A 57,671-nucleotide genomic window follows, 5' to 3' on the forward strand; every position below is an offset into this window, starting at 1 on the left:
TCATAAGCCGTTATTATCTCAAATTTTTCTTGTGCTGAATATTTCCCCATAGAAAAAGCCCCCAATAAAGTAAACAGATTTTTATTATTTCATCTGTCTACTTTATCGGGAGCATATCATATAGCAGAATGCCTCTTTACTAATTAATAATGGTTATACGATTGGTGAAGTTTCTTTATTCCGCATCGCTTGTGGTATATAAACACAGAACGGTTCACTTTCCAGATAATTGCCTGTTACGGCATAAGTTCGTGAGCGGGAACCGCCGCACATTTTGTTGTATTCACAGACGCCGCATTTGCCTTTGTAGTTATCAGGTTGACGTAGTTCTTTAAATACTTTTGCCTCACGATAAATTTCTGCAAGCGGGGTATCACGGATGTTACCACCGACAATTGGAAGTAATCCACTTGGCATAACATCTCCAATATGGGAGACAAAGGCGAAGCCGTTGCCATCATTTACCCCTTTTGGTGCACGCTTCAAGCCATCATGCATGGAAGCAAAATCAGTTGTAATCGAGTCTTCGTAATGAATTTCACCTTTTTCAATTAACTGGTCGCGCGTCTTTTGCTGTAAAACAACCCTGCGGTAATGTTGTGCTGCGGTGGTTTTAATATCATATGGTGCAGTTTTGCTTAATTCATACAACCAACGAAACACCTTTTCATGCTCAGCAGGAGAAATACATGCATCCAATTGTCCTCTGCCTGTTGGGACAAGTAAGAAAATGTACCACATAACTGCGCCTAGCTCGCCAACTAGTTTTGCCATTTGTTCAAGCGAGTCATAATTATAACGAGAGATTACTGTATTGATTTGGAGCGGCATGTCTAATTCATTTAAGTATTTAATTTTTTCAACGGTTAAATCAAATGATCCAGGGGTCCCGCGGAAATGATCATGAATCTCTGGTGTTGGGCCGTCTAAACTAAAGCCCCAGCGTGAGAGTCCGACATCTTTGAACTGTTTCATTTTTTCTTTTGTTACATTCGCTGTGGCACTAGGTGTCATCGAAACGCGCATCCCTTTTTTAATTGCATAATCAGCAAGTTCATAAAGGTCTTCTCTCATCATACAATCCCCGCCTGTTAAAACGAGCATTGGATTATCCATCTCATAAATTTGATCAATTAAATTGATTCCTTCTTTATGTGAAAGTTCCCGTGGGTCTGGAGTAAGCTGCGCATCAGCACGACAGTGAATGCACCTAAGCTGACAGGCTCTCGTTACTTCCCAAATAACGATAAATGGATTTTTATCATAATCTATTACATTTCTCATTCCATGAGGGTGCCCCATAGCATGTGGATGTCCTTTTCCTATTCCTTGCATCATCATCACCCAAATTCATTAATATTTATAAACTATAGGTTTATTATAGGTTTATCAGCCCACAGTGGATGGGAGTATTGTTACAATATTTCTACATCCTAGTGAGAATTATGTGAGATCTATAAAAATCATAAACTTCTTTTGTGTTACATTTATGTTACGAAAATATTAATAAATAATGTAAGATTCCATGAAAAGCATGATATATAGTGGATAGTTACTTAGTTGTGTTTGTTATATTTTCGGTTTTCTTTGCTAGTATTGGATTTTTTTACCTTGTAAGCCATATCCTTGGGGTTTATTCCATCCTTAATGTTCGTTTATGATGTAGGTACACAAACGAATTGAAAGGATGCTACGATGAAAAAACATCTATTATCATTCGCAGCAACGGCGGGGATCCTGTTTTCTACATTTGTTGGTTCTGCTAGTGCACATGAAAATAATTATACTGTCCAATCGGGAGATACACTTTGGAAGATTTCACAAGCAAACAAAGTCACGGTTGCAGACTTGAAAACTTGGAATCACCTAACAAGTGATAATCTCTATGTAAATCAGAAGCTATCATTATTAGCACCACACAGCCACGAACTAGTTGCACCTACCTATACGGTCCAAAAAGGGGACACACTTTACCTTATTTCAGTGCGCTACAAACTTTCCATTGCCCAGCTTAAATCATTGAATAACCTCACATCAGATATGATCTATGTAGGACAAGTCTTAAAGGTAACTGTGGGTGGTACATCAAATCCAGTACCTGCACCAACAGTATCAAAGGCGCAACTGGTGATGGATGAAGCAAAAAAATACATAGGAACACCGTATTTATGGGGTGGCAATACGCCGGCAGGTTTTGATTGCAGTGGTATGACAAGTTATGTATTTAATAAAGTTGGAGTAACCATTCCACGAACGGCAGCAACACAATGGTCTGGACTGAAGGCTGTCAGCAACCCAAATCCCGGAGATCTGGTATTCTTTGAAACATACGCTCCAGGTCCAACACATGTAGGGATTTATTTGGGAAACAACCAATTCATTCAAGCGGGATCAAAAGGTGTATCGATTGCAGATATGACAAATTCCTACTGGAAACCAAGGTACCTTGGTGCAAGGACTGCATTTTAATAGATAAGTAGAAGGGTCTTTCAACACTGAAAGGCTCTTTTTATTTTTTCAAAATTAAAAATATAGTATGATAAGACTAATTAAAAAAATTGAAGTGAATGGAGTTGTCGGATGTATAAAAGAATTTTTAGTATAGGGATATTGCTTGTAATTATTGCGATTGGTTTTTTTCAAAAGGATGAATTACTGCATCTTGTTAAACAAGGCGGAGCCTTATCGATTTTCATTAGTATGTTATTAGTGTCGATATGTGTCTTTTTTCCTGTCATCCCGTTTCCAGTTTTAGCAGGAATGATCGGAGCTGTATTTGGAACGGCCCAAGGGATGCTTGTATCCTTAACAGGGGCCATGGCTGGGACGATGGCTTTCTTCTTCTTATCCAGGTATGGTTTTCGCGATTTTGCCCAGGATAAACTGATGAAATATCCAAAAGTTCAGGAATACGATGAGTATTTAAACAGAAATTCCTTTGTAGCGATATTAACCTGTCGATTAATTCCTATCATTCCAGCTCCGGTTGTCAATATCATTTGTGGATTAAGTCATGTAAGATGGCTAACATTTTTTATCGCATCCATAATCGGAAAAGTTCCAAACATTCTGCTTTTGTCGTATGCAGGTGCTTCATTTAGTAACAACAAGCTTTATTCTTTCGGACTTTACGGCGCCTATATGGTCATCATTATCCTGATTAACTTTGTTATTGTTTATCGAAAGCAGGCAAAGAATTCTCTTGATTAAACAACTTCTTGAATATTTAAATCATTTTGTTCCTCAACGGAGATTAGTTCCTTAAAGAAGCTTTTTAAAATAAGCCATTTAGCTGGATAGCTGTAAATAAAATCTTCGATCACCTGTGAGGAGTAATACAAAAAACAATCGATAGAAACTTTTTCTTTTTTTAAATCGTATAAAAGTGCATGTGGAATGGTGTAATAGTCATTCAACTGGTAGGGGTTGAACTTTACTACTTGAATTTTTTGGTCGTGGATCATCTTCTTTAAGGATTGTTCTTGAACTGAAATACTTTCTTCCTTAGTTAGACCATTTAAACAAATACGATCATTGATAAAATAAATTCCCTTCATATTCAACACCTCATCAATTTCCTTGATTGGTATTGTTATTGACAGGGTTTAGGAGAAGTATACTTATCCAGGTGTGGAAAGTACTATAAAAAAAAATTACCCGGCCATGGGGCCGGGTATTCAAACTAATCTATATTTTAAGGGGGCGGAGGTTTAAGGTTCTTCCGTGAACCTATTTAAATCTTAATGGAAAATTATTAATAAATTATGAACGAAAGATTAATAGTTTAAGAAAAGAAAAGGAGAGTAAATGAAAGATTTCCATTGTTGTGCGACATGCAGGCATTTTAAAGCAGAAAAAAAGCCAGAGGGGATGCACTACTTTTGTAGTCGTTTAGGCTTTGAGACAAAAACGAACTACCAATTTAATTGCTGGAGTCCGAGAGAAAATATTAAGAAAATAATCGATAATGTTAATAAGGTTAGAAAGGAAAGTGATACTTAACGATAAGTTTCACTTTTTTTAGTTTTGGTAGATGACAAATGTCCATTGTCCTTCTTTGATAATCATGTTATTTTCATGAATATCATTTCTATTTAATTGAATCGCGCTACTTGAAAGGAGGAAATCCTATTGGCAGTTACACATACTTTTTCAAAAAAAGAGGAACTAGCTAATTCCATCACACACGGAGTGGGGGCACTATTAAGTATTTCTGCCTTAGTTATTTTAATTGTATATGCATCCCTATATGGAACGGTGTGGCATGTGGTTAGCTTCACGATCTTTGGAGTAACAATGTTTATACTTTATATGTCATCTACCTTGCTTCATAGTTTTCCTGAAGGAAAGGCAAAGGACATTTTTGAAATTTTTGATCATTCGTCTATTTACTTTTTTATTGCCGGGACCTACACACCATTTTTATTAATCGTAATCAAAGGAACACTAGGTTGGTCACTTTTTGGAATCGTTTGGGGACTTGCGATTGCGGGTACCGTCTTTAAATGCTTTTTTGTGAAAAAGTACCTTTTTTCATCAACGGCGCTTTATGTGGTCATGGGCTGGTTAATTGTCTTCGCATGGAAACCATTAGTGAATAATCTATCCTTGGAAGGGATGACCTATTTAGCTATTGGGGGCGCACTGTATACAATCGGAGCCATTTTCTATGTTTGGCGTGGGTTTAAATATCACCACGCAGTCTGGCACCTATTTGTATTAGCAGCCAGTGTTGCTCACTTTTTTTGTGTGTTGTTTTATGTCTTGCCGATTCATTCTTAAGTTGTTCATGAGGACAAAAGTCTGTTTCGAAGAGCAAACTTTGTCCTCATGGGAGTCATGTGGATAGAAATTCGAATAGTGTGTGATCAAATATGCCGCATTTTTCTAAAGTTAAATGTCTCCCGAGAAAACCATAGGCTCATTAAAAAGCTAATGATGCCCGTGAACAGTAAAACTTCCCCGATGATTTTCATATTTTCCGCAGTGACTTCTTTCCCAAAGATTAATCCTAAAATGATTGAGGATAAAATGGAGCCCAAATATCGGCAGGTTTGAAATAAGCCGGATGTTGTCCCGATAATCTCTTTTGGACTCTCCTTAACCATGGCCACTTGGAGCACAACATTTCCAATTCCATAGCTTAAGCCCATGATTGATAAAATAATCCCGATACCCAAATAGGAAGTATTTACAAAAAACAGGATAAAAGCCAGTGCACCAATAATTGATATAAAAGAGCCAACCATAATCGGCAGGTTTACACCGGCCCGGTCGATCCATTTTCCCGTTACAGATGAAATAATAATGCTGACTCCAGACATAAATAACATTAACAAGCCACTCATTTCCACGCTTAAACCCAATCCTTCTTGAAAATAACTGGGCAGCCCGAAAAATAAACAATAAAAAAAGATATTCAAAAAGATGAACTGGATGTACACCATCGAAAGCTTTGGATGTGTTTTAAAAATACGAATATCAATAAATGGCTCCTTGACTCTTAACTCCCTCAGAACAAATAAACCGAAAAAGATGATTCCAACAAACCCCGATAGATAATGAATTTTTCCTTCAAAAGATAACAAAAACCATAAAAAGAATACCATTCCGGCAGCGAAGTACCCGATTCCGAGAAAATCCAGGTTGGAGAATAATTTCTTCATATGAGCCTTATCTTGTTTGATGTCCTTCGGAAACATATACCACCCCAGCAGAAAACTGAGGATAATAAAGGGGAAATTTACCCAGAAGATGGCTGGCCAATTGCCCCAAACAATTAAGAAACCTCCAATAGTAGGCCCTAGTGCTACCATTGCCGAAGCGAAAATCGATAATACGGCAAGGGCTGAGGCCTGTCTTTCTTTGACATGGTCTCGAATTAACGACATCCCTGCTGGATAAATGGCACTGCTCCCAATCGATTGAAACAGTCTCATGACAAGCAATATGAGAAAGGTATGTGACATAGGTGCACCAAACGCTGACAAGGCAACTAAAATGAGTCCCGTTAAAAAGGTTTTTTTTCTCCCAAAAATATCACCAATTTTTCCTGTAACCGGCTGTGCTACTGCACTTGCTAAATAAAAGCTGGATATCAACCACGAAACGGTTGTAAAGGAAAGCTGAAAATCCTTCTGTATACTGTGTAATGCTAAGGCGATCATTGATGAATTAAGTGGATTTAACATCGTTCCAGAGGCGACAGCTGTTAAAAATAATGCACGATTTTTCTTCATGTCTTCATCCTTTTCTGGATTTAGATTCAGTTTATTTTTTGCAATATATTTATTTCTATGATTGCCACATTGAAAATTTATCATTCTAGGAATAGCCTCCAAACTAATATAAATAAGATAGGGATTTTTGAGTATGAAGTGGAGGATTCTTATGGATGATATTTATCCGATTTTAGAAGTCATTGATCAACCAGGCCAAAAGGTATTAGCAACCATTGTTCGTGTTCAAGGATCAGCATATAAAAGAGAAGGTTCTTCCATGCTTTTTTGTGAAGATGGGAAGCAATTTGGCATGTTAACTGCAGGTTGCTTGGAAACAGATTTGACCATTAAAGCTCAAGAGGTTTTCATCAAGCAAGAAGCAAAAATGTTCCATTATAATTTGGCAGATGAAGACGATATGAGTTGGGGTCAAGGGAATGGCTGCAATGGAACAATTGATATTTTACTAGAGCCAGTCTCTGAAAAATTAACTGAGGATCTCTTTGTTGTAAAAAGATCCCTAGATAACTGTAAACCTGTAATCGTGTTAAAAAAGCTCGATGAATTGGGGGAGTATCTGTTTATTGAGGAGGAAGGGGATCCGTTTGGAAATTGGTCAGGGGATATTCCTAAAATTGCCTTTACATCTAAAAGTGGAATCATACCTGGAACTGATTCCATTTATCAACATACGTATCAACCTAAGCCAAGGCTCATAGTCTTCGGGGCAGGACCAGACGCAAAACCACTTGTTCACCTGGCCGCGGAAACAGGATTTTTAGTTACCGTATGTGATTGGCGGGAAGAGTTTTGTCAAAGAAAATATTTTCCCAAAGCTGAGCAGCTCCTATTGGGCTTTCCTAAAAAGCTTTTGAAGCAAATTTCCTTCTCTCCTTATGATTTTTTGGTCATCATGACACATCATTTTGAGAGGGATCAAGAAATATTAGAGGTGGTACGCAAGGAGCATATAAAGTACTTAGGTGTACTAGGGCCGCGGGAAAGAACCAAAAGGCTGCTTAAATATGAAAATGTCCCAACCTGGATTTATTCACCTATGGGTAAGAATATTGGAGCAAAGGGTCCTGAGGAAATCGCTGTTAGTATCGTTGCTCAATTGATTGAGGTGTGGAGAAAGCCAGTCCATGAAAGAGTGCAACTTCTGTGGACCATTCCCGAGTAAGCGGAGATTGTTCTTCAGTAGGTAATAACAGTGTTATAGGCAGTTATAAGTTGGATTTACTCAGTATAAAATCCACTTATACATGGGGGGAGGACAGGATTTGGAGGTTATTGGGAAAAGTGTCATTCGCAAAGAGGCGTTTGATAAGGTGTCTGGAAGGGCGAAATATACTCATGACTATCATACGATTCCGATGCTGTCTGGCAAAATGGTCATTAGTCCTTATGGCCATGCCAAAATTGTGAAAATAGACACAACGGAGGCTTCAAAGATTCCCGGGGTAAGGGCAATCCTCGCTGGGAAGCACTACCCATTAACAGGGGAAGCAATCCGAGATCGACCGCCAATCGCAGTAGACAAGGTTCGTTATCATGGGGAAACGGTTGCGCTTGTTGTTGCCGATTCACCTGAGCAGGCTAAAATGGCTGCTGATCTTATTAAGGTCCAATATGAATTGCTGCCGATGGTTAATTCACCGTCACAAGCGTTTGAAAAAGGGGCACCATTAGTCCATGAACGATTAGGTGATTATAAAAAAGAAGAAGATTCTCACCCGGTGCCTGACACCAATATTGCTACCCATATTAAAATCCGCAAGGGCAATAGGGAAAAGGGCTGGAGCGAAAGTGAAACAGTGGTGGAAGCGAGTTTTTCCTTTTCCCCTTCTGATCATGTCGCAATGGAAACTAGATGTTCGTCTGCTGAGATATTACCTGAGGGGACTATCATTATTACCACTTCATCACAAGCACCTTTTATGACCAAAAGGCTTATCGCTGATTACTTTGGTGAGGATATGGGGAAAATTATTGTCCGTACTCCACTCGTAGGTGGAGCCTATGGCGGGAAGGCAGCCGTACAGCTTGAAGTTTTGGCCTATCTAGCTTCAAAGGCAGTTGGCGGAAAACCAGTAGAGATATTGAATACGAGAGAAGAAGATATATTAACCTCTCCCTGTCACATAGGTTTAGATGCAAAAGTTAAACTTGGAGCAGACAGTAGTGGCAAAATTAAAGCAGCAGACATTCGCTTTTTGTGGGATGGCGGGGCCTATTCTGATAAAGCAATTGATCTAACAAGAGCAGGTGCAGCCGATTGCACTGGTCCGTATAATATTGAAAATGTCTGGTGCGATTCGTACTGCATGTATACGAACCACCCCTATGCAGCCCCATTTAGAGGATTTAGTCATTCGGAACTTTCCTTTGCCATTGAGCGGACAGTGGATTTACTGGCGCAAAAATTAAAGATAGACCCGCTGGAACTACGCAAAATTAATGCCATAAAACCGGGGAATACCACCCCTACAAGGGTCCGCCTAAATAAAAGTAATGTAGGTAACTTATCAAAATGTATTGAGCGAGTTAGAGATTTAATGAAATGGGACGAAGGTCCAATCAAAGAAATAAGTGAACGGATGATCAGGGTAAAAGGAGTTAGTTGCAGCTGGAAAACATCGACCATTGATCCCAACGCACCATCGGGGGTCATTCTAACGTTTAATCGTGACGGTAGTATTAATTTGCTATCCGGTGTGATTGAAATTGGAACAGGGACGAAGACAGTCCTTGCTCAAATGCTTGCTGAAAGGCTGAAAATGGATGTTGATAAAATTTATGTACGTATGGAAGTAGATACTCAAACAACACCAGAGCACTGGAAAACAGTCGCTAGCAGGGGAACATTTATGGCGGGTAGAGCTCTATTGGAGGCAGCAGAGGATATCATTATCCAATTGAAAGATATCGCATCAACGGTCTTAAGGGCGCCAATAGAAGATCTTGTAGTAGCAAATAGTCGAGTCTATTTACGGGATGACCCATCAATCGGAGTCCCTTTTAAAGATATTTGCTATGGTTATCAATATCCAAATGGTAATTCTATTGGTGGACAAATAATAGGTCGTGGTAATTATATTTTGCGGCATCTAACCCATCTAGATCCTGAGACTGGGGCTGGAAAACCTGGACCCGAATGGACGGTAGCAGCCTATGGAGTGGAAATCGAGTTGGATAAAAGGGATCTTACCTATCGGCTACTGAAGGCTTGTACCGTTGTTGATCTTGGCAGAGTCTTAAATGAAAAAGCAGCCTTGGGTCAGGTTATGGGTGCCATGAGCATGGGATTGGCCTTTGCAGGAAGGGAAACGTTTTATTTTGACGAGCTTGGCAGGGTTCTGAATCCCCAACTTCGAACGTATCGGCCACTTCGCTACGGAGAGAATCCAGAATATTTAGTAGAATTTGTGGAAACACCGCAGCTGGATGGGCCTTATGGAGCCCGTGGTGTAGGAGAGCATGGTCTTATGGGCATGCCTGCTGCACTCGGGAATGCTTTGTCGACAGCGGCAGGAGTTTCGCTCCACCATTTGCCGCTCATTCCAGAGTTGATTTGGAAAGCAAAGGAGGCGCAAAAATAATGCTTCCCTTTGATTTTGATTATTATAAGCCGGCCACATTGAAAGAAGCAGCCGATTTACATCACTATTTAGATCAGCAGGGCAAGCAGCCTATGTTCTTTTCGGGAGGAACCGAATTAATTACACTTGGAAGAATAGATTTAGCCTATACCGAAGCTGTTATTGATATCAAGGATATCCCCGAATGTAATGCAATGCAGGAAAGTGGTGAGCATTTGCTGCTTGGCAGTACCCTCTCACTTACAAAAATAGAAGAAGCAAATCTTTTCCCATTATTAACGAAAACTGCCAGTCAAGTCGCTGATCATACGGCTCGAGGGAAGATTTCTTTAGGTGGGAATATCTGTGCTCGAATTTTTTACCGGGAAGCTGTTTTGCCATTTTTACTTTCTGATAGCCAAGTTTTAATTGTCGGTCCAGAAGGAAAAAAGATGGTGCCAATCAATGAGATATTTTTAGAAAAGCTTCAACTGAAAAAAGGGGAATTTCTCGTTCAAATAGTAACAGAAACACGGTTTATCAAAGCACCGTTCTTTAGTTTCAAGCGTCGTCAGCAGTGGGATACGGGCTACCCTTTGATCACGGTAGCGGCATTAAAAATAGGTCAGGAAGTACGTGTCGCAATCAGTGGCTTTTGCCCTTTTCCATTTCGGTCAAAGGAACTTGAAGCTTCGTTAAATGAAAGAGATCTGCCAGTAGTTTCAAGGATTGATGAGGGGCTTTCCAAGTTACCAAAGCCTATTTTAGATGATGTAGAAGGGTCAGCAAAATATAGGCTATTTGTTTTGCGGAATCTATTGATGGATGTGTTAGCAGTTTTGGATGGAACTTGAAGTCAGATTCATACAATAAAAAAAGGAGGGGAGCGTAACTTGAAATCTCACATAATTTCGATGAATATAAATGGAGAAAATCGAAGTGTAACCGTTCGGTCTGCCGATACACTTTTATATGCGATCCGGGATAAACTTGGTTTGACAGGTGCAAAACCGGGCTGTTTAAACGGAGATTGCGGCGCATGTACAGTTAATGTAGAAGGTTGGCCGATGAAGTCCTGTTTAATGCTTGCTGTTGAAGCGGTGGGAAAAAAAGTAACAACTATTGAGGGGTTGGAGAATACACCCATCCAGCGTGCTTTTGTGGAAAACTTTGCTTTTCAATGCGGTTACTGCACCCCCGGCTTTATTATGAATTGCCATTCGTTAATACTAAAGCATCCAGAAGCAGATGATCAAATGATTAAAGAATGGCTGGAGTCGAATATCTGCAGATGTACCGGCTATGCTGAAATTGAAAGGGCATTGAAATCAGTGCTCAAGAAGAAGTGACAAAAAGGGGAACGATCTAACGAAAAAGGATGCCATTTTCTGGCACCCTCGACCATGATTTATTTTTTTTTCATTTCAAAATAGGTGTCCAGTACACGGCGGCCAATTTTCAGGTTTGCTCGGTTGTCTTTTTTTCCCTGATATGCCCATGGAACAATAACGGCCATGGCGATTTCTGGATTCGAACTAGGGGCGTAGCTAATCAGGCTTAGGTTCATTACTGGAGGAGGTTCCTTACCAAACCTATATCGCTCCGGTCCGTCATAAAAGGCTTCAGCTGTACCTGTTTTACCAGCAGGTGAGTAGGGTGCAGTGCTGAAGTACTTATAGGCCGTACCGCCACGTTCTAGCATGACCTTTTTAAAACCTAATCGGACACGGTCCATCCAATCTGGTTTCACATCAATCGTGTTAAGGACGGTTGGAGAGATTTCTTGTATAACAGGACCTAGTTCATCTTTCCCTTCCTGTGGTTCGAGCATTTGTTTGACCACATGTGGCTGCATTCGATATCCACCATTCGCAATTGTTGAAACATATTGTGCCAACTGCATGGCGGAATAGGTATCATATTGTCCAATCACAAGGTCAAGCAAATATCCAGGCAGGTGGCTCTGACCTTTAAATCCAGTTTGTTCATTTGGTAAATCAATTCCAGTTCTTGATCCAAGACCAAACGAAGCAAATGAGTTTCTAATCGTGTCAAAAGCCTTCGCGCTAATATTTAAGGGTTTATCATATTCATAATGCCCTTTTCCAATTCTAATAGCCGTATGAAACATATAAACGTTGGAAGATAATTTTAGGGCATTAATTTCGTTTATTTTACCTAAGTAGGCATACGATTTTTTTAGAGGAGTAGCTTGAATTTTTAAACCTTTATCATCAAAAACAGTCCCGGGGCCAATCGCACCTGTTTTATAACCAGTCAAAATCGTGGCACCCTTGACAGTCGAACCCACGTTATACGTGGTGGTAAAGGTCCCGAGGGCATCATCTTCCATTTCAACGCTGCCAGTTTGTTTGTTCCTGACTATTTTTTTCCCTGACATGGCTAAAACTTCACCTGTTTTTGGGTTCATTAAGACAACATAGGCACGGTCAGTTAAGAAAGTACCAGGATATCTTTTAGCTGCCCAAAGCTCCTCCTCTATGATCCGATCAACTTTCATTTGCAAATCCATATCAATGCTTAAGACAAGGTCTTTTCCCTTTTTTCCCTTTGATACGGGATGATTTTCAATTATATTGCCTGTTTTATCAGTAACATTTTTTAATTTTGATTTATAGCCGTGAAGAACATCTTCATACTGCCATTCAAGTTGGCTTTTGCCAACACGATCATTACGGCTGTAATCCCGAGCCAAGAAGTATTCCAATTGTTCAGCTGGCAGCCCTTCATCTGATTTGGTGACTTTTCCTAACACAGACTTTAAGGTTCCGTCAAAAGCATAGCACCTCTCCCAGTCGGTAGTAGTATCCACCCCTGGAAGGGAATGAAGATTTTCGCTCACAACGGCCAATTCTTTAGCGGTAACTCCTTCATTTTTAATAATTTGTGTTGTAAATTTGTATCCACTATTGAACTCTTTAAAAAGTGCAAGTACCTCAAGTCTATCGTTATCTATTTCCTTTAATTCTTCAGGTGTTATGCGCTCTAATTTTAATTGATAAATATCCCTGTCTGTTAATTTTTTGGCATAAAATAATTCCATTTCATTTTTTGTGATTTTGGCATTAGCACGCTCAGGATTATTCATAATCCAGAAATCAAGTTTATCCCTTTCGGATACCTTGTCTGTTTTTTTATTGATTAGTTTTGATAATTTTTCAGCCGTTTCAAGCATTTGTGGTTGGCTAAATCCCTCGTTCGTGTAACTGATCGCATTCTTTGGGACATTATCAACGATGATTCTGTAATCTCGATCAAGTATTTTTCCTCTTGGGACAGGATTACTGACCGTTACATCTTCTTTTCTTTCTAAATCTCTTTTAAAATTTTCGCCATACACGATTTGCACAAAGCCAAGCCGGAGGATCAAAACAGAAAATAGTAAAAAAACACTAAAAAAGATGATATTTAAACGAAAGGGGAAGTATGACTTCTTCTTTTTCTGTTTATCCAAATTGCCTGCACATCCTTTTTACAGAACAAAAATGTTTACATATATATCCTGCCCATTTGTAAATAGTGGTATGAAAATTGTTCAAATTCTTTCAAATTCTTTAAGTGATGGGATCATTTATCGACAGTATTTATGTTTCTATGAATTTTTTGTCTATAAAAAAATTTCTAATTTTTTCCCATATTTGAAATTTTAATTTATAATAAATTTGGATGTGGTTGTTTTCTTGAACGAACATCTTTAGAAACAGAAAAAGAGATTGATTAGGAGGTCAGTATATTATGGAACAGAAAGTGATCGATCCAGCTGTACAAAGGGCAATAGCTCAATTTAAGGGTTTGGATGAAAAAATCACACATTTTTCAAGTATCATCGGTTTGGCTGATTGGGATCAAAAGGTCATGGCACCGAAAAAAGGGAGAAGTATATTTGCCAAGGCAACTGGCACACTAAGGACGGAAATTTTTAAACTCTCTGTCTCTCAGGAAATGGGCGACTTGCTAGCTGAACTAACTCTTCCTGACAACTTTGTTTTATTAGATGAAGTAACAAAAGCAAAAGTTAGAGAATATAGAGCGTACTACCAAAAATCGAAGAGCATTCCTGCTGACCTTTTTCAGGAATATAGCATTCTAACAGCACAGGCAAATGATGCCTGGGAAGAGGCTAGGGAAAACAATGATTTTGCCTGCTTCCTGCCCTATTTAGAAAAAATCGTTGAGTACAAACGGAAATTTGCTGAAATATATGGATATGTTGACCACCCATACGATGCGCTCCTGGATGAATTTGAACCGGGATTAACGGTTAAGAGACTGGACCCGCTATTTGCCAAGTTAAGAGATTCTAGTGTTAAACTATTAGAACGTATTCAACAAAATGGAAACCGGACACAAGCGGAAATTTTTGATCAATCGTTTGCAATTGAAAAACAAAAAGAATTTAATCGCTTTATCTTGCCTATCATTGGTTTTGACCTGGAGGCCGGCAGGTTGGATGAAACAGTCCATCCGTTTGCCCAAACCGTTAATACTGGAGATGTACGGTTAACCACTCGTTATTTAGAAAGAAACGTCCGGTCCGCACTATTCGGTACAATACATGAAGCGGGTCATGGAATCTATGAACAGCATATCAACCCTGATTATGAGGAATCAGTTCTCCAAAGTGGAGCATCTTTCGGTATCCATGAATCGCAATCGAGGTTTTTAGAAAATATGGTCGGCCGCAGCAAGGCTTTCTGGACATACTTTTACCCTAAACTGCAGGAGTATTTTCCGAAACAGCTCGAAACTATTACTGTGGATGAATTTTATCGTGCGGTTAATACGGTGAAACCCTCATTTATCCGTGTAGAAGCGGATGAGTTAACGTATAATTTGCATATTATGCTTCGTTATGAAATTGAAAAGGCATTAATAAGCGGAGAGATCGAAGCGAAAGACCTTCCGACAGTCTGGAACCAGAAAATGCAGGATTACCTTGGTGTAACACCAAGTACTGACTCAGAAGGCGTACTCCAAGATGTTCATTGGTCATTTGGCGGTATTGGTTATTTTCCGTCCTATTCATTAGGAAATCTCTATGCAGCTCAAATTCTGCGTACGATTCAAAAAGACCTTCCTGATTTTTACAGCCATATCGAAAACGGGAGATTTGACCTGATTCAAGATTGGTTAAAAGAAAATATTCATCAGTACGGTAAGCTTTACACCCCAAATGAATTGATTGTAAGGGTAACGGGTGAGGAATTAAACGCCGAATACCTAGTCGAATACCTTGAGAAAAAATATGCAGAGGTTTACGAATTGTAACTATTTTAGTTTATTAAACATGTAAACTCACATTGACAATAAACTTGAATTATATTATAGTATGAGTAATTAAATATTTCCTTTTTAAAGGGGAGTAGCTGCTACAATAAAGTCGTCATTCCGAGAATTCAATTCTCCGGCTTTATTGGCAACATTTGCGTTGTTAGCAAGACCTTTACTTTACTGTAAAGGTCTTTTTGTGTTTTTTTAGGCCTTTACTGTAACCAGTAAAGGCCTATTTTTATGGCGTAAGGGAGTAAATTAAAAAAAACAAACTTTTGAGGAGGAAACATTCATGGACTTAACTCTGTTACTCGAATACGGCTGGGTGTTAATGATCTTGGTGGCATTAGAAGGTCTGTTAGCTGCAGACAACGCTTTAGTACTCGCAATTATGGTTAAGCAATTACCCGAGGAAAAACGTAAGAAGGCCTTATTTTATGGTTTAGCCGGAGCCTTTGTGTTCCGCTTTGCTTCCTTGTTCGTGATTTCATTTCTTGTTGATGTATGGCAGGTTCAAGCAATTGGGGCTCTTTATTTACTGTTTATGGCTGGAAATCATATATTCCGTAAGGTAATCAAAGGGAAGGCAGCAGAGGATAAAGAGGAGAAGGAAGGATCAAAAAAAAGCAGCTTTTGGATGACTGTATTAAAAGTCGAAGTGGCTGACATTGCTTTTGCGGTTGATTCGATTCTTGCTGCTGTCGCGATGGCGGTTGCTTTACCAGACACTCCACTGCCTAATATCGGCGGTCTAGATGGTGGTAAATTCTTAGTTATTTTCGCCGGCGGGATTATTGGTCTAATTATTATGAGGTTTGCAGCAAATCAGTTTGTAAAACTTTTAGAAAAACGTCCGGGTCTAGAGATTGCAGCCTTTACGATTGTTGGCTGGGTTGGTGTGAAACTTGCAGTTTACACTCTATCACATCCAGCATTGGCTATTTTAAGCGAGGAATTTGCGCATTCAATGGGATGGAAAGTAACCTTTTATGTTGTTTTGGTAGGTATTGCTGCCGCAGGCTGGTTTTTTTCAAAAGACAACAGCACAGAACCAGTAAGAAAAGAACCAGAGACTTTATAATTATTAATTCATTTTAGCCTATTAAAAGGCAGACTAAAAAGTTCTGCCTTTTATTATTATTCCTAACTAAGAACATACATTTTTGAGATACTTTTCAAAGTCTCAGTGATAGTATAGACAGTAAAGGCTTAAACTAAGAGCACCTTATTATCGTACAATCACAATTCCAATTTGCCTGAGAGGTTTGAGTTGATGAATTTAAAAACGTATCTTGTTATTGCCTTTAGCATTAGTGCTGTTTCCATAATTGGATTTAGTTTGATATCCTTATTGATAAGTGATCAGAAAATCATCTATTTTGACCGTACGGTAATTGATATGGTCCAAGGGTCTGAAACATTGGTTCTTACAAATGTGATGAAATTTTTTACGTTTATTGGTTCTGCCCCTTTTGTCATTGTTCTTAGTCTTTTTCTGTTACTTTTTCTCTATAAAGTACTTCATCATCGCTTGGAATTAATATTGTTTGCTTCGGCAATCACGGGATCGGCGATATTAAATGGTATCTTAAAACAGTTTTTTCAAAGAGTCCGTCCTGATTTCCATCGTTTAATTGATATTGAAGGCTATAGTTTTCCAAGTGGACATGCGATGAATGCTTTTACGGTTTATGGTATTCTTTCGTTTTTATTATGGCGTCATATTCCAAGCAGGTTTGGCAGAGGTGTGTTAATCTCCGTAAGCATTATAATGATTTTAGCAATCGGAATCAGCCGAATCTATTTAGGTGTCCATTATCCAAGCGATATAATCGGCGGCTATTTTGCAAGTGGGTTCTGGATTACAACGGCGATTTTGTTTTTTCAATATTACCAAGAGAAACGTTATAATAAGAAGAAACAACGAGAAAAGGGTATTGCATGATTATCTTAATTAGTATGGAGTGATACATATCATCAGAAACAGTATTCCTAATTTATTTACGATTTCTAATTTATTTTTTGGATTTTTATCAATTATGTATTCTGCGCAAGGGGATTACAAAAACGCAGCCATTTTAATTTTGATAGGGATGATGCTCGATAGTATGGATGGCCGAATTGCAAGAATGTTACGGGTGGATAGTGAATTGGGGAAAGAATTGGACTCCTTAGCAGATGTGGTTACCTTTGGGGTGGCACCAGCGATGATGGCATATTATTCGTATTTCTCAGAGTTTGGGGTAGCTGGTATGGCCATTTCTGGCCTATTTCCTTTATTCGGTGCCTATCGGTTAGCACGGTTTAATATTAATGCGGTCAAATCATCTAATAAGTATTTTACTGGTGTCCCAATAACGGCCGCAGGGGGATTGTTAACACTTCTTACCTTGTTCCACGGGAAAATGCCAGCGATTATCCTTCCTTTTGCCTTTTTTATTCTGTGCTACTTGATGGTTAGTACCATTAAAATTCCTAGCCTAAAGGATATCCCGCTGCCAAAATACGGAATTATCGTCACACTATTTTTGGGATACGCCATATACCTTGTCTTTAAAAAAGAACAGCATCGCTTTCCGTACTTCATATACGTAGCAATACCGCTTTATATAGCTTTTATCGGCTACCAATTAGTTCGGAACAAAAGAAAAAATAGTCCAAAATAAAGAAGGGTGTCAGGCACCATGTGAAATTTTCACATGGTGCCTGACACCCTATTTATATTTCCTTACTTACATTCCAAACGACATGACCCAAATGGATCCAGCAACGGTTACGAAGGCAATGAAGAAGCCGTAGATGATGTTGATGATCTGGGATTTTCCGTCTTCACCTTCGTTCATATGCATGAACATATAAAGTTGAAGAGAAGCCTGGATTACAGCTAAGGAACCTATAATCCAGAGTATTGTTTTAAAAGGAAGATTGGTTTTCAGTGCCACACCAAGTGCAGCAAAGGTTAGCAATAATGACATGATAAAACCTAACACGTGCGTAAGCGGAAACCCTTTTGTATTTTTAGCCATTTATGCCACCATCCTTGCTAAATACACAAATGTGAAAATAAAAATCCATACAAGATCTAAAAAGTGCCAATATAGACCGATAATAAATGTTTTACGGGCAGTAACAGGTGTTAACCCTCTTTTTAAAATTTGGATAATCACCATAATTGCCCAGCCAATCCCCATGCTTACGTGCAATCCATGTGTCCCAAGTAATACAAAGAAGCTAGATAGAAAAGCACTAGTTTGCATCGTTGCACCTTCGTGGACATAATGGATGAATTCCGTAATCTCCATGAACACGAAGCCAGCACCAAGTAGAAGGGTAATAATAAACCATAATAATAGACCATTACGGTTATTGCGACGCATCTCATAGATCGCAAGACCGCAAGTAAAACTACTTGTTAATAGCAGTATGGTTTCAATCATCACATCTTTTATTTCAAAAAGGTCTTTTGGTGTAGGACCACCAGCATACCGTGCATTGAGTACGGAAAAGACGGCAAAGAGAGTTCCAAAGAGGACAATCTCAGCTCCTAAGAAAATCCAGAATCCTAGAATATTCATCCGGTTCTGTTCTGTTTGATATTCGAGTGGTAAAGCTGTATTTACATTAGCTGACATGGCTGTTCCCCCCTTTTTCGACGTTACGCCACGCTTTTTCCGTTTCCTTTATTTCGTCAACAGTAACATGGAAGCCATCGTTATAATCGAACGAACGAATGATTAATCCAATAATAATTCCAACTGAGGCTACAAGTGCAGCTATTTTCCATTCGAAAACAAGGAAGAATCCTGCGATTCCAAAGATCACTCCCATATAGATTGGCAAGCCGGAATTACTTGGCATATGGATTTCTTTAATTTCGTCGTCTTTCAGGGTCAATCCTTCGTTATTCTTTTTCATATTCCAAAAGGTATCAACAGATTTCACTTCTGGTAGTTTTGCAAAATTATAGAATGGAGGTGGTGAAGCAGTAGCCCATTCTAAGGTTCTTGCATTCCAAGGGTCATTTGAAATATTACGGTCCGCATAGCGTGCACTCCAATAAATGTTATAGCAAAGAGCACCAAAGCCTATAGCTAAAATCACTGCACCAATGGTAGATAACATGAATAATGGTGCATAGCCTGATTCAGCTGAATAAGTGTATGAACGGCGGACAGCACCGTCTAAGCCTAGGAAGAACATCGGCATAAACGTTAAGTTAAATCCAATTGTAAAGAACCAGAAATGAATTTTACCGATTTTTTCATTTAGCATATGGCCGAACATTTTTGGCCACCAGTAATAAAGACCAGCAAATACCGCAAACACAACACCAGGAATTAACACATAGTGGAAGTGAGCGACAAGGAATAGGGTATTGTGGTATTGATAATCTGCAGCACCCATGGCTAGCATTACCCCTGTTACACCGCCGATGATAAAGCAAGGAATGAACGCAAGCGCCCACAGCATCGCCGTTGTAAACTCGATTCGACCTTTTCTCATCGTGAATAACCAGTTAAACATTTTGACACCCGTTGGAATGGCAATCATCATCGTCGTAATGGAGAAAACAGAGTTAACTCCTGGTCCGGCACCCATAGTAAAGAAGTGGTGAACCCAAACAAGCATACTTAATAACGCAATGCCAACAATGGAGAATACCATTGATTTATATCCAAACAGCATTTTTCTAGAAAAGGTTGAAATAACCTCAGAGAACATCCCAAATGCGGGAAGGACAACAATATATACTTCAGGGTGACCCCATAACCAGAATAAGTTTGCCCACATCATATCCATACCGCCACCACTTAAGGTGAAAAAGTGCGTTCCAAAGATCCGGTCAAAGGTCATCAATGCAAGTGCAACAGTGAAAATTGGAAATGAAGCTACAATAATAACCGATGCAATGAATGAAGTCCAAGTAAACATTGGCATTTTCATTAGTGTCATGCCTTTTGTTCTCATTTTTAAAATAGTGACAATAAAATTAATTCCCGTCATTAGGGTACCAATCCCGGCAATTTGCAGGGCAATAGCGTAATAGTTATTCCCGATTCCAGGAGTAAATTCTTTACCTGCAAGAGGGAAGTAAGCAGTCCATCCGGCATCTGGTGAACCACCAATAACAAATGAAATATTAAACAACATCGCACCACTAAAGAACAACCAGAAGCTTAACGCGTTAAGTTGAGGGAATGCCACGTCACGGGCACCTATTTGCAACGGGATCACCACGTTCATTAAACCAATTAATAATGGCATCGCTGCAAACAAAATCATGATAACACCATGTGTTGTAAAAATTTCATTGTAATGCTGCGCATCTAAAAATTTCATCTCTGGACGAGAGGTTTGAGCCTTCATTAAAAGACCATCTACGCCTCCCCGGAAAAACATCAGCACACCAGAAAGGATGTACATAATCCCAATCCGTTTATGATCAACCGTTGTCAACCATTCTCTCCACAGCCATTTCCATTTCTTTAAATAGGTAACCCCTGCTACTATTCCTATCATTGTTAATAGAATAGCAATCTGAGAACCTAGTATTAATGGGTTGCCGACGATAAAAAAGTCATGCCAATTAATGCCCATTGTGCTCACCTCCATCTGATTTTTCGCCCATGTCCATAGAATGACCATTTGTTTCTTTCTCTTTAAAAATCTTTCCTTTTACGCCATGTACTTCGTACAATTCAGGATTTGTATAAGTTTTAGAATTCATATCAGCATGGTTTACCCAGGCTAGATGAGTTCCAAGGAATGTTTCACGACCCAAGTGTGTAGGCTTAAGAAGTTGATAGTATTTCTTTTCTGTTAACTTTGGTGCAGTATCTTTGACTTCCTTTACCCATTTTTCAAAGGCCTGCGGGGATTTCGCTTCAACTGTAAATTCCATATCAGCATATCCCTTGCCGTTAAAGTTAGTATTTCTACCTAGAAATTCTCCAGGTTTGTCTGCAGTGAGATACAACTCTGTCTCCATCTTGTTCATGGTATACTTTTGACCACCTAAAGCAGGAACCCAGAAGGATTGCATTGTACCAGCAGAGGTTAACTTAAACTGTACCGGAGTGCCAGCTGGAATATTCACATAGTTCACTGTCTCGATCCCTTGTTCTGGATAGCTAAAAATCCACTTCCAATCAGCTGATGTTACATTAATGGTAATAGGTTTTTTATTTTCATACCCGGCAGGTACTTTCTCTAATTTATAAATTGTTTTAACAGTAGGAATCGTTAAAGCAATGACAATCAGAATAGGAATGACAGTCCAAATTATTTCTAATTTTGTGCTGCCATGTTCTTCAGGCGGTTCGTAATCTGCATTTTCAGGTTTCGCACGATATTTCCATATGATATATCCAAATAAACCAAATACAACGACGACCACTAGCAGCATAAAAATAAGTGACCAGTTAATCAAATCAAGAATATCACGTGCTGCAGGTCCTTTTGGATCAAACACGACCATATTCGAACAGCCGCTTAAAAGTAGAATCGGTAATAAAGCTAACAGTGGAATTATGTAGCTTTTTTTAGACATGAATATTTCTCCCTTCCATAATGTACACTTTTAAGATTATAATCGTGAAATCTTTCACAAACAAGAAAAACTATTTCCTTTCTATTTTTTACTGAAACAAACATGGTTATATTAATTATTATTTAATATTAATTAGTCTTTATGTTTTTTCCTAAGACTTATATTAACAACTTTACCGTGATGTTAATATAGCTTTTTGAATTAAATTGTGACAAATTTGTTAAGGATTTAATATCCATTATAAGGGGGAATAAGGTAAGTTGATTTTATACTAAAATTTAATTTGTCTTTTGTTGTCACAAATCTTTTAATTGTCTATTTTAGCTAAAAAGTGGGATAATACGAAGGAATACATAGTTAGAGGAGAGCACAAAATGAAGGTAAAAGTTAATCGGAATGCAGCAAAAGCATTGAAGAAAATGATGGAACAAGAAGAGGCACTAGGGAAATTGTTTCGAGTATATGTGACAAGTATCCACGGGGACCACGCCCATTATGATTTAAAGCTTGATACACCAACAGAAAACGATGTAGTGGTTACAAGTGATAAAGAAATTGACTTTATTCTTGATAAAAATGATCCGACCTTAAATAATATCTGGATTCAATATTTCCAATTACCAAAAGAAGAATGGCTAATTACCAACCCAACAATGGGCATACATCATCACCATTAATAAAACAAGAAAAAACGCTTGTGAGTTCACTGCGTTTTTTTTTTGAATATATTCTTTTCTTTCTATTAAAAATTATTCCAACACACTTTTTCGAGGATAGGATATATGAAGTAGTCCATTATAAATTTGCGTTTGCATTAAATGAGCATAAGTTGGTTCTGGAAGTTCAATGACGCGTTCAAAATCACCATAGATTCGCTCTCTTTTCATTCCCATTTCAAATGGTAGAACCGGCTTTATTTTGCCATTAATTTTTAAATGTGTATTTGTGATTAAGTTAATTGAAAGATCTTCTCGATTTACTCCAGGTATTTCAAAAATAATAAAGTAATAATTTTCATTTAGATAAATATCAAATTTTGGATTACATACCGCTTCTCTAAAAAATTCATCAGGATGTTTTTGCTTAAGTACGCTAGACCAAAAATTGCTCTCTCTATACTCATTTGTAATCTCTAGCCATTTTCTCATTTTTTCTATATCCATCTTTCTACTCCTTTAAAGTTGATTGGCGATAGGCATAGAAGGGTTAGCTATTTGATCTTGATCACTAACATCTGGATCTACATTGCCTGAGTTCATAAGGGAAGAAGCCGGTGAAAAATCACCCAAAGAAAAATTTGCACCGACAAATTTACTATTAGCAGTATGGCTGTTATGCACAGTTGGACCTATATCAACATTTCCGTTTTGCGTAGCTCCATTAATCTTAAAATTTAAAATATTTATTTGAAATGGCATATCATATAACCCCTATAATGTTAGATTGGTAGTACAGGTTGAATGGGCTTATTTACATTGGCAACATCAGTAGTTCCAATTGAAGTTTGATCATTGACGTCAGGATCATTTAATAGGTTTTCCATCATTGCCTCAGTCGGTGAAGTGTCTCCATATGAAGCATTAATTCCTTGTGATTTAGTATTGGAAGTGGGACTATTATGAGCTGCTTCCCCTATAGTTATGGAACCATTACCCGAAATACTATTGATTTTTAAATAATATAAATTGATTACAACCGATGGCATCTTTAAACACCTTTCTATCCTTTGGCTTATGGGTACTATATGCAAAAGAGTGCCTATCTGTTACTTTATGATACTCATGTATTATGAATGTATGTAAATTCGCAGGGTTCTTCTTTGTTTAACGTAAATATATTAGGTATACTTAATTGTTTGATTAGTTTTTAGTAATGGTGTTAATCTTATAATGGAAAAAGTTAGAAGGGAGCACGTTAATACATATGGATAATTTTAAAAATGATGTTGAAATCAAATTAGTAGCACTGGATATGGATGGCACACTTTTAAATAATAAAGGCCAGATATCGGAAGCAAATCGCCAGGCAATCAGAGCTGCAAAGGACAAAGGGATTTTTGTCGTTCTAAGTACTGGACGTTCTGTGATTACTAGTCGAGAGCATGCTGATTCATTGGAGCTGAATTCATATTTGGTAACGGTAAATGGAAGTGAAATTTGGGATGAGAAACGGGAGTTAGTGGAAAGGAATTTGGTCAAATCGGAGCTGGTTGAGTGGATGTGGGGGTTATCTCAACAGCATAACACAAAATTTTGGGCGATTAGTACCGAGCGTAATTGGCATAATGAAATGCCGGCTGACCTACATACACTGGAATGGATGAAATTTGGCTTTAACATCGATGATGACGCAACAAGAGCACTAATCTTTAATGAATTACAGGCTAAAGGTGAATTTGAATTAAGCAATTCAACACTGAAGAACATTGAAGTAAATCCATCTGGAATTAATAAAGCGAAAGGACTTGGGATTGTTTGCAGCCGGCTGGGTTTGGATATGAAGAATGTTATGGCCGTCGGCGACAGCCTCAATGATTTAGCGATGATCAAAGCAGCTGGTTTGGGTGTAGCGATGGGAAATGCACAGGATAAGGTAAAGGAGTCCGCGGACTGGGTAACAGCAACCAACGAAGAAGATGGTGTGGCGCAAGCAATCCATAAATGGGTGCTTTCACAATAAAATTTGGACGAAAAAATTTATTTAAGAATTAGTATGGTATATGCAAACAGGAAATGGGTAAAAATAATTAGGCAAGTCAATTGAATTTGCAATTTACATGTAATTGTTACATGCTAGGAGGCTACAAAAATGGAACAAGGTAAAGTAAAATGGTTTAACGGTGAAAAAGGTTTTGGATTCATTGAGCGTGAAGGTGGAGAAGATGTATTTGTTCACTTCTCGGCTATTCAAGGCGAAGGATACAAAACATTAGATGAAGGTCAAGAGGTTACGTTTGAAATTGAAAGTGGTCAACGTGGACCACAAGCAGTAAACGTCCGTAAAGCATAATGACCCGCCGATAAAACAGGCCCAAGCATTTGGGTCTGTTTTTTATTGAAAGACTATGTTAAAGCTCATTGTTGATTTTGGCACATGTTGATTGGAGCGGAAGGCGCGAAGACTCCCCGCTACGCCCGCGGAAAGCGAAGCGCCTGGAGCGCAAATCAACAAACAAATTAACAAAGACATAAAAAAGACTGCCGGCAAACCCGAGTTTTTCGGATTTGTCGACAGTCTGCCTCTACATAAATGTAGAGGATTGGTTTAACGATTGATTTCCTTGACTCTGCCAACTTGACCATCCGTCAACCGCACTTTAATGCCATGAGGGTGAAAACTTGACTTTGTCAATATATCCTTAACAGTCCCCTCAGTGAGTTTCCCGCTTCTTTGATCTGCTTTTAGGACTATTTTGACTAAAGCCCCTGGGACTATGTCTACTCTATTTTGACCACTAGACACCCATTTTTCTCCGTGAATTACTTACTTTTTTAGTCTGCTGGCTTTGCAGCTTTTTAGTTGCCTGTGAGCTATTCGAGCTTGAATTCCCAGCGGCTGACTTGTTTTTCTTATTTTCCAGCTGTTGTTTCATTGCTTCTTGCAGACTTATTTTCTTCTTCGGTTCTTCCTGTGGATTGGTTTGGTTTGAATCACTCATAAAAAATCCTCCTAATAAAGTGTTAACCACATTATAAGCTATTTTCGTCCAAATAAAAATTTTTTGGACGTTATTTCTCATTTTTGGAATAACGTCCTTTATTTTTAATAGCTTTGTAATAGTGGGTACATGTTATTCTGATGATAATCAATATTAATTTATATTAATTATAATTTAGTATTGATTTTAATAAGATTTATATTATAATTTGTTTAAGCTTTAAAAAATAGTTTACGAGGTGATCAAATGGGTAATGGTAACAAACACTTAACAACAGGAAATGGAGCACCAGTCGGTGATAATCAAAATTCTATGACGGCTGGATCACGTGGACCAACATTGATTCAAGATGTACATTTACTAGAGAAATTGGCACACTTTAACCGTGAGAGAGTTCCTGAGCGTGTTGTCCACGCCAAAGGTGCCGGAGCACATGGCTATTTCGAAGTGACCAATGATATGTCAAAATATACAAAAGCAAAATTGTTTAATAGCGTTGGAAAACGCACACCTATGTTTATTCGCTTCTCAACTGTAGCAGGTGAACTTGGTTCAGCTGATACAGTTCGTGATCCGCGTGGGTTTGCTGTTAAGTTTTATACGGAAGAAGGAAACTATGATTTAGTAGGGAACAACACGCCAGTCTTCTTCATTCGCGATGCGATTAAATTTCCTGATTTCATTCATACTCAAAAAAGAGATCCTAAAACCCATTTGAAAAATCCAACTGCAGTTTGGGACTTCTGGTCACTGTCACCTGAATCCTTACACCAAGTTACCTATTTAATGGGTGACCGAGGACTTCCAGCAACACTTAGACACATGAATGGCTATGGCAGCCATACCTTTAAATGGGTTAATGCGGATGAAGCGGCAGTTTGGGTCAAATATCACTTTAAATCCGAACAAGGTGTTAAGAATATGGCACCAGAGCTTGCTGGTAAGTTAGCTGGAGATAATCCTGATTACCATACGGAAGACTTATTTCATGCAATTGACAAGGGTGACTTCCCAGCATGGAGACTCCATGTTCAAATCATGCCTTTTGAAGATGCTGAATCGTATCGCTTCGATCCGTTTGATGTCACAAAGATATGGTCACATAAGGACTACCCATTAATCGAGGTTGGACGTATGGTGCTCAACCGTAATCCGGAAAACTATTTTGCTGAAGTCGAGCAGGCCACATTCTCTCCTGGAACAATGGTCCCTGGTGTTGAGGCTTCGCCGGATAAAATGCTTCAAGGCCGACTATTTGCTTATTCGGATGCCCACCGCTATCGTGTAGGACCGAATCATAATTTGCTCCCAATTAATCGTCCAAAGGTAGAAGTAAATAACTATCAACGTGATGGGGCGATGCGTTCCGATCATAATGGTGGTGGTTCGGTTTACTATGAGCCAAACAGTTTTGGAGGACCAAAGGAAGAACCTGAACATAAACAAACTGCCTTCCAGGTTAATGGACTTGCTGAACCAGTGGCCTATGATCAAAATGACCACTACACACAAGCCGGTGATTTATATCGCTTAATGTCAGCAGAAGAGCAGGCCCGCTTAATTGAAACTGTGGTAGGCGCATTGAAGCCAGTTGAGAGGGATGACATAAAGCTTCGTCAAATTCAACATTTCTACAAAGCAGACCCAGAATATGGTGAGAAAGTAGCCAAAGGGTTAAATCTAGCTATTCATCAAGAGGTAAAGTGACTATTAAACTAGTAAAAGGCCGTTCATTAAGATGGACGGTCTTTTTTCATGGTAACAGGAGCTGAAATCTCGTCAGTTTTTTAAATGATTAGTCGAACTATTTTTGCAGGAATTTAAGGGCAATGGTTAGAATTATATTAATATGATGATTTAAAAGGGGGATTAGCATGAGTATCCAGGTAATAGAAAAAGAAGAAATGAAAGTTGTTGGGATTTCATGGAATGGAACTTACTCACAAATCAATACACTTCCACGTCTTTTTCAAGAAATGGTTAATCGACTAGAAGAAGTATCCTATCAAACGAAAGAACCTGTCTTGATTGCACCTTTTCATAGCAGGGAAACAGAGTTCACCTATTATGTAACAACGCCCGTCGAAAAAATTGACGAAATTCCTGATGGTATGGTTGGATTTACGATTCCGAGTAAAAATTATGTTTTTGCTACCCATAAAGGAAAGCAAGAGGAAGTCGAAAATACATATCAACAAATATATGCTTGGATGAAAGAATATGGCTATGAACAGGATCACAACGCATTAAGTATTGAAGTATATAAAGAAGAGCATAAACATCTGTATGCTTCTGGGGAGCTTCACTTTGATATTTATTTACCAGTAAAGACTTATAAAGAGTAAACTAATTCTTTCAACGGAAGCAAGCTAAGGGGAGAAGAAATCACCTTAGCTTATGGATTTTATGTGAAACAATGATCAAATGATTTTAGTATGAAAATACTTTTTAGTGCGTTTCCCTTTACTGATCCAATAGAGTATACTATCATTAAAATAAGAATTGTATATTTCCTTCGGGGTCAGGTGAAATTCCTAACCGGCGGTGATGAAGCGTTGCTTCTTAGTCCGTGACCCGGTTAACATATTATTGTTAAACGGTGGATCTGGTGAAACTCCAGAGCCGACAGTTAAAGTCTGGATGGGAGAAGGAAAAGACAGGTTTAATTGTAGGGTGTAGTGTACCTATTTTTAACCCTTTATTTTCTATTGTCTTTTACAGGACCCTGAGGACTTATTGTCTTCAGGGTCTTTTTCATTTTAGGGTAAGAATTTAAGTGGAACCATAGTAAGGAGAAGGAAATTATGTTTACTGGAATTATTGAAGAAATTGGGGTAGTCGCGAACATCCAGCGGACTGGCGAGTCTTTTGTTTTAGCCATTGAGGCAAAAAAAATACTTAATGATGTTCACCTTGGCGACAGTATTGCGGTCAACGGGGTATGTCTAACGGTGACATCCTTTACGGGTAAGCTGTTTACGGTAGATGTTATGCCCGAAACGGTCAAAGCTTCAAGTTTAAATATGGTAAAGCGAGGTTCCAGAGTAAATCTTGAGCGGGCGATGGCAGCAGGTGGAAGGTTTGGCGGCCATTTTGTCTCAGGACATATCGATGGAACAGGCATAATTAAAAGTAAACAGTCCTTCGAAAATGCTGTCTACTATGAGATTGAAGCAGACCAGGACATATTAAAATATGTAATCTTAAGAGGGTCTATAACGGTAGATGGGACAAGTTTGACTGTTTTTGCGGTAACTGAAAATAGTTTTACACTATCGATCATCCCCCATACATTGTCGGAAACGATTTTGGGACTAAAGGGGTCAGGGGATATCGTTAATCTAGAATGCGATATGATTGGTAAATACGTTGGTCATTTTATGAAAAACCTTTCCGGTGATACTGCGCAAAATCATAAGACAGGGATAACGGCACAATTTTTAGCAGACAATGGTTTTAATTAAATTATAGTTTGGAAAAGTCCAATCTTAAAGGGTTTGTCATTTTGAAAGGAGAGATGTTGCGTGTTTAATACGATTAACGAAGCTCTTGCTGATTTAAAAGAAGGAAAGGTTGTTATTGTCTGCGATGATGAAAACAGGGAAAATGAAGGGGACTTTATTTCTCTTGCTGAAAAAGCAACGCCGGAGGTCATAAATCTTATGGCCACTCACGGAAGAGGTCTAATCTGTGTTCCTATTGACGAGGCATTAGCTCAAAAGCTCGACTTACATCCAATGGTTTCCAAGAACACGGATCCAAATCGAACAGCTTTTACCGTAAGCATTGACCATAAATTTTCTACCACTGGAATTTCTGCATTTGAACGATCAGCAACGGTGTTGAGTATGGTTGACCCGGAATCAAAAGCATCCGATTTTTTAAGACCAGGGCATATGTTTCCGTTGATTGCTAAAAAAGACGGAGTCTTGAGCAGAACGGGGCATACAGAAGCAGCTGTAGACCTTGCAATTTTATGCGGTGCCAAGCCTGCTGGTGTCATTTGTGAAATCATGAATGACGATGGCACGATGGCACGTGTTCCACAGCTGCGCAAAATTGCTGATAAGCTAAACATTAAAATGATAACGATTAAAGATTTAGTAGAATACCGAAGCAACAAGGAAAATTTAGTTAAGCGGGAAGTTTAAAACAAATTTAGGAGGCATACTCATGGGTAATATTTTTGAAGGAAATTTAGTTGGCTCAGGATTAAAAGTTGGAATCGTGGTTGGACGTTTTAATGAATTCATTACAAGTAAACTATTAGGCGGTGCACAGGATGCACTTAAAAGACATGGCGTCAGTGAGACAGACGTAGATATTGCCTGGGTACCTGGTGCATTTGAAATTTCATTAATCGCCCAAAAAATGGCTAATAGCAAAAAATATGATGCTGTTATCACGCTTGGTACGGTCATTCGCGGCTCTACTCCACATTTTGACTTTGTTTGTAATGAAGTGGCAAAAGGTGTTTCCGCAATCAATTTAAGTAGTGGCATTCCTGTTATTTTTGGAGTACTAACCACAGATTCTATTGAACAAGCGATTGAGCGTGCTGGGACAAAGGCTGGTAATAAGGGATGGGATGCCGCTTCGGCTGCAATTGAAATGGCCAATTTGTGCAGAACGATTGAACTTTAAAATTATTGCAAAAATACATGTACAATTCATTTCATCTTTTCTATAATGAATTTAACAAAAAATATTTTTTATTATTAGGTGCTAAAATCTTATTGTAAGATTTTCGGCTTAAAAGAGAAGCTTGGTATAAGCCAACGCGGTCCCGCCACTGTAAATGAGAGCAACCTATATGGTGCCACTGTCGACTAAGATGGGAAGGCATAGGAAGCGATGATCATGAGCCAGGAAACCTGCCTAATTCTTGTGCGCCAATAAACCTACGAGGATGGGACGGTGTTGAAGGCTAGACTCCCTTTACTTATTGCTAGTAACCTGAATCTAATCATACCAACATCTCCATTACATAGTGGAGATGTTTTTTGTTTTTATCCAAGCCATTTTGTTTTTGCACAAGAAGATTTATTTTTTGTTACATAATATTTATTAACTGAAAGTAGGGAGAAAAATGAAGAAGTTGTATTCATTGCTGTTAGTAGTATTATTAACAGTAGGAGTTTTAGCAGGTTGTGTTGAAAAGAAAGACCAAGTGAAGGAAGAGAATAAATCCAGCGTTGAGAAGAAAACAGCGGAAATAACCTATCCAGTTACACTTACAGATGCTACCAAAACTAAAGTTATTATCGAAAAGAAACCTGAAAAGATCGTTTCACTAATTCCAAGTAATACAGAAATTGCATTTGCATTAGGACTGGACAAAGAAGTGGTGGGCGTGTCTGATTTCGATAATTATCCGGAAGCAGCGACGAAAAAAGAAAAAATCGGCGGACAGGAAATAAACTTAGAAAAAATCATTTCCTTAAAACCGGATTTAGTGTTAGCACATGCATCTTCAGCTCATAATTCTGAAGCAGGGCTTCAGCAGCTTAAAGATGCTGGAATTACCGTTTTGGTTGTTAATGATGCGCAAAATTTTGACCAAGTTTATGATTCCATTGATATGATTGGGAAAGCTACCGGTGAAACAGCGAAAGCCGATGAGATGATTAAAGGGATGAAGGATAAATTGGCCGAAATTAAAGCAAAGGCTGGGGAAATAAAAGAAAAGAAAAAGGTATTAGTTGAAGTTTCGCCCGCTCCAGAAATTTATACACCTGGCAAGAATACCTTTATGGATCAAATGCTAAGTATAATTAATGCGGAAAACATCGCAAATGATCAAGAAGGCTGGATTAAAATTGATCAAGAGGCGATGATTAAACGCAATCCAGATGTAATCCTGACTACCTATGGATACTATGTCAAAAATCCGGCGGAACAAGTTTTAACTAGAAAGGGCTGGGAAACGGTCAACGCTGTAAAAAATAAGCATGTAGTCGATGTGGATTCTGATCGCGTGACTCGCTCAGGCCCTCGGATCGTTGAAGGAGTAGAAGATCTTGCAAAGGCTGTCTATCCTGAGATTTTTAAATAATAAGTATTTAGCCTATATAATAGCTGGAATGTTCCTTGTTCTAGCTTTTTTATTAGGGATTTCAATTGGAACAGTTTCGGTTCCAATCTTAACAATTATTAAGATTTTCAGTGCGAAAGTTTTTGGGGTTATTTCATTGGAGACAATTGACCCTATGTATTCAAGTATTGTCCTTAACATTCGCTTACCTAGAGTGATTTTATCTGGTCTTGTCGGGGCTTCTCTTGCTATTGCAGGGGCAGCCTTCCAAGGTCTGCTAAGAAATCCGTTAGCAGATCCTTATACATTGGGTGTATCCTCCGGGGCGTCAGTTGGAGCGGTGTTGACACTGTTTTTCCATCTATCGATTCCTTTTATAGGTTCCTTCACATTACCATTGCTAAGTATTTTATTTTCCTTTTTAACCATCTTTTTAGTCCTTACTTTCGCCAGTAAAATAGAGCGTTCCATGAGAGTGGAAACGATTATTTTAACAGGGATAATTTTTAGCTCCTTCTTAGGGGCAATTATTTCGCTGATGATTGCGCTGACTGGAGATGAGTTGAGGCAAATTATTGGCTGGCTATTAGGAAGTGTATCGATGAGAGGCTGGGAGTACATAAAGATCATTTTGCCATTTTTTATCATTGGCTCAGGCCTGCTGATTTTTAATGCAAAGGAACTTAACGCCATGTCGTTTGGGGAAGAGCGGGCACAGCATTTAGGGGTCAATGTTCAAAAAAGAAAGCTAATTATTTTAACAGCTGGCTCTATTTTAACAGGAGCGGCGGTTGCGGTGTCAGGCACCATTGGTTTTGTCGGGCTAGTGATTCCTCATTTATCAAGATTATTATGGGGTCCCGATCACCGGCATCTCCTTCAGTTATCGATCATAATAGGAAGCGGTTTTTTAATTTTAGCTGACCTAATTTCAAGAACAATCATATCTCCTACAGAATTACCCATTGGTGTAATCACAGCTTTAATTGGTGCACCGGTATTTGCAATAATCCTGCTCCAAAGAAAAAGGACGGAAAGAAGTGGTTAAAGGATGCTTAGTGTTCAACAGATTTCCGGTGGATACTCGAGTGAAGCGGTTCTGAAAGACATTTCTTTTGATGTGGAAAAGGGAGAATTATTCGGGATATTGGGGCCGAATGGAAGTGGAAAGACAACCCTTTTGAAAATGCTTAGTGGAATTTTGCCCATCCAAAAAGGTGAGATTTTTATCAATCGGAAACGGCTGCAGGAATACAAAACAAAACAACTGGCCCAAATGATTGCCGTTCTTTCACAACATTCAACACAATCATTCTCATACACCGTAAAAGAAACTGTCTCGCTTGGCCGTTATGCACATCAAAAGGGGTTATTTCAAACCTGGAGTAATGCCGATGAAGAGGTTGTCCAGCGAGTAATGAAGCAAATTGGTGTTTCCAGATTCCAAAATAAAAATATTCAAGAATTATCAGGCGGTGAAAAACAACGAGTATTTCTTGCCCAAGCTTTGGCCCAAGAGCCTGAAATACTTTTGTTAGATGAACCCACTAACCATTTGGATTTGTCGTACCAAAAGGAATTATTAGATTTCTTAAAACAATGGACGTCAGAAAGTGGATTAACAGTCATCTCTATTTTTCACGATTTAAACCTTGCTGGGCTTTATTGTGATCGCTTACTGCTACTCGAAAATGGCAGGATAAATATCGATCATATTCCTAATGAGGTGCTTCGAGAAGATCGAATAAGGGATGTGTATCATACAGACATTCAAAAACATCCACATCCCAAAATCGCTGCACCACAGATGGTTTTACTTCCAAAAGTGAATAAGAAAGTTGTCGATTTTGACCTAGATGAGTCGATGCTGCATATTTCAGAAGAATATATCGAATTAACATCACCCATGCCATTAAGGACGATGTCATCTGGGGTGATTGGTTCGGGAACCGGATGGCACCTAACATTTGTGAACCGCCATGTTAACAAGGATTACAACTGTAGTGATCATCGTAGAGAAATGAGTTCATTTTTAAAATCAAACGGGTTTGAACCATCGGAAACTGTTGGCATGATGACCGCAGTTGTCCTCGAAGATGTAGTATACAAGCGGTTTGAACATAATAGCTTCTCGATATTTGCTGTTGTGACAGCTGGAGTAGGAAATGCGATTGATGCTTCGAAAAGTGAACAGCATACATTTGAAATGACACCAGGAACAATCAATACCTGGATTTTTGTGAGCGGCGAGCTGACAGAGGAAGCTTTTATTCAAAGTATCATGACCGCAACTGAAGCGAAGGTTAAGGCATTGAATGATCTAAAGGTAATCGATGAAGTCACCGGAACGATCGCCACCGGTACATCGACAGATAGTATCTTAATTGCTGCTACTCAAACGGGTGAAGTATTAGAATTTGCGGGTACGATTACCCCGTTAGGCAAGCTTATTAGCAAGGCAGTTTATCAGTGCACGATCGAAGCGATTCAAAAATCCAGCAAGAGGAAATGCAAATGATCGTCCATCATTTAATCTCAATCACAGTTGCCTATATTATTGACCTGTTTATTGGGGATCCACCCGATTGGCCCCACCCTGTAAGATGGATTGGAAAGATGATAACATTTCTTGAAAAACGTTGGAATAATGGCAATTCTAAGCGGTGGAAAGGGCTGGCCATGCTCCTTTTTATCTTACTCTTAGTTTTTTTCGTCGTTTTGATATTAGTTTTAATAGGATATTGGATTCATCCTGTTGTTGGAATTTTAGTAGAAGGTATAATTATTTCTACAACCATTGCTCAAAAAAGCTTAAAGGTGGCTTCTCTAGAAGTCTATCGTCCATTAATTGAAGGGGACCTTCCTGAAGCAAGGAAAAAACTATCCTATATTGTTGGCCGTGATACAGATTCCTTGGATGAGAGTGAAATCGCTCGCGGTACGATTGAGACCGTGGCCGAAAATACTAGTGATGGGGTGACGGCCCCCTTATTTTGGGCACTAATAGGTGGAGCCCCGCTGGCGATGGTTTATCGCGCAGCCAATACATGTGATTCGATGGTAGGCCACTTGAACGATAGATATAAAGAGTTTGGCTGGGCGTCTGCAAAATGGGATGATGTGATGAACTGGATTCCGAGTCGAGTAACAGGGATCATCATGCTGATAGGAAAACGTCCCTTAAGGATGCCTTATAGAAAAGCTTGGACGATTTTATTCCGTGATGCGAAAAAGCATCCGAGCCCAAACAGCGGCTGGGGTGAAGCGGCTGTCGCAGCTATTTTAGGGATACAGCTTGGCGGAATCAATTATTATAAAGGATTGATATCGAACCGGGCAAAAATGGGTGAACCCATTCAGTCCATCCAAGCGGAACATATCATCAAGGCCAATCAAATTCTTAGCAAAACGGTCTTTTTATTTTTATTATTTTTATGGATAGGGGGAATGGTCCTTGAATTGGCCGTCACATGGCTCGAATCCTCAATATTTATATGAGGCAATGGGCCTTGCACTCCCGTTACAGTTTATTGATTTTAGCGCAAATATCAACCCAATTGGCCCGCCATCAGCTTTGAAAGAAAAATGGCTGGATTTTTTTAAAGAAATTAATGTTTATCCAGATCCTTATGCAACACAGCTGAAAGAAAGGGTTGCAAAATCGGAGCAGACCCCGATCGATACAATCCTAATTGGAAATGGAGGAGCAGAGCTTATTACGCTGCTTGCCCGTATGCTTGCCGGCAAAAAAGTAGTCATCGTGGAACCAACATTTTCGGAATATGAACAAGCATGTCGGGCAAACAAATGTGAAATTGTCTACCATCAACTAGTGGAGCCCAACTTTGAATTGAATTCGGTCAATTTACACTCGAATTTGATGGATGCAGATGCTTTGTTTTTGTGTAATCCAAATAACCCAACAGGTATTTACTATCCGGCCTCTACGGTTATTTCGATCATAGAGGAATGTGAAAAGCGAGATTGCTTGGTCGTTTTGGATGAAGCATTTTTTGATTTTTTAATAGAATATGAATCAGTTGTGCCATACATAAACAAGTTTTCAAATTTAATTATTATTCGCTCGCTGACAAAGATGTTTGCAATTCCAGGAATACGCTTGGGATATTTAATCGCTCAGCCAGCGATTGTTTCGGGTCTTAGCCAGTTACAATCACATTGGAGTACCAATACCATTGCGTTATCAGCAGGGGAACTTTGTCTGCAAAATAAATTTTTTATTAAAGAGACACAGGCATATATTAGTCATGAGCGGAAAAGGCTGTTTGCCTTTTTTACACAGGAAGAATTTGTGGTTTCGTCTTCCAACGTGAATTTCTATTTATTGAAGGATCCGCATTTGAAAGATCAGTTTGCGTTGTTTGAGTTCCTCCTAAATCAAGGCATCATACCAAGGCATACCTTTAACTTTCCTGGTTTAGAGGGAAGATGGCTTCGGTTTGCCATAAAAAGTAATCAAGAAAATAATCAACTAATGGAAGTGTTGGCGAAATGGCGTCATCATCATTAATCTTCATAACAGGCGGAGTAAGAAGTGGGAAGAGCAGCTTTGCTGAGAGGAAAGCAGTAGAGATCGCTCGTAGGACAGGCTGCCATCTTACCTATCTGGCAACCGGAGTTCCTTCTGACCAAGAAATGAAGGAACGAATTGAAAAGCACCAACTTGATCGAGATTCAGCGACTTACCGGTGGAAAACATATGAACAGTCAGTTCAAATCGGGAAAATAGCTGATGACTTTAATGGCGAGGATGTTATTTTGTTGGATTGTGTCACAACTCTATTAAATAATGAATTGTTTTCTTCTGAGCAAGCGTGGGATGAACATTTTTTAGAAACGGTTAAAGAAAATGTGATTACAGGGATTACTTCGATAAAAAATCGTGCTCGGACAATAATTGTTGTCAGTAATGAAGTCTTAAACGAGCCGTTACTTGGCAATGAAATGGTTTTTACTTATGGCCGCTTACTGGGCCAAATCCATCAATATTTAGTCAAGGAAGCGAAGTTAGTGTTTTTAGTGGAGGCAGGGATTCCTATCGTAATGAAGGGAGTAACGCAATGAAAGGAATCATGATTCAGGGTACGGCTTCAGATGTAGGAAAAAGTCTAATCGTAACGGCGATGTGCCGAATACTTGCCAATGAGGGAGTAAAGGTCGCCCCATTTAAATCTCAAAACATGTCTAATAACTCGTACGTGACACAAGACGGTAAAGAAATTGGCAGAGCACAAGGGATTCAGGCGGAAGCTGCTAGAGTGGAGCCAACCGTTTGGATGAACCCTATTCTATTAAAGCCACGGTCAGATCAGCATGCAGAAATTGTTTATCTAGGAAAAGCGATCGAAACCCTTTCGGGACGAGGATATCGGGATCATTTTTATGAAAAAGGGGTAGAGGTAATTAAGAATTCTCTACATCAGCTTGCCGATGAATATGATGTAGTGGTGATTGAGGGAGCAGGCAGCCCGGTTGAAATCAATTTAAAGGACCGCGAGTTGGTCAATATGAAGGTAGCCGAATTGGCGGAGGTACCAGTTGTGCTGGTAGCCGATATTGACCGCGGCGGAGTATTTGCTAGTATTGTTGGCACACTTGAACTATTGGAGCCTTACGAAAGGCAACGAGTTGTCGGTGTGATTATCAATAAATTCCGCGGTGATATTACCCTATTTGAGGACGGAGTTCAGTGGCTGGAAGAGAAAACGGGTGTACCTGTATTAGGTGTATTGCCGTTTGTGGAAAATCATATGATTGATGGTGAGGACTCATTATCGATTCGCAGCCAATTTTCTAATCGGAATGAAGGGACAATTGATATTGCCGTCATCAACCTGCCGTTTATTTCAAATTACAGTGATCTGGAACCATTTTTATTTGAAAAAGATGTTTCGATCCGTTTGGTGAATCATGCGAGTGAGTTTGGACAGCCAGATGCCGTTATCCTTCCGGGTACAAAAAGTACGATTAGCGACTTAAAAAATTTAAAAGATAAACAGTTAGATATCTTAGTCCAAAACCACGTAGAAAATGGCGGTTATGTTGTTGGGATTTGTGGAGGGTATCAAATCCTTGGCAGATATTTGATCGATGAAGTTGGTTCCGACACTGGGATACGGAACTACAAGGTGGAAGGGTTAGGAGTGATTCCTGCTGCTACCACTTTTTATAAAGAAAAAGAAACAAATCGAGTCACTGCCCAGTATCACAAGAGGATAGAATTACCCATTCACCAGCCAATCGTAGGATATGAAATCCATTTAGGAAAGACGATATTTTCTAAAGAGGTCTGTCCGTTTATAACATTAGCAAACGGGGAAGAAGAAGGGTATTTCGCAAATGATGGTCAAATCATTGGAACGTACCTTCACCATCTATTTCATAATGATGAGTGGAGAAATCACTGGTTAAACATGATTCGGACAAGGAAAGGACTCCCTGCAGAAGAAATCCGTTCAATTAGCGACTATAAAGACAAACGATTTGATTCTATCGCAGACGAAATGAAAAGTCATCTAAAATGGGATCTGATTAAAAAGATTATCAATCAATGGGGTTCAAAAACATGACGTTCTTGAAAGGTTTCTTGATTAATATTCAATTCTTTACAGCAATCCCTATCACACTCGAGTTACCAATGGATAAAGACCATCTTAAAAAGGCAGTCCAAGCCTTCCCACTCGTTGGATTAATACAAGGGATCATTTATTCAGCGGTATTTTATCTGTGTCTTGAATATACTCCTTTTTCCCATCTTGCCTGTGCATTCTTGCTTTGGCTGGCAACGATTCTCCTGACCGGAGGAATTCATCTGGATGGCTGGATGGATGCAAGTGATGCTTATTTTTCCTATCAAGATCAAGGGAAAAGGCTAGAAATTATGAAGGATCCAAGAACGGGTGCATTTGGCGTTCTCTCCATTCTTGTTTTATTAAGCTGTCGGTTTCTATTTATGTATGAGAGTACAGCAAAGGTCGAAAATATACTATTTATCATGATTGCTGTCATCCCTTTTTTAAGTAAAACTGTCATGGGTGTTCTGTTGTTAACGGTAAAGTCAGCAAAGAATGAAGGGCTGGGCACGTTATTCCAAAGTGCGGCGAAACCGCAGGCATTATGGCTGTATCCCATTTATTTAGTTGGTGTTCTAATTCTGGTTAGTTTATTCATAAAAGAATTCTTCATAATAGGTTTATTGATTTTCGCTGCAGCCTGCTGTTTATTCCTTTTTCGTCGGAAAGCTGTGAAATGGTTCGGTGGAATTACGGGGGATGTATTAGGTGCGACTGTTGAAGGGACTGAGTTAATCCTGTGGATGACCGTGTGGTTATTGCATTATTTCGTCATGGTATAACAGAAGAAAATAGACGAAAAGCCTATCTAGGGTGGAACGATTCGCCGTTATGTCCGAAATCAAAACCTATATCGGTAACAAAAAGCTATCAGCGCTATTTTTCAAGTGATTTGCAAAGATGTACTGATACAGCGGAAATATTATTTCCAAACTCTAATCTATCCCTATTAAAAGAATTACGAGAAATAAATTTCGGTCAATGGGAAGGGAATACGTACGAAGACTTGAAAGAAAATAGACTCTATCGTCAATGGCTGGCAGATCCTGTTACGCATTGTCCGCCCGACGGTGAATCATTTGATAAGTTCACCAAGAGAGTTGATGCTGGCTGGGCTAGGTTGATTGGAGAGATTCTCGATTCTAGTTTGCAGAACGCAGCAGTAATTACTCATGGGGGAGTCATCAGATATCTTTTATCAAAATTTGCCCCACACCAAAAAGAATTTTGGGAGTGGCAGGTTAATCATGATCAGGGGTTTGAACTCATATTTGAAAAAGAATCTTTAAGGAGGGGGATGCGGTGCACTTTATTATTGGAGGTGCCTTTAACGGCAAACGGGCTTGGGTAAAGAATACCTACACTGTTTACGAGAATAAACATTGGGTCTCAGCTTATGATAACCATTCTCTCCCGTTAAATTTAATTGATTTTGGCAAGGATGTGATGATCCTTGAGGGTGTAGAAATATGGTTGAAAGATTTAACTGTGACATATGATGGCGACAAGTGTCGAGAGATTTGGAATAAATGTCTCGAGAATTGGCTTTCTTGGGAGCAGGAAGCTCTACATCGCCAATTAATTGTGATTGGGACTGATATTACAAAAGGAATTGTGCCATTGGAAGTAGAAAATAGACTGTGGCGGGATGTAACAGGATGGGCCTATCAAGATATCGCCGTAAAATCAGCTAAGGTTGACGTCATTTGGTATGGATTAAATCAAACGATTAAGTAAAGGGGAGAAGTTTCAATGAGAATTTACACAAGAACAGGTGACAAAGGAAAAACAAGTATAATTGGTGGCAGGGTAGACAAGGATGATACCCGTGTGGAAGCGTATGGAACGGTAGATGAAGTGAATTGTTTTGTCGGTCAGGCGATTCAAGAGCTTGACCCCAAATTATTCAAGGACGTGCTTGATGATCTGGAGAAAATTCAACATGAATTATTTGATTGTGGAGGAGACCTTGCTAATGTGACTGAGAAGCGAGTAATAAAGCTGCAGCAAGAATCGATTGATTACCTTGAAAAGAAAATAGATGAATATATTAAAGAGGCACCAGAATTAGAAAGGTTTATTTTACCAGGAGGATCTAAGCCCGCGGCATCGATTCATATTGCTAGAACGGTGACAAGAAGAGCGGAAAGATTAGTTGTTAAGCTAGTCAAGGCTGATTCGAAAACACCTGAATTAGCCTTAATGTATCTAAACCGCTTATCAGATTATTTCTTTGCATTGGCTAGAGTTATAAACTTCCGATTAAATGTCAGCGACGTTGAGTATGTGCGCAGTGCAAAAGTATTCAGGGATGGGAAGCGTAAGGAGGAAAAGTAGTATGAAGGGAAAAGTGGTGAGCGGGCTGGCCATGTTAACAGCATTGTCAGTTGTCGGAGCAATGATTAAAATTCCAGCCATTGTCGGCAGTGTCGCATTGGATGTTTTTCCTGCGCTATTGGCAGCAGTCCTGTTTGGAGCGAGGGCTGGAGCTGTTGTGGCTGCATTTGGTCATCTGCTATCCGCTCTAATAGGTGGTTTCCCATTGGGGCCAATGCACTTTTTAATTGCTGTCGAAATGGCATTGCTCGTTTGGATGTTTGGACGTCTTTATAAAAACAATAAGGTTTTAGCAAGTGCGCTCTTCATTATTGGGAATGCATTTGTTGCTCCCTTACCATTTATTTTTTTAATGAATGTCGGTTTTTATATAGGAATTGTCCCTTCACTGCTAATCGGCTCGGTCATCAATACAGTAATCGCACTGGTTGCAATTCCAAGGCTTTCTTCATTGGTCACTTTTGACTTAGCGAAGCGTGAAGAAAAATTATGAGAGATATTATAACCATTCCTTTTAACAATATGGACTCGCTCATTATTGCATGCGACAATAGCGGAGCCATCGGGAAGAAGGAACAAGATCTAGTTCATGTCCCATACGAAACGGTAGCTTATTTTTCGTTTAGAGTTGCCGTTATGGAATGTATAGCAGCAGGGGGGGAGCCCATTTCAGTGGTGCTCCACAACTTCTGCGGAAATGAACCCTGGGCCGAGTTAGTTTCAGGAATACAAAAAGGGCTGCATGAACTAAATTTATCGGATGTACGGATAACTGGTAGTACAGAAAGTAACTTTTCACTCATGCAATCTGCTCTTGGTTTAGTCGTTCTTGGGAAAAAGTCCATTGCTCGAACGACAGAGCTAGCTTACTCTAACCAATTGAAATTTGCAGTGGTAGGCAGGCCTCTTGTTGGAAACGAAGTGATCGAACAAAAGGATCAAGTTGCCCCTCTGTCCGTTTTTCAAATGATCAGCAAGATTCAAGATGTCATGGTCTGGCCTGTTGGTTCCAGAGGGATTTTATATGAGATCAATCAGATGTTCCCTAATAAAGAAGTGTCAAAGGAAATGGTCATCACAAACGTGGATATTTTAAAATCGGCTGGACCAGCTACCTGCTTTCTGGCTGTGTATGATCCAGGACAGGAAGAAACAGTTATAAAAACAGCAGGAAGATTTTTCAACCTATTGGAAATAAAAAAATAGCACGCATCGATTGCGTGCTATTCACCTCTATTCTTAACCTTTTCTACTAATGAATTTACGGCCTCGCCGAGCTTATATAAAGCCTTATCCAAGCCCTTTTTCCATCCAGGGGCTTGTTCTTTTATGGTTTCACCTAGTTTTTGAGCATTTTCATTTAATTCTTTGCTTATCTTCTTCGCCTGTTCATTGATTCTTAGATTTGGGGGAGCTTCCCCGGCTAGCTGTGCATTAATTGAAGAAACTTCGAATTCTTCTTTCGGAAGATGCTGAATAGACTCCTTCATCATATCTTTAAAAATTGGCACCACATTGGCCGAACTCGCACTTGGCAGGTAATGCTCTCGGTCGGTTTGGTCAAATCCTAACCAGATTGCCCCGACAAGATTTGGAGTATATCCAACCATCCATTGATCCTTCGTTCCACTGACATCCTTAAATGGTAACTGGGTCGATCCTGTTTTTCCTGCAAGTTGCACTCCAGGAATACGGGCGCGTCTACCCGTCCCGGTTTCTACTACATTTAAGAGCATCGAAGTCATTTCATCCGTGACCTCTTCTGACGTCACTTTTGTGGTTTTCGCTTCCCTCTCTGCTAAAACATTTCCAGTCGGCCCAACTATTTTAGTAATTAAGTGGCTATCTTCACGCTTCCCGCCATTTGGGAAAGCTGAAAAAGCGTTTGCCATTTGAAGGGGGGAGACCCCTTGACTCATCCCGCCAAGTGCGATTGCTAGGTTTTTATCTTCTTTTGTAACAGGGATGCCAAACCTTTTTAATGAATCGATCCCTCTATCTAGGCCAATCTTATTTAACAGCCACACAGCCGGGATATTCAGCGATTTCTCAAGTGCCTTATACATTTCAACCTTTCCAGAATATGTTTTTGAAAAATTCTCTGGTTTGTAATTTCCGAAGGTGGTTGGTTCATCGACAAGCTTGGATGAATAGTTGTATCCTTCTTCAAGAGCAGGTGTATATACTGCCAATGGTTTGATCGTTGACCCTGGCTGTGCCCGTAATTGTGTTGCTCGGTTAAAGCCTCGGAATACATGCTCGCCGCGGCCGCCAACAAGGGCTAAGACTCCCCCTGATGCTGGGTCCATTAGTACGGAACCACTTTGAACTAATTTCCCCCCTTGGCTCCTTGGGAACAAGTAGTTTTTACTATAGACCTTTTCAAGGCCAGACTGAAGATCTTGATCCAAAGAAGTGTAAATTCGATAGCCTCTTGTTAAAATTTCCTCCTGTGTTATGCCATATTTATTGATAGCTTCATTTAAAACAGCATCCACATAATAAGGGTATTTTCGTTCAACAAAGCTCCCCCCCCCGTCGTGAAGGCGAATCTTTTCTTTCTTAGCCTTCGTATACTGTGAATTATTTATCATCCCTAGTTCTTTCATTTTTGCTAACACTGTATTTCGTCTTTTCATCGCTAAATCATAGTTTTTATAAGGGTCAAGATAATTCGGTGAATGCAGTAGTCCGGCTAGCATCGCTGCCTCACTGACCGTTACATCCTCGATATTTTTATTAAAATACTTTTTTGATGCATTGCTAATACCCCAGGCACCGCTCCCGAAGTAAACCTGATTGATATACATTTGCAGAATCTCGTTTTTGGTATAAACCTTTTCGATTTTTACCGCTAAAAATAATTCCTCAGCTTTTCGCTTATAGGTCCGTTCTGGTGAGAGAAGCGCATTCTTCGTTAGCTGCTGGGTTAAGGTACTGCCACCGCCTGTAATTCTTCCCGCAAACAAATTACTGAAAAAGGCACGGGCAATCCCTTTGATATCAAAACCGCCATGCTGATAGAAGCGTTCGTCCTCGATGGCAACGACCGCATTGGGGACATACTTTGGCAAGTCCTCGATCTTTACGCCCTTCGTCCGATTGGTAGCGACATTACTAGCCACTTTTCCATTTTTATCATAAATAACTGTCGGTTGACTGAGACCCTGCTTTAATGATTGAACATTTGCTCTCATCGCGAGCCAGCCGAAATAGAGGATGGTCGCTAAAACAACCACTAAGGTCATTAATAAGAATATTTGTGTTAAATGTTTCTTTTTCCAGAAACGAACGATTTTTTCCCGAAATGGATGCAATTTCTCCATGTGATCTCCTTACTTTAAAAGAGTAATTTTTAATTCTTTTATTATAAATTTTATCGAATTAAAAGACTAGTAAAAGCCATTTGGCTATTATTATTCCCCCATGGAACAAATAAAACTTAGTTACGTCTAACAAGTAGATAAAAAAATATTTTAAATTTATGTAGGGTTCATTAAAAAAAACTTCGTCTATTAGGTGTAATGAATGGGAAACAGGAGGAAATAATGATTACGATAAAAAATTTAAGCCATGATTTTGTGATTGGAAAAAAAGGAAGACAAACAATTATTCCGGTACTAAGAGATATTTCTTTGACGGTCGAAAAAGGTGAAATTGTTACGATTGTTGGCAGGAGTGGTTCTGGGAAATCGACTCTTCTTAATCTAGTGAGTGGTTTCATTCATCCGAAAGAGGGTGAAATTTGGATCAGCGGGGAAAAGGTATCAAATTTGACTGAAACGAAATTTGCAGATTTTCGAATTAATAATCTAGGATTTATTTTTCAAAGCTTTCAATTGATTCCGAGCAATGACTGCCTTTCAAAACGTGGAGCTGCCGCTTATATTAAAAGGTATTAACGAAAAGGAACGAAAAATCCAAACGGAAGAAATGCTTAAAAAAGTTGGTCTGCTAGAGTACCAGGATCATTATCCAGGAGAATTATCAGGCGGGCAGCAGCAGCGGGTAAGTATCGCCCGTGCCTTAATTGTGAATCCCCCGATTATTCTTGCCGATGAACCGACCGGCAGCCTTGATAGTGAAACAGAGGAAGAGTTATTGAAATTCATTAAGGAATTAAATACGGATTTAGGAATCACCTTTTTGATAATCACCCATGATGACAAGGTGGCCGATATCGGCAGCCGAAAGATTGAGTTAAAAGATGGCCGCATTGTCGAGGGGGTGCTGTTATGAAGTTAAAAGATCAATTCCGCTTCGTCCGCCAGAATATGAAGAAAAATAGAACGAGAGTATTTATGACGATTCTTGCGACAGCAATGGGTTGTGCCTTCCTAATTGTTCTCGCCTCTGTCGGGTTTGGCTTACAGAAATCAGTGGTAAAGGAAATTACTGAACGCAGGGTCATTACTCAAATTGATGTCCATGGCAAAGAAACAAAAAATCAAGGGGTTTTTCGTCCTTTAAATGATAAAGATATTCAAGTTTTTGAAAAAGTTAAAGATGTCAAAGCTGTCACAAGAAGGAAAATGTTGCAACAGGAAAGCACCTATTCGATTGGGAATTATCAAGAAGCAACGCAAACTTTTGTGGCGAATTTTCCAGCAGAAATAAAATCCGGTTTTGAATTATCTGAGGGCAGGCTGCCAAAGGGAAAAGATGAAGTGGCAGTAGGGTACGATTTCCTAACTAATCTCGCAGAAAAGGATGCTGGCGATGATTTGTACGATGAAAAGGGTCAGGTTAAAGAGGAGTATCTCTATAAAGGCGAATTACTTGGCAAGGAAATTAAGTTAACGGTCAGGAAGTTTAAAGAGGGCAAACAAGTAGAAAAAACGATTCCATTGAAGGTTGTTGGCATCTCTAAAAAGCCAACGAAAGAATGGGCCGAAGATCGAAGTGTGTTTATTTCGGATGATATGCTAACGGAAATTGAGACGTTTACCGGAACACCAAAAGGGTACCAGCTCGATGCCAATGGTGAAGTACCTGTCGACCTGAATGTCAATAAAAACTCGTATGATGAAGTTAAAATCTATGCTAAAAACATGGAAGCCGTCCAAAGTATCTCTGATCAATTAAAAGACAAGAATTATGCATCGTATTCAGTGGTAAATGAATTAAAAGAGGTAAATATGGTATTTATGATTGCAAAAGCAGGACTCATATTTATTGGAACGATCGCCATTTTAATCGCTTCTATCGGAATTTATAATACGATGACGATGGCGGTGACCGAGCGGGCTCCTGACATTGGAATTATGAAAGCAATCGGGGCGAGTCCAAAAACAATTAAACGAATCTTTCTGCTTGAAAGCAGTTATATTGGGTTGATTGGTGCACTCATTGGTACAGTCGTTTCCTATGGGATTAGCTATGCGGTGAATTTTGCGATTCCATTAATTATCAAACAGGCATTTGGTCAAGAATCGGACTTAGACTTGATATTTAGCGACATTCCGCTTATTTTACCAATCATTTGTATTGTAATTTGTTATGGTGTTACGATTATCTCAGGATTTCGACCAGCACAGCGGGCAACAAAAGTTGATGTATTAAAAGCAATGCGGAGAGAAGTTTAGTTACGAGGTTATCCAATGAAATTCCGCACCATTCGCGGACAACCAATTCCTAGTCCAAGCATATGTTAATAGAAAGATTGTTTGACATAAAGGAAAGGGCTGGGGAAGATGATTAACTGGAAAGTCCGATTAAGAAATCGGAACTGGGTTATCGCGTTTGTATCTCAAATTATGATTGTTGCTCAAATGGTGTTTGCATGTTTAAATTCCTTTGGGATCATTGATTTTCAACTCACTGATGCTATTCAAAATTCTGTGTTAACCTTTTTAAATGCTGTATTTGTAGTGCTGTCTATGTTAGGAATCGTACAGGATCCAACCACCAAGGGCTATGGGGACAGTGAACGGGCATTAAAATACAAGGACCCAAAATAATCTAATGAAAACTGGCTATCTGCATACCCAGAAAGATAAAAAAATGCCTCTGATGATGAAAACCAGAGGCATTTTTTCATATCTTCAATTCTAGGACTGTTGACCTAAATTCTACATTTATTACCATAATGTCTACAATTTGCTAAATGTTTGTTAAAATAAGGATGAGAGATATGGTAAGTGGAAATTTAGGTTTGACCCTGAGTAGTACTTTTTTGTTGTTTTTGGAATAGAATTAATGATCCATGGGGAAAGGGGTCCTTAAAATGTGGTTTTGGATTACTATTTCTGCTTTATGTTTCGTCCTATTGCTGATTGTAGAGGAATTCATCTACTATTTTTGGAACCGTTATGTGTATGGTGCAAATTATGAAAGAAAGAGGAGATGGTGGGGGAGTCTGTCTGCTGTAGGTGCTATATATATACGGTTGTTCCATAAAAGAGAAAAAGAAAGATCGAATACTAATTCAGATAAGGGCTTGCCATTATAAGGTAAGCTCTTATCTTTTTTTATATTTTCATGAAAAATGAAAACCGTATTATTTTTACGTTTTAGTTAGATGAATTCCCTTTTTTCTTATTTAAATAAGCACCGAAGGAATCAATGACGAAAAACAATATAAATAATAAAACAATGATATATTCGGCTGCCTCCATTACCCTAAAAGGGTTAATTGCCTTCCAAATAATTCCTGAAATACTTGCGCCCATCAAAAGATCCAACGAAATAATTAGTATTAAGCTGCCAAATGCCAGCAGGGTCGTTACAAACAATATTTTCAACCTCACCACACCCTTAGGAATATCTTGTTTTTATTGTTCTTTTCTAAGCTGTTCCTTATTCTAACCCGTATATTTTAATTATGGTTGTATAAAAAACCACTTTCAATGGGATAAAGTGATATACCTTGGGCAATATATCCAGTATTGGGAGAAAAGAGTTCAAATAATTTTTCAGGAGGCGGATATTGTGTCGATTTTGTCTAAAATGCTCAAAAATAAACAAAAAAAGAGACAGGACGATAATTATAGGCAAAAACAAGATCCGCAAAAACCAGAAGACACGCCTATTTTAAGAGATTATCAAGAGAATATATCTCATATCTTAGAGGAAGTTGGCAATAGTTCCGATATTATCGTCCGTGAGTTTAAGATTGGTGCATATAAAGGTGCCCTCGTTTATGTTGACGGATTGGCCAATATGATCTCAATTGCTGACTATATATTAGAAACACTAATGGAAGCAAAGGTCCCCGATGAACCAGTCGATATATTTCAATTCATGCTTGATAAAACAATGGCACTAGGAAGTGTCAAGACCATTTATAATTGGAATCAAGTATTTGATGAATTGTTTTCAGGAGATACAGTTATTTTTTTACAGGGATGCAATAAGGCAATCAGCGGTGAAACCAAAGGATGGGAAAAGCGTTCGATTACTGAGCCATCCACACAACTATCGATTCGTGGTCCAAAGGATTCTTTTACAGAAACTCTTCGAACGAATACGGCATTAATTCGCCGCCGGATTAAAAGCCCTAATTTAAGAGTGGATTCCATGAAGATAGGTGCTGTTTCCCAATCTGATATCGCCATAATGTATATAACAGGAATTGCTAATGAAAAAATTGTTGAAGAAGTCAAAGAAAGGCTTAAACGAATCGATATCGATTCGGTGCTTGGTTCTGGATATATAGAGCAATTGATTGAAGACCAAACTTGGACAACATTTCCAACCACTTACCATTCAGAAAGACCGGATGTCGTAACATCACATTTACTGGAGGGGAGAATTGCTATTATTGTAGATGGCACTCCGTTTGTAGTTACAGTTCCAGCAATTTTTATTCAATTTTTCCAGGCACCGGATGATTACTATTCACGATTTGACATATCAACAGGAATTCGATTGTTAAGAATTTTAGCATTCCTTATCGCAGTTATTGGACCTTCAGTTTATATTGCTGCGACCACCTTCCATCAAGAGATGATCCCGACGACGATGGCGATTGCTATTGCCGCTCAACGGGAAAATGTTCCCTTTCCTGCTTTTGTTGAGGCATTAATCATGGAGGTTACATTTGAAATTTTAAGGGAGGCGGGGCTTAGGCTTCCAAGGGCTGTTGGTCAGGCCGTATCTATTGTCGGAGCCCTCGTAATTGGTCAGGCAGCCGTACAGGCTGGTTTCGTCTCTCCTGTAATGGTTATTGTCGTTTCAATTACTGCAATCGCAAATTTTTCCACACCCGTATTTGCTATGGCGATTGCGGCAAGATTAGTCCGCTTTGTCCTGATGGGATTAGCTACGATATTGGGCTTTTATGGAATCATGTTAGGGCTGATGTTCATGTCACTTCATTTATGTTCGCTTCGCTCGTTCGGAATTCCATACATGATGCCGCTAGCACCTTTCAACATCCATAATCAACAAGACGCATTTGTTCGCTTTCCAGTCTGGGCTATGAAAAATAGACCAATGTTTATTAGCAAGGGCAATATGAAGAGGACAGGGAAGCATCAAAAGCCTGGTCCACCTAAACCAACAGAAAATCAACCTAAAAATGGTGAAGAATGATGAAAAAATGGTTCATTATTATTTTAATCTTAATCATGTTTCTGCCGATACTGAGTGCTTGCTGGAATCAGAAAGAGTTAACTGATTTGGCCTTTGTGTTGGCACTTGGTATTGATAGGGGAGAGGACGATCTATACCATATTTCGTTCCAGCTTGTTAATCCAGCGAATGTTTCAGCTGCGCAAGGTGGAGGAGGCCAGGGGCTGCCGATAGCCGTTTATAAAAGCACTGGTAGAACCATTACTGAAGCATCTAGAAATGCAACGAAAAAGGTTTCGCGTCGTTTATATTATGCGCACACCAATGTAGTTGTTGTTAGTGAGGAAGTGGCACGTGATAGAACTCTAATGCTTAAAATGTTAGATGCCTTTGCAAGGGATCCAGAATTTAGAACAACTACAGAGCTAATTATAGCAAGAGATTCTACGGCAGAGGAAATAGTCACAACTCTGACTATTCTCGATAAACTGCCTGTTACTAAGATTACAAAGGAGATCAAATCAACTGAAGCTATGAAAGGGGAAAATATAAGTATAAGTATAGATGATCTCATTGATGGAATTGTCAGCAGTGGAAAAGAACCTATTCTAAACGGTTATCGACTAATTGGTAAGAAAGAAGAAGCCAATAAAGCAACTAATTTGCAAAAAACAACAACCGATGCTTACCTCTCAGCTGATGGCTTAGCGGTTATTAAAGACGGTGAATTGACTGGTTGGATTGAAAGTAACAAGGCTCGTGGAGTGATCTGGGTCCTAGATAAAGCGAAGAGTACCGATATAACTCTAAAGTGGAATGGTATGAAAAATGCCATTAGTATGGTGCCTATTAGGTCAAAAACCAAAGTTTCAACTATCTTTAAAAATGGAAAACCTGTAATAAATATTAAAATTGAGAATGAAGGCTGGATTAGTGAAGCGAATACCGCAATTGACTTGATGGATCCAACAATTATTGGGAAAATTGAAAAGTTAGTTGAAAAAGAAATTAAAAAGGAAATACAGTCTTCAGTAAAGGAAGCCCAGAAACTAAAGTGTGATATCTTCGGGTTTGGTGATAGTGTACATAAATCTAACCCTAAATTATGGAAGAAGCTAAAGGGGAATTGGAACGATTATTTTGCAAACCTGGAAGTGAATGTTAAGGTAGATTCTTACGTACGTCGCGAAGGAGTACGGACAAATCCATTTTGGTCAGACATTAATAAATAACGCGAAGTAAGGAGGGGGGACGATCGTACATGGAAAAGGCAAAAATAAGTGGATTCCAATTGTTCGTGCTGATTGTTTTGTTTGAAATGGGTAGTGCCATTCTTCTTGGTCTTGGTTCAGAAGTGAAACAGGACGCCTGGATAGCGATATTGCTCGGTTTAGCAGGCGGAATTCTTGTTTTTTTTATTTATTACCGATTATATATGTACTATCCTGACCTGCCCTTAACTAGTTATCTTCAAAAAATTTTAGGAAAATGGCTTGGACGGTTGATTGGGTTCTTATATATTGTCAATTTTATTTATCTTGCATCAAGGGTATTACGAGATTTTGGAGAGTTATTAACAACAACTATTTATAATAGCACTCCACTATTTGTGATCAATACTTTGATGATCCTTACTATTATCTATGGGCTCCATAAAGGGTTTGAAGTAATAGCCCGAGTTGGAGAAATTTACTTTGGAGTTGTTTACCTGACAGCGATATTAGGCATGCTGCTAATTACCTTTTCGGGTTTAATTCATTTGAGTAATCTAACCCCGATCTTAGAGAATGGATTGAAACCTGTTATTAAAACCTCTTTAACTCAAACCCTCAACTTTCCTTTTGGAGAAATGGTTGTTTTTACGATGCTGCTCCCGTTCTTAAATGATAAAAAAAAGGCCAAAATAGTCTGTGTGGGTGGGATGATATTAGCGGGAATAAATATTGCCATTACAGTGGTAGTAAATATTTCTGTTTTGGGAGTGGATCTCTTTCGTCGGTCCTCTTTCCCCTTATTAAACACAGTAGGAAGAATCCAAATTGCCGATTTTATCGAGCGTTTAGATGTATTATTTATGCTCTATTTAATCATTGGTGGTTTCTTTAAAATTGCCATTTATTATTATGCTGCAGTGGCCGGAGCTGCCGATATCTTTCAATTTAAAGATCAACGCAAGCTTGGGTTTCCAATTGGAATGCTCGTTTTATTTTCATCAATAACGATTGCATCAAATTTTGCAGAATTTATAAAGGAAGGGCTGATTTTTGTACCAATTTATTTGCTTTGGCCTTTTCAAATTATCATCCCCTCAATCTTACTAATCATTGCTTTTATTCGTAACAGGAAGAAACAAACAAGCCCGGCTTAAATAAATAACCCTTTTTAAGGGGGGGATCAATCGTATATGGAAAAGGCAAAAATAAGTACAATCCAATTGTTCGTTCTGGTCGTTTTGTTTGAAATGGGTAGTGCGATTCTTGTTGGGATCGCGTCAGATGTGAAACAGGATGCTTGGATAGCCATTTTGCTCGGTCTAACTGGCGGTATCATGATCTTTTTTATTTATTACAAATTATATATGTACTATCCTGACCTTCCTTTAACTAGTTATGTTCAAGAAATAACTGGAAAATGGCTTGGACGGTTTATTGGGTTCTTATATATAGTTTATTTTATTTATCTTGCAGCAAGGGTATTGCGAGATTTTGGAGAGTTATTAACAACCACTATTTATAATAGTACACCATTGTTTGTGATCAATACCTTGATGATCATTACTATTATCTATGGAATCCATAAGGGGTTTGAGGTCATAGCCCGAGTTGGAGAAATTTATTTTGGGGTTGTTTACCTGACTGCGATATTAGGAATGCTGTTAATTATCTTTTCTGGGTTAATTCATTTTGGAAATTTAAAACCGATTTTAGAGAATGGGTTGAAACCGGTAATAAAGACATTTTTAACCCAAACCATAAACTTTCCTTTTGGAGAAATGGTCGTCTTTACAATGCTGCTCCCGTTTGTAAATGATAAAAAGAAGGTTAAAATAGTCTGTTTAAGTGGAATGATATTAAGCGGAATAAATATTACCATTACAGTAATAGTAAATATTTCAGTATTAGGGGTAAATCTCTTTAGTCTTTCCACTTTCCCACTATTAACGACAGTAGGGAAAATTCAAATTGCCGATTTTATCGAACGTCTCGATGTCTTGTTTATGCTCTATCTAATCATTGGAGGTTTTTTTAAGATTGCCATCTACTATTATGCTGCAGTTGCTGGTGCCGCTGATATCTTTCAATTAAAAAACCAACGAAAGCTCGGGTTCCCACTCGGAATTATCGTCTTATTTGCATCAGTTACGATTGCATCTAATTATTCGGAACATATAAAGGAAGGGCTGGTTGTAGTACCTACTTATTTACATTGGCCCTTTCAAATTATCATTCCTTCCATGTTATTAATTATTGCTTTTTTCCGGAATCGGAAGAAAAAGAAAAACCCGTCGTAGTGGACGGGCTAATCACTCATTTGTCTTACACTCCTTCAGGAATCGAGCGCTGGTTGTTTTTAGGGTCTTTTTGCTTGATCGGTAATGAAATTTGAACAGAAGTCCCTTGATTTTTCTGACTATCAAAATGGATATTGCCTTGATGGGATTGAACAATCTTGAAACTAACCGTTAAACCTAACCCAGTTCCTTTTTCTTTAGAAGAGTAGAAAGGTTCGCCAATTTTCTCTAATCTTTCTTTTGAAATTCCGCAGCCATTGTCTTTAATGGAAATTAACACATGACTATTTTCTATTTGCTCTAGAATAATGGAAACCGTTCCGCCATTTTGGCTTGCTTCAATCGAATTTTTAATCAAATTGATAAACAATTGCTTGAGTTGATTTGGTTCGCATTCAATCCATATGTCGTTTTCTGGAAAAAGAGATTCAATTTGAACATTATATAAACTGGCTTCGGTGTTTAATAATGATATGACGTCCATTAATAGCTTCTGAAGATCTGCTTTGGTATATTTTAAAAGCTGAGGCTTTGCCAATAACAAAAGCTCACCAACAATGTCATTGATACGATTTAATTCGTCGAGCATAATTTGATAAAAAAATTGATGCTTCTCATCTTCCATTTGTAAAAGTTGGACAAATCCTTTTAATGACGTCAGCGGATTCCGAATTTCATGGGCAACGCTGGCAGATAATTCTCCAACGATTGATAGCTTTTCTGTCCTGCGTAGACGTTCTTCTGCATCCCTTAAGGTGGTCACATCACTGCCATAGCCAATGATCCCAGTGATATTTCCATTAATTATCATTGGAATGGAAGTACATTGTAAGATAATCCGATTCCCGTTTGCATGTGGTATATACAGCTCATACATGACCGGTTTTATTTCTTCCACAACAGTGGAAATGAACTTTGGAAGATATCGTTTATAACTTTTCGGTAATAATTGTTTTACATTTTTCCCAATTGCTTCTTCCCGTTTGAAGCCTGTAATGACATCATACTGTGGGTTTAAATTGGTAATAGTTCCGCCTAAATCCATCATATAAACAATATCTGGACTGTATTCAAATAATGACTTATATTGTTGCTGACTCTCTGCTAATTTTAAGGCCATTTCCTTTTTTTCGGTAATATCACGTCCAATGATGACCAAACCTTGTCGACTGCCATCTTCGTAAAATAGTGGTACTTTAATCGTGTCAAATATTTTTACTGATCCATCTGGAACAGGAAGGACTTCCTCTATTCGAGTGATTTCTCGGTTAATCCAAGCTTCTTCATCAGAAGTTTCACAAAATCTGAGAGCATCACCGTAAAAGTCTGTATACTCGGCTAATTCCGAATCCTTTTTCCCCCGATAATCCACATTCTCAAGCTGGAATAATTGTAAACCAAATTCATTTGCTTCAATCCATCTGCCTTCACCGTCTTTAAAGTTAACAAAATCAACCATTGAATTGATTAAAGTTGATAGACGTTTCTGATCTTCCTGGGAAACATCTAACTCCTCTTTTTTACTAATGAAGAAATAAATGAACCCTCCAGTCATGGCAACATAAAAGATCTCTTTTGACCTTAACACCAACTCAATAAGTGAAGAAGGCACATATTGTTCGATTACATAATTGGACCCATATATCCAAATAATACTTGTAAAAAAGTAGAGGATGATGATCTTTATTTTATTCATGGAAATCTCCAGTTCTCTTCAAGGAATAAAGTTTATTAAAAACAAGGAGTAGTGTGAATTTATTACTCCTTAGTCTATAGTACTAGATAATCCATTATTTTGGAATAATGTAACGCTTGAAATATTAATAACTATAAAAACTTTTACTACATTATTATCTGATTGCCTACATGGAAAAGACTTATGGAGTGTATTCCATAAGCTATCTGTTCTTCGATTTCAAGATTTTTAGAAGAGTCTTTTTCCAAGGATAACTAAATCACGTTCAATGCCATCCAGCTCAGCCACATTCGGAAGCTGTGCCCATTTTTCAAATCCAAAACTTGAGAAAAGTTTAATGCTAGGTTCATTATGACCAAAAATAAAACCTAGTAAGGTTTTGATTTGCAGACTTGGACAGGAATCGATTGCTTTTTGGATTAAATATTTACCAAGTTTCCTGCCTCGAAAGTCGGGATGAATATAGATACTAATTTCTGCTGTCGCATTATAGGCGGGCCTTCCGTAAAAAGATTGGAAACTAACCCATGCGCAAATTTCTCCTTGATTTTCTACAACCCATAATGGACGAAAGGTTGATGAATGTTCGTTAAACCATTGAACTCTGTTTTCTACTGATATTGGTTCAAGATCGGCTGTAACCATCCTACTTGCTATGGTTGTATTATATATATCAACAATTGCAGGCAAATCACACATATCGGCATCTCTAATCGTAAAGTCATCAAACATGTCATGTTCCACTCCCGTTTTTTTCTTATTAGATTTTATGATATCTTTTGGAACAAACATTATCAATATTGTAATAACAAATTACTTAGAAAAAGAAAAACCTTTTCTCGAAATTGCTATTCGAGAAAAGGTCATTTCTAATGACAGTAATTGTTTATGCTGCCATTACTCGTTTCTTTGCCTAAGCCTTACCAACGGTGGGCCTTGGCATTGCTCCTTAAGATGATCGTGTTGTGCGTCACTTGAGTTTGCCCATTCACTTGTGAATTTTGACGTTTTGGACGCGTCGTATGGTGGTGAAAGAGCTCTGAGTGCGGATCTAAATGGTCTTTATAACTCATCTAAAATCACCTCATCAAAGGATTTGAAACGACGATATTCTAATGAATATCACCATTATCTTTTGTAAATTGAAAGGAAATTAGTCGCCAAAAATGAATTTTTTAACGGATTTATTTATTCTCACAAATGTGAAATCGCTTTAAAACACATCTGAAAAGTCCTTTAGTGAAGTAGCTAGAGAATTTTTTTATTAGGAAAATATTACCTTGTATTATCTGAAAGTTCGGAATAAAATAAAGTTAACATACCAACCGGTAGGTATGCCTGCGATTTATAAATTAACGGCATTAAACTTGATGTTTAGAATAAGAATGGAGTGAATGGTATGTATTTACGATTGACTGATGAACAAAAAATGGTCCAAAAAACAATTAGAAGATTCGTAGAAAAAGAACTGATTCCTCTTGAAAACGATGTACTTCGTAATGAACGAGAAGGTAAACCGAGTCTTCCTGCAAGTAAACTAAAAGAGCTGCAACTAAAAGCGAAGGAAGCAGGTTTTTGGGGAATTAACACTCCAGAGGAATATGGTGGTGCAGATCTTGGTCAAATGATGATGGCAATTGTGTTAATGGAAGTGTCAAAAACCTTTGTCCCATTCCAGTTCGGCGGTGGTGCAGATAATATTCTTTACTATGGCAACGAAGAACAAAAGAAAAAATACTTACTTCCAACAATAAATGGTGAGAAAAAGTCCTGCTTTGCAATGACAGAGCCAGGTGCTGGTTCTGATACCAGAAATATCAAAATGACAGCTGTGAAAGATGGCAGTGAATGGGTTCTAAATGGTGAAAAAACGTTCATTACCGGCGGAAACGAAGCGGACTTCGTTATGGCGATAGCGATTACGGATAAGGAACGACATCAATCAACACAAGGCCGCGAAGGGGTTACATGCTTTATTGTTGATCGCGATATGGGCTGGAAATCAGAGTATATACATACAATGGGAGAATGGGGTCCAGCCGGCTTAGTATTCGATAATGTCCGTGTTCCGGAGGAAAATATTCTGGGTGAATTACACAAGGGGTATAATCTCGGTCTCGAGTGGATTGGGTTTGCACGCTGGGTTGTTGGGGCAAGAGCAGTCGGTGCCGCTGAACGCTTGCTGCAAATGGCGATTGATTATGCCAAGGAACGGGTTACATTTGGGAAACCTATTGCTGAAAGACAAGCAATCCAATGGCAAATCGCAGATTCTGCGGTTGAAATTGAAGCAGCAAGATGGCTAGTCTTGAACGCTGCCTTTACTCTAGATCATGGGGAAGATAATCGACACGTAGCATCGATGGCAAAATTATATGGTGCAAATATGGGCAACAACGTCGTTGACCGTGTCCTTCAAATTCACGGTGGGATGGGGTATACAAGAGAATTACCAATTGAGCGCTGGTATCGTGAAGCAAGACTATGGAGAATTTACGACGGCACAGACGAAATCCAACGAATGATTATCGCACGTAACCTGATTAAAGGTCATGTGAAGATTGGTCAATACGTATAATCATTGTCTCTGTTATATTTCGATGTTCAAAATAAAGTCGTGAAGAGACATATTTATTGTATTTGTAAGGTCCAGACGATTGGCAACAGAAATCAAGAAAAACAAAGAAAAGTGTCTCCAATGAGGGTTATTGACAACAGAAATCAGGGGAAAACAAAGAAAAGTGTCTCCAATGAGGGCTATTGGCAACAGAAATCAGGGAAAAACAAAGAAAAGTGGTTCCAATGAGGTTTATTGACAACAGAAATCAGGGAAAAACAAAGAAAAGTGTCTCCAATGAGGGTTATTGACAACTAAATCAAATGAAACTATAACATAGCCACAATTTAAATGTAAGCGCAATCTATAAATTTATTAAACTCAGGAGGAATAGAAATGGCAGGCAGATTTACGGGAAAAGTTGCTTTTGTTACGGGTGGAAGCCGTGGAATCGGCAAAGGGATTGTCGAGCTTTTTGCACAAGAAGGAGCAAAGGTAGCTATAATTGATTTGAACGAAGAGGCGTTAAGTGAAACAACTAGTGAATTAAAAGAAAAAGGTTATGACGTTTATTCAAAGGTTGCAAACGTCGTTGATGCCGAGCAGGTTGAAGATGCAATGAAAGAGGTTTATGAGGCATTTGGCTCCGTAGATATCCTCGTGAACAATGCTGGGGTAATCCGCGATAATCTATTTTTTAAAATGACCGATTCAGATTGGCAGACCGTTATGGATGTGCACTTAAAAGGATCATTCAATGCAGCCCGAGCTGCACAAAAATATATGGTCGAAAATAAATATGGGCGTATCATCAATATTTCTTCGACATCAGCACTTGGAAATCGCGGTCAAGCCAATTATGCGGCGGCAAAGGCCGGCTTGCAGGGCTTTACAAAAACACTCGCAATTGAGTTGGGAAGATATGGGATTACAGCAAACTCAGTGGCGCCAGGATTTATTGAAACGGAGATGACAAAGGAAACCGCTGCCAGAATCGGCATTCCTTTTGAGCAATTAATTCAATCAAGTGTGGCACATATTCCAGTCGGCAGAAGTGGCAAGCCAGAAGACATTGCCAATACAGTAGCCTTCTTTGCTGATGAAAAATCGTCTTTCGTGAATGGCCA

58 protein-coding genes, 2 pseudogenes and 2 riboswitches (1 of these 62 running past the window's edge) are annotated in these 57,671 nt (G+C 38.8%); of the genes and pseudogenes, 42 read left to right on the forward strand and 18 right to left on the reverse strand.

Annotated elements, in window-relative coordinates:
• Positions 1-153: 153 nt before the first annotated feature.
• Positions 154-1,284 carry a TIGR04053 family radical SAM/SPASM domain-containing protein gene (locus J7E66_RS16300; RefSeq protein ID WP_251032960.1) on the reverse strand — a complete coding sequence of 377 codons (1,131 nt, stop codon included), beginning with the start codon at positions 1,282-1,284 and terminating at the stop codon, positions 154-156.
• Positions 1,285-1,695: 411 nt separating this feature from the next.
• On the opposite strand from J7E66_RS16300, the gene J7E66_RS16305 reads away from it, so the two are divergent.
• Both J7E66_RS16305 and J7E66_RS16310 read left to right on the forward strand, forming a co-directional pair.
• Positions 1,696-2,469, forward strand: coding sequence for a C40 family peptidase (locus J7E66_RS16305; RefSeq protein ID WP_215001743.1), 774 nt, complete (start codon positions 1,696-1,698; stop codon positions 2,467-2,469).
• A gap of 111 nt (positions 2,470-2,580) precedes the next feature.
• Entirely contained in the window at positions 2,581-3,210 is a 630-nt protein-coding gene (locus J7E66_RS16310; RefSeq protein ID WP_215001745.1) for a TVP38/TMEM64 family protein, read from the forward strand.
• Here J7E66_RS16310 and J7E66_RS16315 read toward each other — a convergent pair.
• Positions 3,207-3,557, reverse strand: coding sequence for a hypothetical protein (locus tag J7E66_RS16315; RefSeq protein WP_215001747.1), 351 nt, complete (start codon positions 3,555-3,557; stop codon positions 3,207-3,209). The genes J7E66_RS16310 and J7E66_RS16315 overlap by 4 nt on opposite strands.
• A 574-nt stretch (positions 3,558-4,131) precedes the next feature.
• Between J7E66_RS16315 and trhA the strand changes: the two genes are divergently transcribed.
• Entirely contained in the window at positions 4,132-4,782 is a 651-nt protein-coding gene (trhA, locus tag J7E66_RS16320; RefSeq protein ID WP_215001749.1) for a PAQR family membrane homeostasis protein TrhA, read from the forward strand.
• A gap of 86 nt (positions 4,783-4,868) precedes the next feature.
• Here the strand turns inward: trhA and J7E66_RS16325 are convergent, their stop codons facing one another.
• Entirely contained in the window at positions 4,869-6,239 is a 1,371-nt protein-coding gene (locus tag J7E66_RS16325) for an MFS transporter (protein ID WP_215002064.1), read from the reverse strand.
• Between the two features lie 151 nt (positions 6,240-6,390).
• Here J7E66_RS16325 and J7E66_RS16330 point away from each other — a divergent pair, with 151 nt between their 5' ends.
• From J7E66_RS16330 to J7E66_RS16345, 4 genes are all read left to right on the forward strand, one after another.
• Positions 6,391-7,404: an XdhC family protein gene (locus J7E66_RS16330; RefSeq protein WP_215001751.1), complete on the forward strand. Its 1,014-nt coding sequence runs from the start codon at positions 6,391-6,393 to the stop codon at positions 7,402-7,404.
• Positions 7,405-7,486: 82 nt separating this feature from the next.
• Positions 7,487-9,823, forward strand: coding sequence for a xanthine dehydrogenase family protein molybdopterin-binding subunit (locus tag J7E66_RS16335; protein ID WP_215001753.1), 2,337 nt, complete (start codon positions 7,487-7,489; stop codon positions 9,821-9,823).
• Complete coding sequence (locus tag J7E66_RS16340) at positions 9,823-10,656, forward strand: FAD binding domain-containing protein (RefSeq protein ID WP_215001755.1); 834 nt, start codon at positions 9,823-9,825, stop codon at positions 10,654-10,656. The genes J7E66_RS16335 and J7E66_RS16340 overlap by 1 nt, the downstream gene beginning before the upstream one ends.
• Positions 10,657-10,716: 60 nt before the next feature.
• Positions 10,717-11,151, forward strand: a complete 435-nt coding sequence (locus J7E66_RS16345; RefSeq protein ID WP_215002067.1) for a (2Fe-2S)-binding protein — start codon at positions 10,717-10,719, stop codon at positions 11,149-11,151.
• 59 nt (positions 11,152-11,210) lie between these two features.
• Here the strand turns inward: J7E66_RS16345 and J7E66_RS16350 are convergent, their stop codons facing one another.
• Positions 11,211-13,277: a peptidoglycan D,D-transpeptidase FtsI family protein gene (locus tag J7E66_RS16350; RefSeq protein WP_215001757.1), complete on the reverse strand. Its 2,067-nt coding sequence runs from the start codon at positions 13,275-13,277 to the stop codon at positions 11,211-11,213.
• Between the two features lie 281 nt (positions 13,278-13,558).
• Between J7E66_RS16350 and J7E66_RS16355 the strand changes: the two genes are divergently transcribed.
• From J7E66_RS16355 to pssA, 4 genes are all read left to right on the forward strand, one after another.
• Positions 13,559-15,091: a carboxypeptidase M32 gene (locus tag J7E66_RS16355; protein WP_215001758.1), complete on the forward strand. Its 1,533-nt coding sequence runs from the start codon at positions 13,559-13,561 to the stop codon at positions 15,089-15,091.
• Positions 15,092-15,386: 295 nt separating this feature from the next.
• Positions 15,387-16,175 carry a TerC family protein gene (locus J7E66_RS16360; protein ID WP_215001760.1) on the forward strand — a complete coding sequence of 263 codons (789 nt, stop codon included), beginning with the start codon at positions 15,387-15,389 and terminating at the stop codon, positions 16,173-16,175.
• A gap of 192 nt (positions 16,176-16,367) precedes the next feature.
• Complete coding sequence (locus J7E66_RS16365; RefSeq protein ID WP_215001762.1) at positions 16,368-17,039, forward strand: phosphatase PAP2 family protein; 672 nt, start codon at positions 16,368-16,370, stop codon at positions 17,037-17,039.
• 94 nt (positions 17,040-17,133) lie between these two features.
• Positions 17,134-17,760: a CDP-diacylglycerol--serine O-phosphatidyltransferase gene (pssA, locus tag J7E66_RS16370; RefSeq protein ID WP_251026664.1), complete on the forward strand. Its 627-nt coding sequence runs from the start codon at positions 17,134-17,136 to the stop codon at positions 17,758-17,760.
• 66 nt (positions 17,761-17,826) lie between these two features.
• Here the strand turns inward: pssA and qoxD are convergent, their stop codons facing one another.
• Genes qoxD through qoxA form a run of 4 tightly spaced genes read right to left on the reverse strand, consistent with a single transcriptional unit; the run spans position 17,827 to position 21,644 of the window.
• A complete protein-coding gene (gene qoxD / locus J7E66_RS16375; RefSeq protein WP_215001764.1) occupies positions 17,827-18,120 on the reverse strand; it encodes a cytochrome aa3 quinol oxidase subunit IV in 294 nt (97 codons plus the stop codon).
• Positions 18,121-18,726, reverse strand: coding sequence for a cytochrome aa3 quinol oxidase subunit III (qoxC, locus tag J7E66_RS16380; protein WP_215001766.1), 606 nt, complete (start codon positions 18,724-18,726; stop codon positions 18,121-18,123).
• Positions 18,716-20,692 (reverse strand): cytochrome aa3 quinol oxidase subunit I, encoded by a 1,977-nt coding sequence (gene qoxB / locus J7E66_RS16385; RefSeq protein WP_215001767.1) that lies wholly within the window; start codon positions 20,690-20,692, stop codon positions 18,716-18,718. Before qoxB ends, qoxC begins: the two co-directional genes overlap by 11 nt.
• Positions 20,682-21,644, reverse strand: coding sequence for a cytochrome aa3 quinol oxidase subunit II (gene qoxA / locus J7E66_RS16390; protein WP_215001769.1), 963 nt, complete (start codon positions 21,642-21,644; stop codon positions 20,682-20,684). The genes qoxB and qoxA overlap by 11 nt, the downstream gene beginning before the upstream one ends.
• A gap of 374 nt (positions 21,645-22,018) precedes the next feature.
• Here qoxA and J7E66_RS16395 point away from each other — a divergent pair, with 374 nt between their 5' ends.
• Positions 22,019-22,321 carry an iron-sulfur cluster assembly accessory protein gene (locus J7E66_RS16395; RefSeq protein ID WP_215001771.1) on the forward strand — a complete coding sequence of 101 codons (303 nt, stop codon included), beginning with the start codon at positions 22,019-22,021 and terminating at the stop codon, positions 22,319-22,321.
• 72 nt (positions 22,322-22,393) lie between these two features.
• Here J7E66_RS16395 and J7E66_RS16400 read toward each other — a convergent pair whose 3' ends face one another.
• Genes J7E66_RS16400 through J7E66_RS16410 form a run of 3 tightly spaced genes read right to left on the reverse strand, consistent with a single transcriptional unit; the run spans position 22,394 to position 23,349 of the window.
• Positions 22,394-22,807, reverse strand: a complete 414-nt coding sequence (locus tag J7E66_RS16400) for an Hsp20/alpha crystallin family protein (protein WP_215001773.1) — start codon at positions 22,805-22,807, stop codon at positions 22,394-22,396.
• Between the two features lie 12 nt (positions 22,808-22,819).
• The gene (locus J7E66_RS16405; protein ID WP_215001775.1) at positions 22,820-23,062 is read right to left on the reverse strand and encodes a spore germination protein; all 243 of its coding nucleotides are present in this window, start codon (positions 23,060-23,062) and stop codon (positions 22,820-22,822) included.
• Between the two features lie 20 nt (positions 23,063-23,082).
• Positions 23,083-23,349, reverse strand: a complete 267-nt coding sequence (locus J7E66_RS16410) for a spore germination protein (RefSeq protein ID WP_215001777.1) — start codon at positions 23,347-23,349, stop codon at positions 23,083-23,085.
• Between the two features lie 218 nt (positions 23,350-23,567).
• Between J7E66_RS16410 and J7E66_RS16415 the strand changes: the two genes are divergently transcribed.
• Positions 23,568-24,323: a Cof-type HAD-IIB family hydrolase gene (locus J7E66_RS16415; RefSeq protein ID WP_215001779.1), complete on the forward strand. Its 756-nt coding sequence runs from the start codon at positions 23,568-23,570 to the stop codon at positions 24,321-24,323.
• 129 nt (positions 24,324-24,452) lie between these two features.
• Positions 24,453-24,653 (forward strand): cold-shock protein, encoded by a 201-nt coding sequence (locus J7E66_RS16420; protein ID WP_215001781.1) that lies wholly within the window; start codon positions 24,453-24,455, stop codon positions 24,651-24,653.
• A gap of 255 nt (positions 24,654-24,908) precedes the next feature.
• On the opposite strand, the gene J7E66_RS16425 is transcribed toward J7E66_RS16420, so the two are convergent.
• Together J7E66_RS16425 and J7E66_RS16430 are read right to left on the reverse strand one after the other, a co-directional pair.
• A complete protein-coding gene (locus J7E66_RS16425; protein WP_215001783.1) occupies positions 24,909-25,106 on the reverse strand; it encodes a YwbE family protein in 198 nt (65 codons plus the stop codon).
• Positions 25,099-25,302: a hypothetical protein gene (locus J7E66_RS16430; protein ID WP_215001785.1), complete on the reverse strand. Its 204-nt coding sequence runs from the start codon at positions 25,300-25,302 to the stop codon at positions 25,099-25,101. The genes J7E66_RS16425 and J7E66_RS16430 overlap by 8 nt, the downstream gene beginning before the upstream one ends.
• 246 nt (positions 25,303-25,548) lie before the next feature.
• Between J7E66_RS16430 and katA the strand changes: the two genes are divergently transcribed.
• The 18 genes and pseudogenes from katA to J7E66_RS16520 all read left to right on the forward strand — a co-directional run bounded on the left by katA (position 25,549) and on the right by J7E66_RS16520 (position 41,472).
• Complete coding sequence (katA, locus tag J7E66_RS16435) at positions 25,549-27,009, forward strand: catalase KatA (RefSeq protein WP_215001787.1); 1,461 nt, start codon at positions 25,549-25,551, stop codon at positions 27,007-27,009.
• Positions 27,010-27,176: 167 nt separating this feature from the next.
• Positions 27,177-27,647 carry a GyrI-like domain-containing protein gene (locus tag J7E66_RS16440; protein ID WP_215001789.1) on the forward strand — a complete coding sequence of 157 codons (471 nt, stop codon included), beginning with the start codon at positions 27,177-27,179 and terminating at the stop codon, positions 27,645-27,647.
• Positions 27,648-27,809: 162 nt separating this feature from the next.
• Positions 27,810-27,958: riboswitch (FMN riboswitch) on the forward strand.
• Between the two features lie 148 nt (positions 27,959-28,106).
• Positions 28,107-28,766: a riboflavin synthase gene (gene ribE / locus J7E66_RS16445; protein ID WP_215001791.1), complete on the forward strand. Its 660-nt coding sequence runs from the start codon at positions 28,107-28,109 to the stop codon at positions 28,764-28,766.
• A gap of 60 nt (positions 28,767-28,826) precedes the next feature.
• Positions 28,827-29,450, forward strand: a pseudogene (gene ribB / locus J7E66_RS16450) (3,4-dihydroxy-2-butanone-4-phosphate synthase); the annotation flags it as partial.
• 25 nt (positions 29,451-29,475) lie between these two features.
• Entirely contained in the window at positions 29,476-29,946 is a 471-nt protein-coding gene (ribH, locus tag J7E66_RS16455) for a 6,7-dimethyl-8-ribityllumazine synthase (protein WP_214716906.1), read from the forward strand.
• Between the two features lie 59 nt (positions 29,947-30,005).
• Positions 30,006-30,198: riboswitch (cobalamin riboswitch) on the forward strand.
• Between the two features lie 193 nt (positions 30,199-30,391).
• Positions 30,392-31,357: an ABC transporter substrate-binding protein gene (locus J7E66_RS16460; protein ID WP_215001795.1), complete on the forward strand. Its 966-nt coding sequence runs from the start codon at positions 30,392-30,394 to the stop codon at positions 31,355-31,357.
• Positions 31,323-32,384: a FecCD family ABC transporter permease gene (locus tag J7E66_RS16465; RefSeq protein WP_215001797.1), complete on the forward strand. Its 1,062-nt coding sequence runs from the start codon at positions 31,323-31,325 to the stop codon at positions 32,382-32,384. The genes J7E66_RS16460 and J7E66_RS16465 overlap by 35 nt, the downstream gene beginning before the upstream one ends.
• 3 nt (positions 32,385-32,387) lie before the next feature.
• Positions 32,388-33,854, forward strand: coding sequence for a heme ABC transporter ATP-binding protein (locus J7E66_RS16470; protein WP_215001799.1), 1,467 nt, complete (start codon positions 32,388-32,390; stop codon positions 33,852-33,854).
• On the forward strand, positions 33,851-34,834 hold the full coding sequence (gene cbiB / locus J7E66_RS16475; RefSeq protein ID WP_215001801.1) for an adenosylcobinamide-phosphate synthase CbiB: 984 nt from the start codon (positions 33,851-33,853) through the stop codon (positions 34,832-34,834). Before J7E66_RS16470 ends, cbiB begins: the two co-directional genes overlap by 4 nt.
• The gene (gene cobD / locus J7E66_RS16480; RefSeq protein WP_215001803.1) at positions 34,791-35,867 is read left to right on the forward strand and encodes a threonine-phosphate decarboxylase CobD; all 1,077 of its coding nucleotides are present in this window, start codon (positions 34,791-34,793) and stop codon (positions 35,865-35,867) included. Before cbiB ends, cobD begins: the two co-directional genes overlap by 44 nt.
• Complete coding sequence (locus J7E66_RS16485; RefSeq protein ID WP_215001805.1) at positions 35,849-36,421, forward strand: bifunctional adenosylcobinamide kinase/adenosylcobinamide-phosphate guanylyltransferase; 573 nt, start codon at positions 35,849-35,851, stop codon at positions 36,419-36,421. The genes cobD and J7E66_RS16485 overlap by 19 nt, the downstream gene beginning before the upstream one ends.
• Positions 36,418-37,926, forward strand: coding sequence for a cobyric acid synthase (locus J7E66_RS16490; protein ID WP_215001807.1), 1,509 nt, complete (start codon positions 36,418-36,420; stop codon positions 37,924-37,926). The genes J7E66_RS16485 and J7E66_RS16490 overlap by 4 nt, the downstream gene beginning before the upstream one ends.
• Complete coding sequence (cobS, locus tag J7E66_RS16495; protein WP_215001809.1) at positions 37,923-38,711, forward strand: adenosylcobinamide-GDP ribazoletransferase; 789 nt, start codon at positions 37,923-37,925, stop codon at positions 38,709-38,711. The genes J7E66_RS16490 and cobS overlap by 4 nt, the downstream gene beginning before the upstream one ends.
• Entirely contained in the window at positions 38,681-39,280 is a 600-nt protein-coding gene (locus tag J7E66_RS16500; RefSeq protein WP_308162522.1) for a histidine phosphatase family protein, read from the forward strand. The genes cobS and J7E66_RS16500 overlap by 31 nt, the downstream gene beginning before the upstream one ends.
• Positions 39,232-39,666: a bifunctional adenosylcobinamide kinase/adenosylcobinamide-phosphate guanylyltransferase gene (locus tag J7E66_RS16505; protein WP_215001813.1), complete on the forward strand. Its 435-nt coding sequence runs from the start codon at positions 39,232-39,234 to the stop codon at positions 39,664-39,666. The genes J7E66_RS16500 and J7E66_RS16505 overlap by 49 nt, the downstream gene beginning before the upstream one ends.
• Positions 39,667-39,681: 15 nt before the next feature.
• Complete coding sequence (locus J7E66_RS16510; protein WP_215001815.1) at positions 39,682-40,266, forward strand: cob(I)yrinic acid a,c-diamide adenosyltransferase; 585 nt, start codon at positions 39,682-39,684, stop codon at positions 40,264-40,266.
• A gap of 1 nt (position 40,267) precedes the next feature.
• Positions 40,268-40,759 (forward strand): ECF transporter S component, encoded by a 492-nt coding sequence (locus J7E66_RS16515; RefSeq protein ID WP_215001817.1) that lies wholly within the window; start codon positions 40,268-40,270, stop codon positions 40,757-40,759.
• Positions 40,756-41,472 carry an ATP-binding protein gene (locus J7E66_RS16520; RefSeq protein ID WP_215001819.1) on the forward strand — a complete coding sequence of 239 codons (717 nt, stop codon included), beginning with the start codon at positions 40,756-40,758 and terminating at the stop codon, positions 41,470-41,472. The genes J7E66_RS16515 and J7E66_RS16520 overlap by 4 nt, the downstream gene beginning before the upstream one ends.
• A 17-nt stretch (positions 41,473-41,489) precedes the next feature.
• On the opposite strand, the gene J7E66_RS16525 is transcribed toward J7E66_RS16520, so the two are convergent.
• Entirely contained in the window at positions 41,490-43,592 is a 2,103-nt protein-coding gene (locus J7E66_RS16525; protein ID WP_215001821.1) for a transglycosylase domain-containing protein, read from the reverse strand.
• A gap of 222 nt (positions 43,593-43,814) precedes the next feature.
• On the opposite strand from J7E66_RS16525, the pseudogene J7E66_RS16530 reads away from it, so the two are divergent.
• The 4 genes and pseudogenes from J7E66_RS16530 to J7E66_RS16545 all read left to right on the forward strand — a co-directional run bounded on the left by J7E66_RS16530 (position 43,815) and on the right by J7E66_RS16545 (position 46,717).
• A pseudogene (locus tag J7E66_RS16530) lies at positions 43,815-44,505 on the forward strand (ABC transporter ATP-binding protein).
• Positions 44,502-45,851: an ABC transporter permease gene (locus tag J7E66_RS16535; RefSeq protein ID WP_215001823.1), complete on the forward strand. Its 1,350-nt coding sequence runs from the start codon at positions 44,502-44,504 to the stop codon at positions 45,849-45,851. Before J7E66_RS16530 ends, J7E66_RS16535 begins: the two are co-directional and overlap by 4 nt.
• A gap of 108 nt (positions 45,852-45,959) precedes the next feature.
• Positions 45,960-46,226, forward strand: coding sequence for a phage holin (locus J7E66_RS16540; protein WP_215001825.1), 267 nt, complete (start codon positions 45,960-45,962; stop codon positions 46,224-46,226).
• Positions 46,227-46,492: 266 nt separating this feature from the next.
• Complete coding sequence (locus tag J7E66_RS16545) at positions 46,493-46,717, forward strand: hypothetical protein (protein WP_215001827.1); 225 nt, start codon at positions 46,493-46,495, stop codon at positions 46,715-46,717.
• 61 nt (positions 46,718-46,778) lie between these two features.
• Here J7E66_RS16545 and J7E66_RS16550 read toward each other — a convergent pair whose 3' ends face one another.
• Positions 46,779-47,009: a YczF family membrane protein gene (locus J7E66_RS16550; RefSeq protein WP_215001829.1), complete on the reverse strand. Its 231-nt coding sequence runs from the start codon at positions 47,007-47,009 to the stop codon at positions 46,779-46,781.
• 205 nt (positions 47,010-47,214) lie between these two features.
• On the opposite strand from J7E66_RS16550, the gene J7E66_RS16555 reads away from it, so the two are divergent.
• The 4 genes from J7E66_RS16555 to J7E66_RS16570 are packed head-to-tail and all read left to right on the forward strand — an operon-like array spanning position 47,215 to position 52,291.
• Positions 47,215-48,801, forward strand: a complete 1,587-nt coding sequence (locus tag J7E66_RS16555) for a spore germination protein (RefSeq protein WP_215002069.1) — start codon at positions 47,215-47,217, stop codon at positions 48,799-48,801.
• Positions 48,801-50,012 (forward strand): Ger(x)C family spore germination protein, encoded by a 1,212-nt coding sequence (locus tag J7E66_RS16560; RefSeq protein ID WP_215001831.1) that lies wholly within the window; start codon positions 48,801-48,803, stop codon positions 50,010-50,012. Before J7E66_RS16555 ends, J7E66_RS16560 begins: the two co-directional genes overlap by 1 nt.
• A 29-nt stretch (positions 50,013-50,041) precedes the next feature.
• On the forward strand, positions 50,042-51,148 hold the full coding sequence (locus J7E66_RS16565; RefSeq protein ID WP_215001833.1) for a GerAB/ArcD/ProY family transporter: 1,107 nt from the start codon (positions 50,042-50,044) through the stop codon (positions 51,146-51,148).
• 36 nt (positions 51,149-51,184) lie between these two features.
• A complete protein-coding gene (locus tag J7E66_RS16570; RefSeq protein ID WP_215001835.1) occupies positions 51,185-52,291 on the forward strand; it encodes a GerAB/ArcD/ProY family transporter in 1,107 nt (368 codons plus the stop codon).
• Positions 52,292-52,316: 25 nt separating this feature from the next.
• On the opposite strand, the gene J7E66_RS16575 is transcribed toward J7E66_RS16570, so the two are convergent.
• The 3 genes from J7E66_RS16575 to J7E66_RS16585 form a co-directional block, all read right to left on the reverse strand.
• Positions 52,317-53,987 carry a PAS domain S-box protein gene (locus J7E66_RS16575; protein WP_215001837.1) on the reverse strand — a complete coding sequence of 557 codons (1,671 nt, stop codon included), beginning with the start codon at positions 53,985-53,987 and terminating at the stop codon, positions 52,317-52,319.
• A 228-nt stretch (positions 53,988-54,215) separates the two neighbouring features.
• Positions 54,216-54,719 carry a GNAT family N-acetyltransferase gene (locus J7E66_RS16580; RefSeq protein WP_215001839.1) on the reverse strand — a complete coding sequence of 168 codons (504 nt, stop codon included), beginning with the start codon at positions 54,717-54,719 and terminating at the stop codon, positions 54,216-54,218.
• Positions 54,720-54,907: 188 nt separating this feature from the next.
• Positions 54,908-55,060: a YpzG family protein gene (locus J7E66_RS16585; RefSeq protein WP_214716880.1), complete on the reverse strand. Its 153-nt coding sequence runs from the start codon at positions 55,058-55,060 to the stop codon at positions 54,908-54,910.
• Between the two features lie 326 nt (positions 55,061-55,386).
• Here J7E66_RS16585 and J7E66_RS16590 point away from each other — a divergent pair, with 326 nt between their 5' ends.
• Both J7E66_RS16590 and J7E66_RS16595 read left to right on the forward strand, forming a co-directional pair.
• On the forward strand, positions 55,387-56,565 hold the full coding sequence (locus J7E66_RS16590) for an acyl-CoA dehydrogenase family protein (protein ID WP_088086948.1): 1,179 nt from the start codon (positions 55,387-55,389) through the stop codon (positions 56,563-56,565).
• A 375-nt stretch (positions 56,566-56,940) separates the two neighbouring features.
• A protein-coding gene (locus J7E66_RS16595) for a beta-ketoacyl-ACP reductase (RefSeq protein WP_215001840.1) crosses the window boundary here: on the forward strand, positions 56,941-57,671 show its 5' portion. It continues 34 nt past the right edge of the window; the window shows 731 of its 765 coding nt (coding positions 1-731); it begins with the start codon at positions 56,941-56,943; its stop codon lies off the right edge, out of view.

Source organism: Bacillus sp. ISL-7, assembly GCF_018613065.1.

Bases quoted from the DNA above. Each gene is read 5' to 3' on its own strand.
- J7E66_RS16300 (WP_251032960.1), bottom strand. From the start codon at position 1,284: ATGAGAAATGTAATAGATTATGATAAAAATCCATTTATCGTTATTTGG.
- J7E66_RS16305 (WP_215001743.1), top strand. From the start codon at position 1,696: ATGAAAAAACATCTATTATCATTCGCAGCAACGGCGGGGATCCTGTTT.
- J7E66_RS16310 (WP_215001745.1), top strand. From the start codon at position 2,581: ATGTATAAAAGAATTTTTAGTATAGGGATATTGCTTGTAATTATTGCG.
- J7E66_RS16315 (WP_215001747.1), bottom strand. From the start codon at position 3,557: ATGAAGGGAATTTATTTTATCAATGATCGTATTTGTTTAAATGGTCTA.
- J7E66_RS16325 (WP_215002064.1), bottom strand. From the start codon at position 6,239: ATGAAGAAAAATCGTGCATTATTTTTAACAGCTGTCGCCTCTGGAACG.
- J7E66_RS16330 (WP_215001751.1), top strand. From the start codon at position 6,391: ATGGATGATATTTATCCGATTTTAGAAGTCATTGATCAACCAGGCCAA.
- J7E66_RS16335 (WP_215001753.1), top strand. From the start codon at position 7,487: ATGGGGGGAGGACAGGATTTGGAGGTTATTGGGAAAAGTGTCATTCGC.
- J7E66_RS16340 (WP_215001755.1), top strand. From the start codon at position 9,823: ATGCTTCCCTTTGATTTTGATTATTATAAGCCGGCCACATTGAAAGAA.
- J7E66_RS16345 (WP_215002067.1), top strand. From the start codon at position 10,717: ATGAATATAAATGGAGAAAATCGAAGTGTAACCGTTCGGTCTGCCGAT.
- J7E66_RS16355 (WP_215001758.1), top strand. From the start codon at position 13,559: ATGGAACAGAAAGTGATCGATCCAGCTGTACAAAGGGCAATAGCTCAA.
- J7E66_RS16360 (WP_215001760.1), top strand. From the start codon at position 15,387: ATGGACTTAACTCTGTTACTCGAATACGGCTGGGTGTTAATGATCTTG.
- J7E66_RS16365 (WP_215001762.1), top strand. From the start codon at position 16,368: ATGAATTTAAAAACGTATCTTGTTATTGCCTTTAGCATTAGTGCTGTT.
- pssA (WP_251026664.1), top strand. From the start codon at position 17,134: ATGTATTCTGCGCAAGGGGATTACAAAAACGCAGCCATTTTAATTTTG.
- qoxD (WP_215001764.1), bottom strand. From the start codon at position 18,120: ATGGCTAAAAATACAAAAGGGTTTCCGCTTACGCACGTGTTAGGTTTT.
- qoxC (WP_215001766.1), bottom strand. From the start codon at position 18,726: ATGTCAGCTAATGTAAATACAGCTTTACCACTCGAATATCAAACAGAA.
- qoxB (WP_215001767.1), bottom strand. From the start codon at position 20,692: ATGGGCATTAATTGGCATGACTTTTTTATCGTCGGCAACCCATTAATA.
- qoxA (WP_215001769.1), bottom strand. From the start codon at position 21,644: ATGTCTAAAAAAAGCTACATAATTCCACTGTTAGCTTTATTACCGATT.
- J7E66_RS16395 (WP_215001771.1), top strand. From the start codon at position 22,019: ATGAAGGTAAAAGTTAATCGGAATGCAGCAAAAGCATTGAAGAAAATG.
- J7E66_RS16400 (WP_215001773.1), bottom strand. From the start codon at position 22,807: ATGGATATAGAAAAAATGAGAAAATGGCTAGAGATTACAAATGAGTAT.
- J7E66_RS16405 (WP_215001775.1), bottom strand. From the start codon at position 23,062: ATGCCATTTCAAATAAATATTTTAAATTTTAAGATTAATGGAGCTACG.
- J7E66_RS16410 (WP_215001777.1), bottom strand. From the start codon at position 23,349: ATGCCATCGGTTGTAATCAATTTATATTATTTAAAAATCAATAGTATT.
- J7E66_RS16415 (WP_215001779.1), top strand. From the start codon at position 23,568: ATGGATAATTTTAAAAATGATGTTGAAATCAAATTAGTAGCACTGGAT.
- J7E66_RS16420 (WP_215001781.1), top strand. From the start codon at position 24,453: ATGGAACAAGGTAAAGTAAAATGGTTTAACGGTGAAAAAGGTTTTGGA.
- J7E66_RS16430 (WP_215001785.1), bottom strand. From the start codon at position 25,302: ATGAGTGATTCAAACCAAACCAATCCACAGGAAGAACCGAAGAAGAAA.
- katA (WP_215001787.1), top strand. From the start codon at position 25,549: ATGGGTAATGGTAACAAACACTTAACAACAGGAAATGGAGCACCAGTC.
- J7E66_RS16440 (WP_215001789.1), top strand. From the start codon at position 27,177: ATGAGTATCCAGGTAATAGAAAAAGAAGAAATGAAAGTTGTTGGGATT.
- ribE (WP_215001791.1), top strand. From the start codon at position 28,107: ATGTTTACTGGAATTATTGAAGAAATTGGGGTAGTCGCGAACATCCAG.
- ribH (WP_214716906.1), top strand. From the start codon at position 29,476: ATGGGTAATATTTTTGAAGGAAATTTAGTTGGCTCAGGATTAAAAGTT.
- J7E66_RS16460 (WP_215001795.1), top strand. From the start codon at position 30,392: ATGAAGAAGTTGTATTCATTGCTGTTAGTAGTATTATTAACAGTAGGA.
- J7E66_RS16470 (WP_215001799.1), top strand. From the start codon at position 32,388: ATGCTTAGTGTTCAACAGATTTCCGGTGGATACTCGAGTGAAGCGGTT.
- cbiB (WP_215001801.1), top strand. From the start codon at position 33,851: ATGATCGTCCATCATTTAATCTCAATCACAGTTGCCTATATTATTGAC.
- J7E66_RS16485 (WP_215001805.1), top strand. From the start codon at position 35,849: ATGGCGTCATCATCATTAATCTTCATAACAGGCGGAGTAAGAAGTGGG.
- J7E66_RS16490 (WP_215001807.1), top strand. From the start codon at position 36,418: ATGAAAGGAATCATGATTCAGGGTACGGCTTCAGATGTAGGAAAAAGT.
- cobS (WP_215001809.1), top strand. From the start codon at position 37,923: ATGACGTTCTTGAAAGGTTTCTTGATTAATATTCAATTCTTTACAGCA.
- J7E66_RS16510 (WP_215001815.1), top strand. From the start codon at position 39,682: ATGAGAATTTACACAAGAACAGGTGACAAAGGAAAAACAAGTATAATT.
- J7E66_RS16515 (WP_215001817.1), top strand. From the start codon at position 40,268: ATGAAGGGAAAAGTGGTGAGCGGGCTGGCCATGTTAACAGCATTGTCA.
- J7E66_RS16520 (WP_215001819.1), top strand. From the start codon at position 40,756: ATGAGAGATATTATAACCATTCCTTTTAACAATATGGACTCGCTCATT.
- J7E66_RS16525 (WP_215001821.1), bottom strand. From the start codon at position 43,592: ATGGAGAAATTGCATCCATTTCGGGAAAAAATCGTTCGTTTCTGGAAA.
- J7E66_RS16535 (WP_215001823.1), top strand. From the start codon at position 44,502: ATGAAGTTAAAAGATCAATTCCGCTTCGTCCGCCAGAATATGAAGAAA.
- J7E66_RS16540 (WP_215001825.1), top strand. From the start codon at position 45,960: ATGATTAACTGGAAAGTCCGATTAAGAAATCGGAACTGGGTTATCGCG.
- J7E66_RS16545 (WP_215001827.1), top strand. From the start codon at position 46,493: ATGTGGTTTTGGATTACTATTTCTGCTTTATGTTTCGTCCTATTGCTG.
- J7E66_RS16555 (WP_215002069.1), top strand. From the start codon at position 47,215: ATGCTCAAAAATAAACAAAAAAAGAGACAGGACGATAATTATAGGCAA.
- J7E66_RS16560 (WP_215001831.1), top strand. From the start codon at position 48,801: ATGAAAAAATGGTTCATTATTATTTTAATCTTAATCATGTTTCTGCCG.
- J7E66_RS16565 (WP_215001833.1), top strand. From the start codon at position 50,042: ATGGAAAAGGCAAAAATAAGTGGATTCCAATTGTTCGTGCTGATTGTT.
- J7E66_RS16570 (WP_215001835.1), top strand. From the start codon at position 51,185: ATGGAAAAGGCAAAAATAAGTACAATCCAATTGTTCGTTCTGGTCGTT.
- J7E66_RS16575 (WP_215001837.1), bottom strand. From the start codon at position 53,987: ATGAATAAAATAAAGATCATCATCCTCTACTTTTTTACAAGTATTATT.
- J7E66_RS16580 (WP_215001839.1), bottom strand. From the start codon at position 54,719: ATGTTTGATGACTTTACGATTAGAGATGCCGATATGTGTGATTTGCCT.
- J7E66_RS16585 (WP_214716880.1), bottom strand. From the start codon at position 55,060: ATGAGTTATAAAGACCATTTAGATCCGCACTCAGAGCTCTTTCACCAC.
- J7E66_RS16590 (WP_088086948.1), top strand. From the start codon at position 55,387: ATGTATTTACGATTGACTGATGAACAAAAAATGGTCCAAAAAACAATT.